Annotated in this window: 76 protein-coding genes and 1 pseudogene; 58 read left to right on the forward strand and 19 right to left on the reverse strand. The window is 62.4% G+C overall.

All coding sequences use genetic code 11. The features are described from left to right. The 9 genes from LPN03_RS08925 to LPN03_RS08965 all read left to right on the forward strand — a co-directional run. Positions 1–619, forward strand: a 619-nt coding sequence (locus LPN03_RS08925) for a hypothetical protein (protein ID WP_262453958.1), incomplete at its 5' end; no start/stop codon positions are given. Beyond that, positions 616–879, forward strand: coding sequence for a hypothetical protein (locus LPN03_RS08930; RefSeq protein WP_262453959.1), 264 nt, complete (start codon positions 616–618; stop codon positions 877–879). The genes LPN03_RS08925 and LPN03_RS08930, both read left to right, overlap by 4 nt. A gap of 19 nt (positions 880–898) precedes the next feature. Next, the gene (locus LPN03_RS08935; RefSeq protein WP_262453960.1) at positions 899–1,228 is read left to right on the forward strand and encodes a hypothetical protein; all 330 of its coding nucleotides are present in this window, start codon (positions 899–901) and stop codon (positions 1,226–1,228) included. Positions 1,229–1,797: 569 nt separating this feature from the next. Further along, positions 1,798–2,070, forward strand: coding sequence for a hypothetical protein (locus LPN03_RS08940; RefSeq protein WP_262453961.1), 273 nt, complete (start codon positions 1,798–1,800; stop codon positions 2,068–2,070). Positions 2,071–2,203: 133 nt separating this feature from the next. Further along, positions 2,204–2,941, forward strand: a complete 738-nt coding sequence (locus tag LPN03_RS08945; protein WP_262453962.1) for a hypothetical protein — start codon at positions 2,204–2,206, stop codon at positions 2,939–2,941. Then, on the forward strand, positions 2,938–3,291 hold the full coding sequence (locus LPN03_RS08950) for a hypothetical protein (RefSeq protein WP_262453963.1): 354 nt from the start codon (positions 2,938–2,940) through the stop codon (positions 3,289–3,291). Before LPN03_RS08945 ends, LPN03_RS08950 begins: the two co-directional genes overlap by 4 nt. Positions 3,292–3,301: 10 nt before the next feature. After that, positions 3,302–3,835 (forward strand): hypothetical protein, encoded by a 534-nt coding sequence (locus LPN03_RS08955; RefSeq protein ID WP_262453964.1) that lies wholly within the window; start codon positions 3,302–3,304, stop codon positions 3,833–3,835. After that, a complete protein-coding gene (locus tag LPN03_RS08960) occupies positions 3,835–4,125 on the forward strand; it encodes a hypothetical protein (RefSeq protein WP_262453965.1) in 291 nt (96 codons plus the stop codon). The genes LPN03_RS08955 and LPN03_RS08960 overlap by 1 nt, the downstream gene beginning before the upstream one ends. 25 nt (positions 4,126–4,150) lie before the next feature. Then, positions 4,151–4,381 carry a hypothetical protein gene (locus LPN03_RS08965; RefSeq protein WP_262453966.1) on the forward strand — a complete coding sequence of 77 codons (231 nt, stop codon included), beginning with the start codon at positions 4,151–4,153 and terminating at the stop codon, positions 4,379–4,381. A 52-nt stretch (positions 4,382–4,433) separates the two neighbouring features. On the opposite strand, the gene LPN03_RS08970 is transcribed toward LPN03_RS08965, so the two are convergent. Next, positions 4,434–5,132: a hypothetical protein gene (locus tag LPN03_RS08970; protein WP_262453967.1), complete on the reverse strand. Its 699-nt coding sequence runs from the start codon at positions 5,130–5,132 to the stop codon at positions 4,434–4,436. Then, on the reverse strand, positions 5,132–5,398 hold the full coding sequence (locus LPN03_RS08975) for a hypothetical protein (protein ID WP_262453968.1): 267 nt from the start codon (positions 5,396–5,398) through the stop codon (positions 5,132–5,134). The genes LPN03_RS08970 and LPN03_RS08975 overlap by 1 nt, the downstream gene beginning before the upstream one ends. A 432-nt stretch (positions 5,399–5,830) precedes the next feature. Here LPN03_RS08975 and LPN03_RS08980 point away from each other — a divergent pair, with 432 nt between their 5' ends. The 41 genes from LPN03_RS08980 to LPN03_RS09180 all read left to right on the forward strand — a co-directional run bounded on the left by LPN03_RS08980 (position 5,831) and on the right by LPN03_RS09180 (position 25,391). Then, positions 5,831–6,034 (forward strand): hypothetical protein, encoded by a 204-nt coding sequence (locus LPN03_RS08980; RefSeq protein WP_262453969.1) that lies wholly within the window; start codon positions 5,831–5,833, stop codon positions 6,032–6,034. Position 6,035: 1 nt separating this feature from the next. Next, the gene (locus tag LPN03_RS08985; protein ID WP_262453970.1) at positions 6,036–6,518 is read left to right on the forward strand and encodes a hypothetical protein; all 483 of its coding nucleotides are present in this window, start codon (positions 6,036–6,038) and stop codon (positions 6,516–6,518) included. 155 nt (positions 6,519–6,673) lie between these two features. Continuing rightward, on the forward strand, positions 6,674–6,865 hold the full coding sequence (locus LPN03_RS08990; protein ID WP_262453971.1) for a hypothetical protein: 192 nt from the start codon (positions 6,674–6,676) through the stop codon (positions 6,863–6,865). Positions 6,866–6,910: 45 nt separating this feature from the next. Next, positions 6,911–7,435: a hypothetical protein gene (locus LPN03_RS08995; protein ID WP_262453972.1), complete on the forward strand. Its 525-nt coding sequence runs from the start codon at positions 6,911–6,913 to the stop codon at positions 7,433–7,435. After that, on the forward strand, positions 7,432–7,647 hold the full coding sequence (locus tag LPN03_RS09000; RefSeq protein ID WP_262453973.1) for a hypothetical protein: 216 nt from the start codon (positions 7,432–7,434) through the stop codon (positions 7,645–7,647). Before LPN03_RS08995 ends, LPN03_RS09000 begins: the two co-directional genes overlap by 4 nt. Continuing rightward, positions 7,644–8,033 (forward strand): hypothetical protein, encoded by a 390-nt coding sequence (locus LPN03_RS09005; protein ID WP_262453974.1) that lies wholly within the window; start codon positions 7,644–7,646, stop codon positions 8,031–8,033. Before LPN03_RS09000 ends, LPN03_RS09005 begins: the two co-directional genes overlap by 4 nt. A gap of 47 nt (positions 8,034–8,080) precedes the next feature. After that, a complete protein-coding gene (locus LPN03_RS09010; protein WP_262453975.1) occupies positions 8,081–8,317 on the forward strand; it encodes a hypothetical protein in 237 nt (78 codons plus the stop codon). Continuing rightward, the gene (locus LPN03_RS09015) at positions 8,314–8,889 is read left to right on the forward strand and encodes a hypothetical protein (protein ID WP_262453976.1); all 576 of its coding nucleotides are present in this window, start codon (positions 8,314–8,316) and stop codon (positions 8,887–8,889) included. Before LPN03_RS09010 ends, LPN03_RS09015 begins: the two co-directional genes overlap by 4 nt. Further along, positions 8,886–9,788: a hypothetical protein gene (locus tag LPN03_RS09020; RefSeq protein ID WP_262453977.1), complete on the forward strand. Its 903-nt coding sequence runs from the start codon at positions 8,886–8,888 to the stop codon at positions 9,786–9,788. Before LPN03_RS09015 ends, LPN03_RS09020 begins: the two co-directional genes overlap by 4 nt. Before the next feature lie 38 nt (positions 9,789–9,826). Beyond that, entirely contained in the window at positions 9,827–9,991 is a 165-nt protein-coding gene (locus tag LPN03_RS09025; RefSeq protein ID WP_262453978.1) for a hypothetical protein, read from the forward strand. After that, complete coding sequence (locus LPN03_RS09030) at positions 9,988–10,221, forward strand: hypothetical protein (RefSeq protein WP_262453980.1); 234 nt, start codon at positions 9,988–9,990, stop codon at positions 10,219–10,221. Before LPN03_RS09025 ends, LPN03_RS09030 begins: the two co-directional genes overlap by 4 nt. After that, entirely contained in the window at positions 10,218–10,856 is a 639-nt protein-coding gene (locus LPN03_RS09035) for a hypothetical protein (protein WP_262453981.1), read from the forward strand. The genes LPN03_RS09030 and LPN03_RS09035 overlap by 4 nt, the downstream gene beginning before the upstream one ends. Before the next feature lie 72 nt (positions 10,857–10,928). Continuing rightward, complete coding sequence (locus LPN03_RS09040; RefSeq protein WP_262453982.1) at positions 10,929–12,257, forward strand: RNA 2'-phosphotransferase; 1,329 nt, start codon at positions 10,929–10,931, stop codon at positions 12,255–12,257. A gap of 54 nt (positions 12,258–12,311) precedes the next feature. Next, the gene (locus tag LPN03_RS09045; RefSeq protein ID WP_262453983.1) at positions 12,312–12,584 is read left to right on the forward strand and encodes a hypothetical protein; all 273 of its coding nucleotides are present in this window, start codon (positions 12,312–12,314) and stop codon (positions 12,582–12,584) included. 321 nt (positions 12,585–12,905) lie between these two features. Beyond that, entirely contained in the window at positions 12,906–13,271 is a 366-nt protein-coding gene (locus LPN03_RS09050) for a hypothetical protein (protein ID WP_262453984.1), read from the forward strand. 25 nt (positions 13,272–13,296) lie between these two features. Continuing rightward, complete coding sequence (locus LPN03_RS09055) at positions 13,297–13,614, forward strand: hypothetical protein (RefSeq protein ID WP_262453985.1); 318 nt, start codon at positions 13,297–13,299, stop codon at positions 13,612–13,614. Positions 13,615–13,641: 27 nt separating this feature from the next. After that, entirely contained in the window at positions 13,642–13,899 is a 258-nt protein-coding gene (locus LPN03_RS09060; RefSeq protein WP_262453986.1) for a hypothetical protein, read from the forward strand. A 620-nt stretch (positions 13,900–14,519) separates the two neighbouring features. Then, positions 14,520–14,852: a hypothetical protein gene (locus LPN03_RS09065; protein ID WP_262453987.1), complete on the forward strand. Its 333-nt coding sequence runs from the start codon at positions 14,520–14,522 to the stop codon at positions 14,850–14,852. Positions 14,853–14,880: 28 nt separating this feature from the next. Further along, on the forward strand, positions 14,881–15,330 hold the full coding sequence (locus LPN03_RS09070; RefSeq protein WP_262453988.1) for a hypothetical protein: 450 nt from the start codon (positions 14,881–14,883) through the stop codon (positions 15,328–15,330). Next, complete coding sequence (locus tag LPN03_RS09075; protein WP_262453989.1) at positions 15,327–15,734, forward strand: DUF6283 family protein; 408 nt, start codon at positions 15,327–15,329, stop codon at positions 15,732–15,734. The genes LPN03_RS09070 and LPN03_RS09075 overlap by 4 nt, the downstream gene beginning before the upstream one ends. 141 nt (positions 15,735–15,875) lie before the next feature. Beyond that, positions 15,876–16,124: a hypothetical protein gene (locus tag LPN03_RS09080; RefSeq protein ID WP_262453990.1), complete on the forward strand. Its 249-nt coding sequence runs from the start codon at positions 15,876–15,878 to the stop codon at positions 16,122–16,124. Then, positions 16,121–16,393 carry a hypothetical protein gene (locus LPN03_RS09085; protein WP_262453991.1) on the forward strand — a complete coding sequence of 91 codons (273 nt, stop codon included), beginning with the start codon at positions 16,121–16,123 and terminating at the stop codon, positions 16,391–16,393. Before LPN03_RS09080 ends, LPN03_RS09085 begins: the two co-directional genes overlap by 4 nt. Continuing rightward, a complete protein-coding gene (locus tag LPN03_RS09090; protein WP_262453992.1) occupies positions 16,390–16,608 on the forward strand; it encodes a hypothetical protein in 219 nt (72 codons plus the stop codon). The genes LPN03_RS09085 and LPN03_RS09090 overlap by 4 nt, the downstream gene beginning before the upstream one ends. A gap of 25 nt (positions 16,609–16,633) precedes the next feature. Continuing rightward, entirely contained in the window at positions 16,634–17,362 is a 729-nt protein-coding gene (locus LPN03_RS09095) for a hypothetical protein (protein ID WP_262453993.1), read from the forward strand. Continuing rightward, a complete protein-coding gene (locus LPN03_RS09100) occupies positions 17,359–17,700 on the forward strand; it encodes a hypothetical protein (protein ID WP_262453994.1) in 342 nt (113 codons plus the stop codon). The genes LPN03_RS09095 and LPN03_RS09100 overlap by 4 nt, the downstream gene beginning before the upstream one ends. Before the next feature lie 97 nt (positions 17,701–17,797). Then, positions 17,798–18,055, forward strand: a complete 258-nt coding sequence (locus LPN03_RS09105) for a hypothetical protein (RefSeq protein WP_262453995.1) — start codon at positions 17,798–17,800, stop codon at positions 18,053–18,055. Next, positions 18,043–18,495, forward strand: a complete 453-nt coding sequence (locus tag LPN03_RS09110; RefSeq protein ID WP_262453996.1) for a hypothetical protein — start codon at positions 18,043–18,045, stop codon at positions 18,493–18,495. Before LPN03_RS09105 ends, LPN03_RS09110 begins: the two co-directional genes overlap by 13 nt. 40 nt (positions 18,496–18,535) lie before the next feature. Next, positions 18,536–18,907: a hypothetical protein gene (locus tag LPN03_RS09115; protein ID WP_262453997.1), complete on the forward strand. Its 372-nt coding sequence runs from the start codon at positions 18,536–18,538 to the stop codon at positions 18,905–18,907. Between the two features lie 82 nt (positions 18,908–18,989). Continuing rightward, positions 18,990–19,436 (forward strand): hypothetical protein, encoded by a 447-nt coding sequence (locus LPN03_RS09120; RefSeq protein WP_262453998.1) that lies wholly within the window; start codon positions 18,990–18,992, stop codon positions 19,434–19,436. Further along, positions 19,433–19,675 carry a hypothetical protein gene (locus tag LPN03_RS09125; RefSeq protein ID WP_262453999.1) on the forward strand — a complete coding sequence of 81 codons (243 nt, stop codon included), beginning with the start codon at positions 19,433–19,435 and terminating at the stop codon, positions 19,673–19,675. Before LPN03_RS09120 ends, LPN03_RS09125 begins: the two co-directional genes overlap by 4 nt. Positions 19,676–19,940: 265 nt before the next feature. Beyond that, complete coding sequence (locus LPN03_RS09130; RefSeq protein ID WP_262454000.1) at positions 19,941–20,318, forward strand: hypothetical protein; 378 nt, start codon at positions 19,941–19,943, stop codon at positions 20,316–20,318. A 95-nt stretch (positions 20,319–20,413) separates the two neighbouring features. Continuing rightward, on the forward strand, positions 20,414–20,776 hold the full coding sequence (locus LPN03_RS09135) for a hypothetical protein (RefSeq protein WP_262454001.1): 363 nt from the start codon (positions 20,414–20,416) through the stop codon (positions 20,774–20,776). After that, a complete protein-coding gene (locus LPN03_RS09140; protein WP_262454002.1) occupies positions 20,773–21,267 on the forward strand; it encodes a Panacea domain-containing protein in 495 nt (164 codons plus the stop codon). The genes LPN03_RS09135 and LPN03_RS09140 overlap by 4 nt, the downstream gene beginning before the upstream one ends. A gap of 32 nt (positions 21,268–21,299) precedes the next feature. Beyond that, complete coding sequence (locus LPN03_RS09145; RefSeq protein ID WP_262454003.1) at positions 21,300–21,554, forward strand: hypothetical protein; 255 nt, start codon at positions 21,300–21,302, stop codon at positions 21,552–21,554. A gap of 220 nt (positions 21,555–21,774) precedes the next feature. Beyond that, positions 21,775–22,392, forward strand: a complete 618-nt coding sequence (locus tag LPN03_RS09150) for a Clp protease N-terminal domain-containing protein (protein ID WP_262454004.1) — start codon at positions 21,775–21,777, stop codon at positions 22,390–22,392. A 9-nt stretch (positions 22,393–22,401) separates the two neighbouring features. After that, positions 22,402–23,004 carry a Clp protease N-terminal domain-containing protein gene (locus LPN03_RS09155; RefSeq protein WP_262454005.1) on the forward strand — a complete coding sequence of 201 codons (603 nt, stop codon included), beginning with the start codon at positions 22,402–22,404 and terminating at the stop codon, positions 23,002–23,004. 50 nt (positions 23,005–23,054) lie between these two features. Beyond that, the gene (locus tag LPN03_RS09160; RefSeq protein WP_262454006.1) at positions 23,055–24,092 is read left to right on the forward strand and encodes a hypothetical protein; all 1,038 of its coding nucleotides are present in this window, start codon (positions 23,055–23,057) and stop codon (positions 24,090–24,092) included. A gap of 207 nt (positions 24,093–24,299) precedes the next feature. Further along, complete coding sequence (locus LPN03_RS09165; protein WP_262454008.1) at positions 24,300–24,482, forward strand: hypothetical protein; 183 nt, start codon at positions 24,300–24,302, stop codon at positions 24,480–24,482. Continuing rightward, positions 24,479–24,865 (forward strand): hypothetical protein, encoded by a 387-nt coding sequence (locus tag LPN03_RS09170; protein ID WP_262454009.1) that lies wholly within the window; start codon positions 24,479–24,481, stop codon positions 24,863–24,865. Before LPN03_RS09165 ends, LPN03_RS09170 begins: the two co-directional genes overlap by 4 nt. Continuing rightward, positions 24,865–25,134, forward strand: coding sequence for a hypothetical protein (locus LPN03_RS09175; RefSeq protein ID WP_262454010.1), 270 nt, complete (start codon positions 24,865–24,867; stop codon positions 25,132–25,134). Before LPN03_RS09170 ends, LPN03_RS09175 begins: the two co-directional genes overlap by 1 nt. Further along, positions 25,131–25,391, forward strand: a complete 261-nt coding sequence (locus tag LPN03_RS09180) for a hypothetical protein (protein ID WP_262454011.1) — start codon at positions 25,131–25,133, stop codon at positions 25,389–25,391. The genes LPN03_RS09175 and LPN03_RS09180 overlap by 4 nt, the downstream gene beginning before the upstream one ends. A gap of 233 nt (positions 25,392–25,624) precedes the next feature. Here LPN03_RS09180 and LPN03_RS09185 read toward each other — a convergent pair whose 3' ends face one another. The 4 genes and pseudogenes from LPN03_RS09185 to LPN03_RS09195 form a co-directional block, all read right to left on the reverse strand. Then, positions 25,625–26,206 carry a hypothetical protein gene (locus tag LPN03_RS09185; protein WP_262454012.1) on the reverse strand — a complete coding sequence of 194 codons (582 nt, stop codon included), beginning with the start codon at positions 26,204–26,206 and terminating at the stop codon, positions 25,625–25,627. After that, a pseudogene (locus tag LPN03_RS20935) lies at positions 26,203–26,367 on the reverse strand (hypothetical protein); the annotation flags it as partial. The gene LPN03_RS09185 and the pseudogene LPN03_RS20935, both read right to left, overlap by 4 nt. Positions 26,368–26,563: 196 nt before the next feature. Further along, positions 26,564–26,920 (reverse strand): hypothetical protein, encoded by a 357-nt coding sequence (locus LPN03_RS09190; RefSeq protein WP_262454013.1) that lies wholly within the window; start codon positions 26,918–26,920, stop codon positions 26,564–26,566. Continuing rightward, the gene (locus tag LPN03_RS09195; protein WP_262454014.1) at positions 26,917–30,684 is read right to left on the reverse strand and encodes an RHS repeat-associated core domain-containing protein; all 3,768 of its coding nucleotides are present in this window, start codon (positions 30,682–30,684) and stop codon (positions 26,917–26,919) included. The genes LPN03_RS09190 and LPN03_RS09195 overlap by 4 nt, the downstream gene beginning before the upstream one ends. Between LPN03_RS09195 and LPN03_RS09200 the strand changes: the two genes are divergently transcribed. The 3 genes from LPN03_RS09200 (at position 30,683) to LPN03_RS09210 (ending at position 32,637) form a co-directional block, all read left to right on the forward strand. Further along, on the forward strand, positions 30,683–30,841 hold the full coding sequence (locus LPN03_RS09200) for a hypothetical protein (RefSeq protein WP_262454015.1): 159 nt from the start codon (positions 30,683–30,685) through the stop codon (positions 30,839–30,841). The genes LPN03_RS09195 and LPN03_RS09200 overlap by 2 nt on opposite strands. Before the next feature lie 1,203 nt (positions 30,842–32,044). After that, entirely contained in the window at positions 32,045–32,302 is a 258-nt protein-coding gene (locus tag LPN03_RS09205; RefSeq protein ID WP_262454016.1) for a hypothetical protein, read from the forward strand. Positions 32,303–32,403: 101 nt separating this feature from the next. After that, a complete protein-coding gene (locus LPN03_RS09210; RefSeq protein WP_262454017.1) occupies positions 32,404–32,637 on the forward strand; it encodes a hypothetical protein in 234 nt (77 codons plus the stop codon). 27 nt (positions 32,638–32,664) lie between these two features. Here the strand turns inward: LPN03_RS09210 and LPN03_RS09215 are convergent, their stop codons facing one another. Continuing rightward, positions 32,665–33,402 (reverse strand): hypothetical protein, encoded by a 738-nt coding sequence (locus LPN03_RS09215; protein ID WP_262454018.1) that lies wholly within the window; start codon positions 33,400–33,402, stop codon positions 32,665–32,667. Positions 33,403–33,659: 257 nt separating this feature from the next. Here LPN03_RS09215 and LPN03_RS09220 point away from each other — a divergent pair, with 257 nt between their 5' ends. From LPN03_RS09220 to LPN03_RS09230, 3 genes are all read left to right on the forward strand, one after another. Continuing rightward, positions 33,660–34,280: a GNAT family N-acetyltransferase gene (locus LPN03_RS09220; RefSeq protein ID WP_262454019.1), complete on the forward strand. Its 621-nt coding sequence runs from the start codon at positions 33,660–33,662 to the stop codon at positions 34,278–34,280. Between the two features lie 191 nt (positions 34,281–34,471). Next, on the forward strand, positions 34,472–34,939 hold the full coding sequence (locus LPN03_RS09225; protein ID WP_262454020.1) for a hypothetical protein: 468 nt from the start codon (positions 34,472–34,474) through the stop codon (positions 34,937–34,939). Positions 34,940–35,057: 118 nt separating this feature from the next. Next, complete coding sequence (locus LPN03_RS09230; RefSeq protein WP_262454021.1) at positions 35,058–35,489, forward strand: hypothetical protein; 432 nt, start codon at positions 35,058–35,060, stop codon at positions 35,487–35,489. A gap of 78 nt (positions 35,490–35,567) precedes the next feature. Here the strand turns inward: LPN03_RS09230 and LPN03_RS09235 are convergent, their stop codons facing one another. From LPN03_RS09235 to LPN03_RS09260, 6 genes are all read right to left on the reverse strand, one after another. Beyond that, positions 35,568–38,162: a DEAD/DEAH box helicase gene (locus LPN03_RS09235; RefSeq protein WP_262454022.1), complete on the reverse strand. Its 2,595-nt coding sequence runs from the start codon at positions 38,160–38,162 to the stop codon at positions 35,568–35,570. Between the two features lie 2 nt (positions 38,163–38,164). After that, positions 38,165–40,126 carry a site-specific DNA-methyltransferase gene (locus tag LPN03_RS09240; protein ID WP_262454024.1) on the reverse strand — a complete coding sequence of 654 codons (1,962 nt, stop codon included), beginning with the start codon at positions 40,124–40,126 and terminating at the stop codon, positions 38,165–38,167. A gap of 121 nt (positions 40,127–40,247) precedes the next feature. Beyond that, entirely contained in the window at positions 40,248–40,772 is a 525-nt protein-coding gene (locus tag LPN03_RS09245) for a hypothetical protein (protein WP_262454025.1), read from the reverse strand. A gap of 40 nt (positions 40,773–40,812) precedes the next feature. Then, a complete protein-coding gene (locus LPN03_RS09250) occupies positions 40,813–41,589 on the reverse strand; it encodes a hypothetical protein (protein WP_262454026.1) in 777 nt (258 codons plus the stop codon). Positions 41,590–41,624: 35 nt separating this feature from the next. After that, positions 41,625–42,182 carry a PH domain-containing protein gene (locus LPN03_RS09255; RefSeq protein WP_262454027.1) on the reverse strand — a complete coding sequence of 186 codons (558 nt, stop codon included), beginning with the start codon at positions 42,180–42,182 and terminating at the stop codon, positions 41,625–41,627. Positions 42,183–42,267: 85 nt separating this feature from the next. Beyond that, positions 42,268–44,037 carry a KTSC domain-containing protein gene (locus tag LPN03_RS09260; protein WP_262454028.1) on the reverse strand — a complete coding sequence of 590 codons (1,770 nt, stop codon included), beginning with the start codon at positions 44,035–44,037 and terminating at the stop codon, positions 42,268–42,270. A 271-nt stretch (positions 44,038–44,308) separates the two neighbouring features. On the opposite strand from LPN03_RS09260, the gene LPN03_RS09265 reads away from it, so the two are divergent. After that, positions 44,309–44,539: a hypothetical protein gene (locus LPN03_RS09265; RefSeq protein WP_262454029.1), complete on the forward strand. Its 231-nt coding sequence runs from the start codon at positions 44,309–44,311 to the stop codon at positions 44,537–44,539. Positions 44,540–44,760: 221 nt separating this feature from the next. Next, on the forward strand, positions 44,761–46,599 hold the full coding sequence (locus tag LPN03_RS09270; protein WP_262454030.1) for a MarR family transcriptional regulator: 1,839 nt from the start codon (positions 44,761–44,763) through the stop codon (positions 46,597–46,599). A 64-nt stretch (positions 46,600–46,663) separates the two neighbouring features. On the opposite strand, the gene LPN03_RS09275 is transcribed toward LPN03_RS09270, so the two are convergent. The 6 genes from LPN03_RS09275 to LPN03_RS09300 form a co-directional block, all read right to left on the reverse strand. Next, positions 46,664–47,221 (reverse strand): hypothetical protein, encoded by a 558-nt coding sequence (locus LPN03_RS09275; protein WP_262454031.1) that lies wholly within the window; start codon positions 47,219–47,221, stop codon positions 46,664–46,666. Positions 47,222–47,251: 30 nt separating this feature from the next. After that, positions 47,252–47,911, reverse strand: coding sequence for a ParA family protein (locus LPN03_RS09280; RefSeq protein ID WP_262454032.1), 660 nt, complete (start codon positions 47,909–47,911; stop codon positions 47,252–47,254). Between the two features lie 1,239 nt (positions 47,912–49,150). After that, positions 49,151–50,266: a hypothetical protein gene (locus LPN03_RS09285; RefSeq protein WP_262454033.1), complete on the reverse strand. Its 1,116-nt coding sequence runs from the start codon at positions 50,264–50,266 to the stop codon at positions 49,151–49,153. A 79-nt stretch (positions 50,267–50,345) separates the two neighbouring features. Then, positions 50,346–50,930 carry a hypothetical protein gene (locus LPN03_RS09290; RefSeq protein ID WP_262454034.1) on the reverse strand — a complete coding sequence of 195 codons (585 nt, stop codon included), beginning with the start codon at positions 50,928–50,930 and terminating at the stop codon, positions 50,346–50,348. A 31-nt stretch (positions 50,931–50,961) separates the two neighbouring features. Beyond that, complete coding sequence (locus LPN03_RS09295) at positions 50,962–51,732, reverse strand: hypothetical protein (protein ID WP_262454035.1); 771 nt, start codon at positions 51,730–51,732, stop codon at positions 50,962–50,964. Positions 51,733–51,777: 45 nt separating this feature from the next. Then, positions 51,778–52,527 (reverse strand): hypothetical protein, encoded by a 750-nt coding sequence (locus LPN03_RS09300; RefSeq protein WP_262454036.1) that lies wholly within the window; start codon positions 52,525–52,527, stop codon positions 51,778–51,780. Positions 52,528–52,588 lie beyond the last annotated feature (61 nt).

Below are 52,588 nucleotides of genomic sequence, written 5' to 3' on the forward strand. Positions count from 1 at the left end.
CCGCTACGCCACCACGCTCGACTCCGGGCACATTGTCACCGTCGACTGGGTGATGCCATATGCGCACCGCGTCAGCGACGGCGGCGAAGTCCGGCCCATCCGTGTCACCGTTGAACGGTCTGGCAAGGACACGAAGCGCATGAGCCCGAAGATCCAGGCAGAAATCGACACCCTCGTTGAGAGAATCGTGAAGCGGGAAAACCAGGCCATGGCCCGCAGTGGAATTTCCCCGATTCACGTCGCGGACCTCGCCCGTTACCGGGACGAATTCGGGTACGGGCAAGTCCCCCTCCCCCGGCTGGTGGAGTCCCTGCACCTGGAGAGGGAGTATGGCCTGGCCATGACGGCCGCATGGGCCATCGCCGAGGACTACATCCCGCGTGACCAGCATGAGGAAGCCCTGGACTTTGTTCGCCGGGAGGTCACCGACCTGGAATCCAAGCTGGAGGACGCTGAAGGCGCGGTGGCCGAAATCGACGAGGAAGCCATGAAAAGGGCTGAACTCATTACCGAGGCCGTCGAGGGCCTTCGCATCCATGGCAGGACGCTGCTGGAGTTCAGGCCCGGCAATTCTACCGTCGAGCAAGTCATCGACTACCTGGAAGAGGTGGCGGCATGAACGAAGCCATCAGGGCGGCCAAGGCCATTTTGGCGAAGGTCCGCTTCGACGACGCAACGACGACGGCCAGGGGCCGGCGGGCCCACGCACGGGTGGTGGCCACCATTGAAGCGGCCGAACAGCTGGCGGGCATTGAAACGCAGCTGCGCATTGCCAACCTGGTCGCCTTATCCGGGCTTGGAGGTGACGCAGCTTTGAAAGCCCGGGCGGAGGCTGAGGAGCTGATATGGCCAGCACAGGTCGATCACAAGGCAGCCTAGCGCCGCACACATGGGGTGTATGAACGCTTCGACCGCCCCATCACCATCCACCCAGCCACCTGTGTACCTGCAGGCCATCCCCCATCAGAACGGCTCGCTGGTTCATGCGTTGGCGGACCAGCCCTCCACGCGCGCCCGGATGCAGCTGGGCAATCTTGTGCTGTACGGACGGGCTCTCTGCGGCGCCCAGGGTCATAGCGGCTGGCGCCTCCAGGGTGGCACTCTCGATGGAGCCAACGATTTTGTCGGCTACATCGAACCGGCAGAGTTCGGCACTGGAAAAGCCTCGGAGGAATGGCACACCAAATGCGCCCGGTGCGACCGCGAACACCGGAAGCTGGCAGTCTGATGGCTTACGGAGTCTGGCATATCGGGCGCACCTGGAACGGAAACAGCATAGAACGCGACTGCCCTTGCGGGAAGGCAGCCTGTGGGTTGGTCGACACCCAGTCCATCGATCCGAACTGCCCTGAACACTCCCGGGGCGCCGCGCAGACCATTCGCCAATCCCACCCGGAGGCCAGCTGCATCGCTGGCCCGCAACCGGGGCGCCCGGTCCGAATCTTCCCCAGCGAAAGGCAGCCCTTTGGCAGCTACGAGTTCCCGCAAGTCGATGAGTCACCCGCCCAGCCACGCTGAGTTGGCTCAGTTTCCGCACAAGCATCCCGGCTTCGTGGACACCGAATGCCCGCCCTGTGAGGACGTCGACCTGGATTGGACGCCCGGCTGGGGCTACCGGTGCCGGATGTGCCACCTTTTCGTGTGCATCCCCCGCACGCCCAGCGCCCGTCTGGCCACGCCGGAAGCCATCGCCTTCTTCTATGCCCATGGTGGCGACCGTCAAAAGTGACCACGTGGGCGCCATGCTGACGCGCGAGTGGCGTGCAATAAGGTTCGACCGCCGTACACATGGATTCCATGGAAACAATCCCTGACGCCCAGACCCCCATCTCCCCGGAAGTGGCGGCCGCTGCCCGTGACCTGCTCGGCTACTACAACATCCCCGGCGGCACCATGATCGGCGGATTCCGCAAGAAGCTGTTCTCCCTGTGGGAATCTGCCGACCCGTACAACTGGGCGCGGCTGGCCGAAGCGTTTCCCATCGAAGGCGCTGTCGTTGCAGCCATGAGTTCGCCCGCCGGCGGGGTTTCGGCAGTCCGCCGTCTCGCCGGCCTCAAGCCCGAGGCATGAGCGGGTTCCCCGCCCACTGGTCCGACTACCATCCCGGTACCGGATTCGCGTTCCGGTACCGGCACTGCAAACGCTGCAACAAGGTCTGGCGGAATCTCGGCGAAAAATCGCTCATTCATAACGGAAGGAAACCGTGAATAACTTCTGGCTGGGCCTGGCTGCCATCCCTTTGTCCGTGCTCTCCTGCATGCTGGTTTACCTGGCCTTCTCGGCCGTCATCTGGATCCGTCTGAGGCTGCTGGGCACCACGCCCAGGGCCGGTCAACGCGTGCACGCCTACAAGGTGACGTCCATCGTCCAAGACCCCCTCTACCGGGCGGACAAGCTTCTTGGTTCGATCTTCGTTGAGCGCCGCGACTTGGGCGCACAGCACGTCTATAGGGTCGAGCACGAGGACTCCAGCTGCTCCGTCCTAACAGTGAAACGCCTTCCCGGTGCCGGCATCTGGATGGGGGCCGGAAGTGCAGTGCACTGGGACGGGAACACAGTCGAAGCCAGCTGGGCAACGGACAACCCGGGAACACGTAGTCACCGTTTGGCTAGGTTGTATCCCCCGGTGCACACAGTAGTTGGTCGAGTCAGTGCCGCACACATGGGGACCATGAAGAACAACGAGCCCTCCGATTTCCCTGACGACGCCGTCGGCCAGACCCTCCGATTTGGCGACTCCGTCGCGATCATCCTCTCTGGGTCGGTCATGAAGGCTGCGGTCGTCGGCTGGTCCAACGAATCGCTCGTAACGATCGCCATTGGAGACCGGATCCGTTCGGTGAGGAATCACCGCCTGGTGCGTCTCCTTGACACGGACCGTACCAGCCCTGTCGCCGGTGGTCGGAGTGACGCGAGCCCGAGGTTGGTGCTGGCATCATGACCACCCTTCAAGACTTGCTCACGAGCGAAAAGGACGCCAACCTGTATCCTCGCAAGCAGTTTCACCAGCTGTCGTTTTACATTGACCGCAGCACTGGCATCACCTTCGAACTGGCTTGCCTTGGGCACGAGCCACACCAGCGCGGACACATCTGCGACGGCAGCTCGGCCCGCGAGGATTGCGATTTTTTCCTCGAATGCTTTGACGGCCCGCTTACCACCATCCACGACGGCATCATCACCACCTGGTGGAAAGGTGTCGGGGACAGCGCCGATCTGTGGTGGCGGTACGCCACCGAAGCCGAAGCTGCTGGTGCAGCAAATCCTAATGTCCACAACTTGTCCGAATAAGGAGCCTTCCATGTCTTCCCCCGCAATTGCTTTCAGGGCCCGTCAGCGCGAAATAATCGCCGCCCACATCGAGGGCCGCAAGGACGCCGTGGCCGCCTACAACGATCGGCTTCGATTGTTCCTGTTCGGCGTCGGCTCAGATAAGGCCCATGGCATCCAAGGCTTCAACGGATCCTTCTGGGTGGGCGGCTACCAGATCCCAGTCGGCACCGAGCCGCAGGAAGGCTGGCGCCGCGACTCCAAGAAGCCGCATATGGCGGTTCCGGCCAAGAAGACTCCGGAGGGAAAGCGTCTCGCCGATGAAGTGCTCCCCCGCATCGGCCTCGCAGCCGAATGCATCCCCGGCGCACCGGACTCAATCGTCGGTGGCGGATACCGCGCGTGGCCGCGGGTCCAGACGGTCGGTGCAGAACACTTCCTGACCTTCAGCCAGGCACCGGACAGGACTCCCATCCCGGGCCTGGACCTGAACATCTGGGAACCGGTCGGGCTGTCCGTCTACTACGCCGCACGTGAAGCGGCCGAAGAAGCTGTGGTGGCGTAGTGGCTGGAGTCATCATCACCCGTGTTCAGGCAGCAGCGGAGCGGCAGTGCGAGAAGGGGCACGCCATCGGCGCCGGCGACTACTACTGCCACGTTGACCTGGCACCGGGCCAGGAGCGCCGCGGCGGCGATTGGGGGTATCTGGAGCGGTATTGCACTCCTTGCGCCAAAACGAAGTACGCGCGCTTCCGCCGCATCCTGGCCAAACTGTGCCTGTACCCGTCGCAGGAAGACCCAGGTGCCTGGCTCCGCCCGGGAGGTCCGCCGACTGCTGGAAGCCCACCGTTCTGAACCATACCCAGCCAAAGGAGAACCCATGGAGCCCACGACGGATGCCCGCCCGGAAGCCGACATCACGCTGCTCGTCACTGCGCGATTCAAGGAAGCCCCGGATACCCACACAAAGCGATGGGTCATGGTCAAGGTGGACGACATCATCCACAAGACCCTCAGCGAGACGTTCGCGAACACCTTCGACCTCCTGGAAGTGTCGATCTCACTCGACGGCGGCAATTACGAGCTGCGGCGTCGCGAACCAGTGACTTGAGGCAGCAGAGAACCCCGGCTGCCTAGTCGGTGCCGGGGTTCTCTGCTGCCTGCTATGCCCAGTAGGTGTAGACCACCGGGCGCAATTCCTTCCAGACGTCCGGACCGGTGAACAGTCCGGCGAACTCGGCGAGATGACGAACGCTGGTCGGCACCCGAGGGACAATGCGTGCCCAGGCTTCGTTGGCGTTTTCGTATCCGAGGTCATGGGCAATTTCCTCGCTGTGGGGGTCACTGCAGCCCTCGCTCAGCAGCAGCTTCAAGTCGAAAGTGTCCGGCACCTCGGCGCCGGTGAGTGCGTCCATGAACCGTTCGGCGACTTCCGGGCTACGTTCCAGGTGGAGGATTTCGACGTCCAGTTCGGTTCCCTTGGCCGAAGCGATTGCCGTGTCCATGAGGTTGGCGCGGCGTATCCACCGTCCCAGTTCCTCCGGCGGGACAATGACCAGCGTGTCCGCCCAGCCGGCTTCGGGTTCGTGCACAACCGTGTGGATCAGTTCGTAGGTGTGTGGATGCCAGCGTTGGGCGTCCTCGATCCTCCGGGCCTCTGCGAGCCCCTCAATGCCCCTGGAGGGGAGCCACTGCATGTAGTCCAGCAACGAAGGAGCGCTAAACGTCTCGTCGGCCTCTTCGAGTTCGGGCCAGGCCAGCAGGGGGCTGCGGGAATTAAGGCGCGGATCGTTGAAGGCGCCACTGCGGCCGGTCTTCACGCCGGAGAGGGCGTAGCCCATGACCATGCGGATCTTTGCCATCAGGAAGCCACCTCGACGATCTCCAGGGTCTCGTTCTGCCGTTCGAGCTCCTTGTGATAGAACTCGAGATTGCTTACCCAGCTTTGGTGGTCTGCAGCCTGCTCACCGAGCAGTTCTTCCTGCAGTTCGTGGTCACCGCTGACAAGCCTGGCCACGTAGAGGACGTGCAACTCGATGCCGACTGCCCTCTCCAGAGGAATCATCACCGAGCGCAGGCGGTCCTTGGAATAGCGGAAGTTGAACGAGTACCTGAGAGCGAAAGCCATGAAGTTCTCCTTGAATGATTCTGATGGCGTGTACAGGGTCCATGTGTGCGGCATCGGCCCTCCCCCATCCGCTGTCCGGCAGCGAGTCCCTGGGCCGGCGCCGCACACATGATGATCAGCACCAGCACCGCCCAGGCAGCTGCCGCCATGATCGAAGGAGACACCCGTTGAGCAAGCCAATACCGCGAACCTGCTGCCCCACCCATGCCGACAGATGCCGATTCGGGCGTGACCATGTCTGGGCCGGGCCTTTCCTCCTTGACGAAGGACGTCCTGTTGTAGGCGCCATCTGGTCACATCCAGGCGACCTCAAATGCGTCTACTGTGGCGGAACCTGCACCGCCGAGCGGGAGTCGGCCTGACAGGCTGGGCACCCTCGACCGGCGCATGCCGTACACATGATGGTTCCCAGCCCCCCATCGAAAGGCCGTCATGGCATTCCCAAAGTTCGCGGAACAGCTCGAATACATCGCCGCCGTCACGAAGGCCCTCAACGCCATGCCGACACCCAGCAGTGATGTTGGCTTCCACCTTCACGTTGAACTTCGCGAAAACGACACGTACAGAAAGGCTGGTGAATGGTCGGATGAAATCGCCCCAGACTCATGGTCCTACTCGGACGACCAGGGATTCTAGGATGCCGACGAAACCCCACAGGCCTGAATCGCATCGTCAAAGCCAGACGGAACTGCTCACACCTGGCCACCTTGCCGGCGAACTTCTCTCGCATATCTACAACAACGTCACTGGGTGCTGCTCATGCCAGCTATCTGCTGCCAAGTCGCCGACCATCACGAAGGTGGAGTGGGCCGACCATGTCGCCGAAGTGCTGCTCGCAGTGGGCGTCCGCCTGCCGCGGGTGATCGAGACCGCCGAGGAATTGATCCAAGAGGGGGTGGGGACCGTCATCGAAACCCACGATGGCACAGTCCTTGAACTTCTATACGCCCAAGACGACCCAGAGGCTGCTTTCTTCACCCCGACCTGGTATGGCCACTTTGATGGTGCTATGTGCTTTGCTCCGCGCGACTTCGAGGAGCGTTCGTGGCTGCCGACGGCCGTCTTGCGGGACGGAACTGGCCCGGTCAATGCTTCAACAGCAAAAGATGGCACGCGATGAGGCCCCGGTCCCCCTTCGCTGGCGCCAGCAAGCAGGACCTGAAAACATACCGAGCCTGTGCCCGGATGGTTTCCGACTGGGTGTCATGCGCCCGACACGGGAAGTTTTATCCCCTGGACTGGGACGCCCAACTCCCCGTGGAGGATCCGCGGTTCATGCAGGCCCAGTGCATCCTTATGGCCTTCCTGGCGCGCGGCTGGTCTCACCTCGATAAGCTGCCGGGAAGCGACGAATTCCGCAGTATCGCCCGCCTCGACCGGCAGCAGAAAGTCGATCCCCGCTCCTATGAGGTCGTCATGCTTCGCAAAGAGCTTGCCGAGCACCTAGAGGAATGCCGAAAGCGCTGATGCGCAGCCGAGCCGGGGACTGAGCGTGCCGCACACATGGGAGCCATGAATACCTCTCCTGTACCCCTGCGCACCCTGATCACCGCCGTACTGGCCAGCCCCGACCATGAACGTAGTGCCCGCGTCGACGAGTGGCCGGCCGACGAGGCCGCGGCGTACCGCGGGGCTGGCGGGTTCCAGGAGGGGCACGCTGCAGTCCGGGCAATTCGCGACACGAAGATCGCCACAGACGTCCTGACGGTCGCAACCCCGCCGATTCGTGCCAACGCATGGGACGACGCCGCCGACTGGCTGGAAAGCGTCGCGCCCACCCAGCAAGCGCCGGAGCGTCTGCGGGTCTGGGCTGAGAAAGAGCGTGCCGCCCAGACGTTGGCCGATCCATCATCTCTCGAGCTGCTGGTTATGTCAGCCGATGAACTCGCCCACATTGTCGCCGCCGGCAGACGCATGGCGATCAGCGAGGTGGCGGTGAAAATCGACGCTGTTGCCGGCCTCACCACCAGTGAAGCCGGCCGAAACGCCTGGACGGCAGCCGCCGAGTTTGTCCGCAAAGAGGCCGAAACGGCATGACGGAGCTCGAACAGCTCGATGCCGACCTGGACTTCCTTTACGAACGTCGGCGCCAGCTCATAGCCGCACCCCGGCTCCTGGACAGCGACCCACGCAACAGCCGTGCCGCCGACCTCCATGAGGTAACAGAGTTGATCGACAAGACCGAAAAGAAACGAAGGAAGGCCATCCGTTGGGACAACAAACACCCTCGACGCCCGACCCTGCCATGAGCAACAACCCCGGTGTCATCGCCCTACGCACGCTTGTCGAGCAGTTCGGAGAGCTGGACAAGTGGGAGTTCGACAAGAAGACCTTGGCGAAGATCGCCGACATGGCCAGCGAGCTGGCTGGGAAGATCCTCGCCGACGTTGAAAGCCCCAAGATCATCGACGTCCCTAAGACACTGACCCGCCCGTGCTGCCGCGGCAAGAGCTGCGGTAATACCCGCCTGCACCTGGATGTGGAAACCAACCCTGACGGGGTCACCTTCTACAGCTACCTTCGCGACAGCAACGACGACCTCTACAGCGGGCCCTGGCACGAAAAGGAAATGCTCGAATGGGTGGAGGAAAGCAGCCGCTGGGAGGCAGAGGACGAGGCCGCACGCAACCAATAGAGGCGGCGCGGGCGTGGCATTCTGGGTCCGCCGCACACATGATGGCCATGAACAAGACCGCACTGATCTGGCTCCTCCAGTCGCACATCCCCGTCGATGACCGCTACGACGAAGTGCCCGAAGGCTACATCCGCTGCAACCATCTGTCGTGCAACTTCCAGCCGATTCCTGAGGACGACGACTGCCTGTGGCCCGAGCGTTTCGCCGAGCACGTCGCGGATAAGCTGATCGAAGCGGGCTTCATCCAGGCCGCCCCCGCACCGACATCACCGGCCAAGGCATGAACACCCCGTCGCAGCGACACCAGCTTCACTGGCGGCTGGAGAACGGCCGGTACGCCCCGAAGCTGACGTGCCTTCACGAGGACGTTCCGGGCGGACAGCGGTGCGACGGTGACGCGTTTGTGGACGAGCCTGAATCGTTGGTCTGCGACGACGGAGCCGGCCATCAGATCCGGGACGGAATCATTGTCTCCCAGTGGGAAGGGGCCTCTCCCTGGCCGGATGAAGGCGACGACGGTGCGGCGCTGCACTGGCGATACGAGGACGAGCACCTGCCGGTCTCACTCCAGCGGCATACCGTGCGGTTCCTCCTCGCGGCGGCCGGCGGCTTCGATCTCATCGAGCCGGCCTTTGACTGCCTCCACGGGCCCGTCGAGCAGTGCCACGCCCAGGCGTGGCGCGAAGACCTCACCTTGTTCCCGGAATGGCATGCCGGATCGGACGTCCCGCTGCGGGCAGGGGCCATCGTGTCATGGTGGCCGAACGGTCCCAGCGACCACAGCCTGCCCGGATGGGACTACGAGGAACACGGCCCAGGGGCACTCCTCGCGACCCTTTCCGGCGTGCACCGGTGAGCCCTCGCTACGCTTCCCCGCTGCGCTACCCGGGCGGCAAGGCCCGCATGGCTCCCTGGCTCATGGACGTCTTCGACTCGCTGACCGGGCCGATGGACGTCGAGGTGTGGCTGGAACCGTTCGGAGGCGGTGCGGGTGCCGCACTCACGGCGGTGACCAGCGGTCGGGTGCCCGAGGCATGGATCGTCGAAGCGAACCCAGCACTGGCCGCCTTCTGGACCACGGTGATGGATGACGGAGTGGCGCTGGCAAAGAGCATTGAAACCACCGCCCCCACCCTTGCGCTGTTCGAGGCCGCGAAGGAAACGGTTGCCGCCGGCCTGGCCGGTGAAAGCGTGGATACTTTCGACCTGGGCTTGGCCGCATTCATGGTCAACCGGTGCTCCCGATCCGGAATGATCATTCCCAACGTTGGGCCCATCGGCGGCAAGGGCCAAAAGGGCATCCACACTATCGGCGCCCGATTCAACGCTGCCCCGTTGGCAGAGAGGATCCGGGGAGTGCATGCCCTCGGCTCCCGGTTCAAGGTTTTTGCCGGGGACGGCATCACCTTCCTGGAGGAGCTGCCAGACTCCGGGGTCGAGGATGAGGTGTTCTGCTTCGCTGACCCGCCCTACATCGGCGTCGGCAACGACCTCTACGCCGTCGGCATGGACGACGGACTGCACCGTCGGCTTGCCCATGCGTTGAACGGGCTCTATGCGCCGTGGCTGCTCACCTACGACGCCAACCCGCAGGTTCCGCTGCTGTACAGAGGCCGTCACGTGGTCGAATTCGACATCCCGCACACTGCCGGCATCTCCCGCATCGGCAAGGAGTACCTGGTCCTGGGCCCGGGCATGGAATTGCCGACGGTGAATCCCCTGGGCAAGGGGCAGGTCGAGCTGCTGGCAGCCTAGTGGGAAGGGGACTGGACGACGCCGTACACATGAGGGGTATGAGAAAGCTCATCAGACTCCTGGCCACCAAACGTCATCTCCGCCAACTCCGTGAAAACTACCGGACGAATAACTTCTCGGGTCACCCCGAAGACATTCTGTGGGACATCGAGAACGCCGAAATCACGGTCAAAAGGCTCAAAGCCAAAGGCGAGCAGGCATGAATCCGCTGACCCGCGAAGAAGAGCTGGACGTGCTCGCCCGCCGTTTTGTCGTGGACGGTATGTCGCCCCAGGAAGCCCGGGCGGCCGCCAACCACCAACTGGAACTCGACGACTTTTATGCCCTGGTGCATCTTGTCGCCGTCACCAACGACGCCAACTGGATCGAGAAAATCTCCGAGGGTTACCGCACGCTCAGCAAAAACACCCAACCGCAGGAGGCAATGGCATGAGCGTAAACATCACCGTCACCCTAACCGACCGCGAGGCCGACGCTGTGCTCGGTTCCAATGGCCTCACCAACGGCTACGGCTCTCGCAAGAGCTCAGCCCTAGCCAGCGCTGAGCTAAAACTTACCGACGCCGTCCAGGCCGGCTGGAACGACAGAATCGATGTCAAGGAAGCCCATGCGCGTTGCCTTGCATCTCAGGTGTCGCATCAAGGAGCTCAAGCCTCCAACGCAGAAATCTTCACTGAAATCCGCGAACTGACCACTGCCTACCCTTGGTTTATGATCGATGAGTTCGTCACGTCCACGATCGCGAATCTCCTGCAGCAGGTCGCTGCTCCGACTGAGAATCCCATTAACGACGGAACCCACCTGACACCCGGTCAGTGGCGGGCCTTCACCCGAGATGAGAAAGAAGCCCATCTCAACGAGGCACGAGAAGTCTCCCGGTTCCTCGATACAGCAGATTTCGCCTACCACGATGGACGCATCCACCCCGCAGTTATCCGGCTGGCCGAGAACCGTGAAAACGAGCACAACTGGATCCATGTCACAAACGACGGCCGACTCATGCGCATGCACATGTGGGACTTGTTCGTTATGGACTACGTGCCCATGTGGGTATCGACGCCGTCCTGAAATCCAAAGTCACTGCCCGGCTGTGACTTCCCCTCCCCGTGGCTCGCAGCCACAGACCTCCAAGGAAACTCCATGACCACCACCCAACGTCCCGACGAACTGCACGACGGTGACGGCTACCCGACCGACGAGGCGCTCGACTACCTGGATGCCTTCCCCGGCACCGCCTACGAGATGCTCGACTACCTCATCGAGCTGATGCGCATCGGTGGCGGCTGCACCGTGGAAGAAATCAAGGACCACTGGGGCCACCCGATACGTGAGGCCAGGTTCTTCACCGGCGGCTGGTCGGGCTGCGAAGAAACCATGGGCCGCGCGGCGAAGACCATGTTCCACTTCTCGTTCTGGGAGTCCTCGGCCCGCGGCGGCTCCACCGTCTACCAAGTCGGGGAGAACCTGGCCGGCACTGCCGGCCTGTGGGGCGTCCCCACCTATCAGGCCACCGACGGCGCCAAGAAGGTCTCCGGAGGCTCCCGCGAGGAGATCGTCCTGCTCGTGGAGGGGCGGTGGAACCGCTGGTTCTGGGAGCTCATCCGGGCCGACGGCGAACCGGTCAACCTGTTCGTCACCGCAGAGAACGGGTCCTCCGACACCGAGCAGAGCGCCAGGGACGCTGGCGAGGCAGCACGCGATATGACCCGGGCTGCAGTCGCCGGCGGACAGACGGTGCTGGACACCGATCCCTGGAACCACCAGCTCGCCGTCACCGCCGGCGCCCGCGCCCTGCGCGAGATGGAACGCGGCATCTCCGGCTGGGGACCCTTTGATGAGATGGCCGAGAAGGACATCGCCCGGTGGGAGATGCAGTCCCGTATCGCCGCCACCGCCGCGATGCGCGCCTTGGCCGGCGGCGACGCCCGGACCCGGGTCAGCAAGACACTGGCCCGCGCCCTCCGCCACGAGCCGGAACTGTTGGGCGTGGCCCTGGACGAGCACGGTTGGGCGCCGATGGATGAGCTAGTGGATGGCCTGCGGCTGTTTGACCCGGCCTGGGCTGCCGTGGACGCCAGCCACCTGCCGGCGCTGGTCGACACCGCCGCCAAGCAACGATTCGAGATCGCCGACGGCCGCATTCGTGCCCTGTACGGTCATTCTGTCCCCGGTGTCCTCCCGCCGGCGGCCAGCGCCCCTCCCGCCGTGCTGTTTCACGGCACCTCCCCGGAGGCCGCCGAGGTGATCTTGCGGGACGGGCTGAAGCCGATGCGTCGCCAACACGTTCACCTCTCCGTCGATCGGGATACGGCAGTGCTGGTTGGTCGTCGCAAAACGGGCGATCCAGCGGTGCTGGAAATCGATGCCGCCGACGCCGCCGACGCGGGCGTCCTCTTTCGTCAGGCGAACGACGCCACCTGGCTGACCGACTGGATTCCGGCCAAATACATCTGGGTCGCCGCCGACTAGGACCGTGTGGGCGGTGCGAGCACAGATCTTGCTCCGTCCGCACACATGAGCCTCATGGAAACAACGACTCTCCCCCTGCATCGGATCGCCAACGCCCTTGACGGCTGCTTCAACCTCACCGAGGAACGCATCCTGTCGTCGGAAACCCGGGCGATGGTCTTCAAGGCGATCGACCAGCCCTCCGTGGAGAACTGGCTGAACGCCAGGTCAATCATCGTCTCCCGTTCGATGACTCTATGGCAGGCTGTCATCGCCGCCGGTGCCCATCCCAAAGACATTCCCACCGGACTCCAGATCATCGAAGCTATTGAATGGACCCAGCCATGAGCTGTGACATTTCCACGCGTGCAGAACCGGGTCCCGGCGCTACGCGCAAAGTTCCCGAGGCGACCTTCGAGGTTGACCGATGAGGGGCACGGCGCGACTTGCGGTCGCCGGCGCCATCACCCTCCTAATGCTGACGGCAACCGCCGGATGTGCCGTGCAGGAATCCGGTACCATCCCTGAACCGAAGTCCACCGCTCCGGCGCCCGAAAACCGCCTTATTGAGAGGCACAAGGTCCTTGAAGATGGCCGAATAGTTGTCTGTGTGACCTACGACCTTAAGACGTTCGGCGGCGGGCTCTCCTGCGACTGGGCCGGCGCTAAATGAATCCAAGGGCGCCCAAGCGCACCGCGTTCACCAGTTACCCGAAGCGACTGGTCCCCACCGGCTACGGTGGCACGGACAAGGACGGCAACACGTTCACTGTCCACGCCATGGAGCGGTTCATCGACGGCCAGTGGGTGCCTGACCCCATCGTGGTCAAGCGCCGGTTCACCGATGCAGAACTGGCCGCAATCTACTGGGCGCCAAACCGGATTACCAACACTGACCTGGACTTCGAGAACGACTTTGACAACGCGATCCAGATCGTCAAGGAGCGCCAGGACACGCTGTACCGTTTTGCAACCCTGCCGGACTATGACGCAGAGGATGGATGGGACCTGGAGCCGTCTGGGGACGCGGGTTAGATGTCCTGCCGCACACATAGGCAGCATGACAACCACGACCTCCCCGTCTGCTTCCGCATCCGGCATGCTCGATGCCGAATTCAAGCCCGCCAACACCGGCCATGTCGGCTTCCGAGACTACATTCGCCGGGACCTGGCCCATCTTCACGGCATCGACCGGGAGCATCTGGCCTCCATGGACAGTCGGCCCGCAGCCGAGCACACCAGGGACCAGAAAAAGTGGACCCAATACGCAAGTACGGCCGAAGTCGCCGCACTTGACTGGATTGCCGTCAACGCACCAGGCGCCATCCCGCACCTACGAGCCGCCGGGCTCACTGTCTTCGATCCGGAGGAGCACTGACAGGACAGTGCCGCACACATGGGGTCCATGAGCACAACGAAAATCACCCCGGTCCGCGCCGTGGCCATCGCCGTCGGGTCCGTCGAAACCCACGAAGCCCGCCTCCTGGCCGAACTGAAGGCGCTCGAATCAGATATTGCAGACATCCGCCGCGACCTTAAAAACGGCAGAAGTTTCGAAGCCCTGAATCTGGTCAAGGGCGCAGATGCCGTGGCCCGCCGCACCGTGAAGCTTCAGATTGTCCGCGACACCCTGGCCGTTCTCGACGAGCTGGACAGTGAGTAGACCATGGGGATAACCGACAAGACAGCCGCCTCCACGGGAGCCCGAACACCAGGTCACGAACTAGTCGCCGAAGGCGCGGCCCATGATGCACGAGGCCAGCGCATTTCGTGGCAGGGCACAGGTGGCCAAGGCCGTGGACGGTGCAGGTGCGGGGCCCAGTCCCCCACCCTCTTCTCAGGTCTGCAACGCAAGGCCTGGCACCGCCGTCACAAGAAAGAAGTCACCACGTGAGAGTCCGATACGGCAAGTTCATCTTCACCCGGGCCGCCGCGGTTAGCGCTGAGCTGGCCCGCAAAGATCGGTTGATCGCAGAAGCCGAAGCCCACCGCATCAAATTAGCCGCCTTTGCGGACAGCATCCTCGCACAGCACCAGCCTTACTGGACGGGCAGCCACAACGGGGGCCTGGACCTGTCCACGGCCGACACCAGCGAATTGGCCGCCGGGGTCAGAGAGGCGATGGGAAAGAACCTGCGGTGTGTTCACTGTCGCAGTTCCCTGGCCATGCCGCATGGTGGAGCCCCTGCGCGTCCTGGCCAGGGAACTGCGCTGGCCCAGCGACGAGCAACTCCCCGAGCCCCTGCCGGCGCCCAATCATGTACACCTCATCAAGGTGGCCCTGTGAGCGCGCAGGGCCTGACCGGGGAGCAGCTGGACGCCTTGTCCGAGACCATCTATCGAAACGAGTACACGGGGCCCGCCAGCGACTGCATCCAGCCACTGGCTGAGCGGCACGCCTGGGAACAGGAGGTGGTCGCCCGGCAAGTGGCGGCCGTGGAGGCCTGGTATCGAGCCAACGTCCTGCACCCGCTGTGGGCGAAGGCCTATCGACTGGGTATCGAAGATGAACGTATTTCGGAGGCGAACATTGGGATCGCCGGATGCCTGTGCAACTCCAGCCCATGCCGTTGCAAGATCGAGCCAACCCGAGCCAACCCGTACGGCCGCAACTGACCTTCGCCCGGCCGTACACATGGTGCTCATGAGAGAACGAAGCAACATCAGCGCCGGCCAGTTGAACCGCACCCACATCGGGAGCACTGTCACGATCATCGATCCCGTCGAAGGTACGGTCACCGGCGAGCTGCGCCAGATTACCCACCGGCCGAAAGAAACCATCCTGCATCTGTGCCGCGCCTACAGCGACGTCCCCAAGGGCAAATACATTGAGCTGGTCTATTCGGCCGAACGATCCGGCATCGGCGAACCCCTAGGCCTGGTCGAACACACGCCGGCCATCGAGGGCCCGGTGGCCATTGCCCCGGGGAAGGGCAAATCGATCTCGGACCTCTTCCCGGGCGTCCACGACACGGCCGACCGAAACACCCTGGGCGAGCAGGTCGTCGAGGTCCACCATGACGGCAACGGGAGCGAACTGAAGGAACCAAAGCGCGACGAATCTCCTTCCCTGCCCGAGGACGTGGAACCGTGAACCAGGCGGATCAGCAGCCCGCACAGCCCCGGAAAAACCCGTGCGCTTCGTGTCCGTACAGGGAGGGTGTCCCCTCTGGTGTGTGGGAGGCCAGCGAGTATGAGAAGCTGTGGCGCTATGACGGCGAAACGTTCGAGCAGGACTCCGTTGCGGTCTTTATGTGCCACCAGCACGACGGATGCGTATGTTCCGGCTGGCTGGGCCACCGTGACCCGTTGGACCTATTGGCCGTGCGGCTGGGTTTGATGGACGGCCGGCTGGATGGCAGCTGCGCGGAGTATTCGACCGATGTGCCCCTGTTCGGCACCGGCCAGGAAGCCGCGGCCCACGGCGTGAAGGACCTACAGGACCCGAGTCTCGAAGCGCAGAAGGTCATCGGCAAGATCATTCGAAAAAGCGCATGAGGGTGGGCTGAAGAGGCTGGTGGAGGCTGCCGTACACATAGTGCCCATGAACACTTTCATCGCACTCGCACCTCAATCCGCCGAAGAGATCGTTGTTCGCGCGTCCGCATCAATGGGTTCAAGCCGGGCGTCGGTGGCGGCATGAGCACCTGGGGCATATACCTGCTGGGCCTCGCTACGCTCCCAGCCCTGGCTGGCGTCTGGGTCGCCGTTGCGGCAGCGACCAGCCGTCGCTACGCAGTCGAATGCTACAACTGCGGAAAGATCCTGGGCCGCGAGGGCAAGACCTGGGCTATCCTGGCCGGCGCCCGGTGGAAAATCCACTACCTGCGGTACTGGTACCGGACCCGCCCAACTTGGACCTGCACACCGAGCGAGGACGAATCATGACCCCCACGCGAGGCACCCTGGACAGCTGCGACAACGGCACAGCCACAGGCCTTGCCGGGGCCCTGGAGGGACTGGCAAGAATCGAGACCCTCACAGCCACCTACGAAGCTGGCGCCGTCAAGCTCACGCGGCGGGCCGAATTTGCGGAAAAGCTTGGACTGGGGCCCTGCCTCCGGCGCTCCATCGAGGCGGACCGGCGGGATGCCCGATACCTCTCCTTCTTTGCAGAACAAATCCGTACCGCCCTACAGAAAGGACCCAGCCAGTGAGTTCCGTCAACGAGCGAACCGTCACCACCGTCCGCCACGAATATGTTGTCCGCCGGCCCGCCACCCAGAAAGATGTACGCGACGCCTTGCACTTTGCCGCGCGCGACAAGGCCGCGGCCGGCTTCCAGGTATCTTATGACGACGCCATCATGGTCGACACGGACGATAATTCGATCATCGTGTATTGGGAAGAACAAGCCCGTGACGCGGCATAGCGCGGTGTCCGCACACATGGTGTCCATGACGACGACTGCAACCCTGCCCTTGGCCCAGATCATTACCCGATCTCTGGCCCCGCTGAACCTCCCCGCCGACGTCCTGGCCGAGCGGGTAGCCCAACTGGTCGGTGAGCTTTCCCATGCCGGATATGAGAAGTCGGCCGCGGAACCCCTCTCGGCCGTCATTGCGAGGACGCTCGACCCTCGGAACACCCGAGAGGGTGCGTTGAGCCTCGTTAGCCGCCGAGCCGGCAAGCACGCAGGGACGGTCACCGCCCTGCCAGAGTTCGTAGTGAACCACCAATTAGGCCGCATCAACCCCTCCGGCGACCTGCCGGACGCGGACGGTTACGTCAACCCCCACGAGCCTGCAGACTCCTTCGACGATGCCGAAATTGTCACCAGCGACAGTGGGGTGCAAGACTCTGCCAGGGCGTGGCTTTGGGAGGGGAACATACATCGGCACCCCGATCGTCGCTTGCACCGCCCAATGCTCGACATCGACTTCCCGGCCGCCCTGATCCCGTCCAGTACGCCAGGCCACTTTCACCTCTATCTTGACAAGCCGATGCCGTGGGAGAAGTACCGGGACCTGCTCACCGCCCTCGGCAAGGCGGGCATTTTGGAGCCCGGCTACGTGAACGTGTCCCGGGAGCGCAAGTACACCGCCTTGCGGCTGCCGTGGGTGAAGAAACCCGCGCAGGGCGCGGAGCTTGTAGCCGCTGGTGCCAGCGAGGCGTTCTCCGCATGAGGACACCTGACATCACCGACGCCCACCTCGCCAAACTGCGCGACACCCTGACGTCATCCTCGCCGATCGACCTTGCAGAGATCGGCCGCGAGCACCTGCTGGCGATCGTCGACGACTTGATCGAGCGTCGCAGTTTGACCGTGCAATACCCGTACGAGTCTCCCCAAGGGCATGCCGATGCTCTTGCCGACAGCGGCGAAGCCTACTCCCAACACAACGGCTGGACTCTCAACTGCCTGTGGTGCGACTATCCCGCCCAAGGCAAGACCAAGGCCGAAGCTCTTGCCGTAATGCAACGCCACTACGACGGCCTTGGTGTCAACGCGGAGCTGCGATAGGGAGGCCGCAATCATGGACGAAACGATCCACCGTTACTTCCCCACGTTCCCCTGCGACGTCCAGTCTCTCTAAACCCAATCCCGACAAAGGAACCACATGGCAATTCAGGAAGAAACCGGCCCCGTCCTCGTCACCGTCTTTTGCGACGACTGTGAAACCACCGTCACCCGCGACTACATCGTGCCTGCCGGCACCGATTCGCTGACCGTGGCGCGTCGCGTCATGGCGACCCAGGACGGGTGGATGATCTCAGCGCGGGATGACATCTGTGCGGAGTGCTTCACTCTGTTGGAGAAAAATGATCCCGAAGCGGCCGCGGCCATCCGGGCTACGGAACGGACGTGGGACTCATGAGCGGCTACCCGCACATCGCGTATATCGCGGCGACGGATGACCTGGTTGGCGAGCTGATGCGCGCCCAGGGTGTGCCCGTGAACATCCAGGGCCGGGTGAATCTCTACCCGACCCGTGAGCAGGCCGAGGTGAACACCCGCAACTACGACGCCAAAGTAGTCCCAGTAGTCATCGACGTCCCCCATGGCGGCTGCTTCCGTGCCTCCGTGCAGGCCTCGGCTGACTCAGCGGCTGCCTGGGAATCCGAGCACCATTGGTTCACGCACTTCGGAAAGGCCCACGACTTCTGCCGGCAGCGCGAGCCAGGCTTCCTCCCCAGGATCACTGTCTTCGCCCCCAAGGAAACGCAGTATTGGGGACGGAACGGCGACGGTGAGGAAGTGGTGGTGGCCACCGAGGTGGAGTTCCTGCCGCAGCGGCTCCGCATCTTGCTCGCGTGAGCCGGAGACGGGCCCCGGCCTGTCCGCACACATGATGTCCATGAACATCCCCACTGCCGTGCCTGAGAGCGTATCCGACCCTCGAGTTGAAGCCGCCGCCCTTGCCATCGACCCTGCCCCATGGCGTTCTGGACACCCAGCATCCCTGGCCCGTCAGGATGCAATCCGCGAAACTGCAACCGCCGCACTGGCCGCCTCGGATGAGGTGATGTTCGCCGCGCAGCGTATCGACAGGGCTGTCAGTACCTTGGCTCAACAGCAGAACATCGTGGACATCTTCACCAATTTCGAACTGGCGCTGGCCCTGCGGGTTGAGGTGGTCACCGTGCTTTCCAGTCTCACCGGTCGAGACCTGATCTCGATGGAGGCCAAGCGAAACCCGGAGTTCGCCAGCTGGGTCGCCAACGAGTAGCCGCGCGAAGACGATTCCTCGCCCGTCCGCACACATGATGTCCACCCGAGGCAGCTGGCCTCACCGAAATGGAAGGCCCGCCATGTCAGTCACCTTTTTTACTCCCGCCCCGGTCTCCGCCTGGGCGTTTAGCTGCGGCCACGAGAACGGCGTCACGGCCCACCGTTTCGCCACCTGGCAGGAAGCCTCCGACTTCCTCAACGATCAGGCACGGGACGATCTCGGGACTGGTGCGCTGGCCGTCTGCGGGGATGACTACTGCTTCGCCTTCGGCCGGATGATGACCCATGCCATCCTTGAAAATGGGGGGCCGTCAATGCAGGTCAGCAACCACAATGCCGTCCGAATCTTGGCTGCGATTGGTCTTACTGCCCGAGAGCCCATCTGCGGCGAACGGGAGGCCGAGAACTTCATGGCCCGTGTCATCACCTCCACACCCACGGATGTACACACCGCCGACTGTCTCCACAAGCTGCGCGAAATCGCTGAGTTCGCCCTGGAGACGGGCCGGCCGGTGGTATGGGCATGACAGTGTCCGAGGGGCTGTTCCCGTTCACGCCCTGCTGGTTCAACATTCTGTTGCTGGTCATAGGGTGCGCCCTGATTGCGTTGGAGCGCATCCTCTGGGCTGCAGGTGGCTCCCGGGAGCGCGCCATTGTTCGCCCCGGAGGTTCCCTGTTCATGGCCGGCTTCATGGTGGCTGGGAGTGCCGTGATGACTTTCGGGTTGGCCGGCATCCTCGCAATTCGCCACGTAATTGGCCCATGAACAACGGTCAACGGGCCATTTGCTCACCTCGCATAAACAACGATCAACGAGGGAGGCAGTGATGACGTCCCACGGCCAGCCCACCCCTGCCGCCCTTGACTCCGCCGCGTTCATCTTCACCCGAACGAGAGAAACTCATGATCGCGGCAGGGGACAAGGTTCGCTGGGAAGCGGCGCGTGCAAAGGTTGCGGCGGCCATCGAAGCGCAAAGCAAGGACTGACGGTGTCGGACATTTAATCTGCGCATGCCGCACACATGAGGTCCATGACAAAGAAAACTTCCGCCAAGCCGTTTCCACAGTCCAACTCGGTAACGAAGGCGATCCGTCGCCGATTCGACCGACGTAACATCGGAGCCGCGACCCTCATCTTCACAGTGCTGCCCATCGTCGCCCTCCTCGCCGGCGGACTGTCAATCCTCAGTGACAACCACAATGGTCCGCTCCTGGAGGCGGCAAACGCTGCCTCATCAACCATCATGAGCTCATCGGTGGACGAGCTGGAAAAACTTCCACTGGCAGCAGTCGAGAATCTAAGAAACAACGCCCTCTGGGGCAAGAGCCACCTCTCTGCCGACCGCGCAAAAGCCATCCCGGCTTTCGAGAAGATCGATGCGATCTTCATTGCGAAAAACAAGGAGTAGGCGGCCAGCCACGCCGACAAGCTGTCCCGCGGTAGGACCAACCGCCTGCTGGCCTCCATTGGCGCCGTTCTGAACCACAAAACCAAGGAGCCGAAATGCCCGAAATCATCACCGTCCGCGAGACCATCGAATACACGATCACCGTACCGACCGGCAGCTATCCGATGGCGCTCGAAGAGGTCAGCTACCTGGACGCCACATCCAGCAGGACACTCCTCAAGGATGTCGTCTCGAAAGTCCACGAGCCGGCCTACGTCTTCGACCTCGATATGGAGCGCGAAGTCTTCACCCTCCTGGCCGACGGTGTCGAAGTGTTCGCCAGTCGCAGCCATGACGCCCGACTCGACCACTACCTGAGCCTCGGCGGTGAGCACGTCCCCGGCTGGACTGAACGGTACGACGACCTTGAGAATACCGACCGTGTGTGGGGCAAAATCAAGGGGCGTGAGGCGAAATGAGCGCAGCTCTCGAAACCGAGCCGACCCCGCAGGTTCTTGATGCGGCAGCATGCATCATCCGGCGCCTGCTCAAGCTGGGACCGGTAGACACCGTCAAGGTCCAGAGGTTGCTGTACTACGCGAATGCTTGGAGCCTGGTATCTGCAGGCAACCCGCTGTTCGAGGATGAGATTCGCGCCTGGCCGCAGGGTCCAGTCGTCGCTACCCTTCACCCCCTGATGCCTGGTCCGCTGCTGTTCGAAGAGTTGTTCGTCAACAACGCATGCGCTCTCTCTCCGGACGAGCGTGGCTGCATCACCTGGACAGTCAATACCTACGGAGGACTCTCCGGCTACCGGCTCAGCAACCTTGCCCGCAGGGAAAGCCCGTGGCTGGACGCCTGGTCCTCCGCGGCCCCCAATGACGGGCGCGGCGCGGTCATCACCCATCGTGCAATGCTCGGCTTCTACGGCATCCCGCAAGACCAGGCGTCGAAAAATCCGCACATATGAAATGCATGATCGCTCCCGACAGGAATCCCACCATGTCTCGACACCTCGTCGCAGTCCACTTCTCCGACGGCCCCACCATCGCCGCTCTGTCCGAAGATGCCACGCCGGCAACTGCGATCAAGGAAGCACCGGCCTCCGCCAGGGGTAGGAAAGTGAGGGGCTTCAACTCCACCCCTATCAACGAGACGCTCGTGGCTGTACTGGAGGAACATCCTGGCATCGTGTTCGGGCACGAGCAGAGCGCGACAGACGTGCTGGTCGTTTGCGAAGGCCCCGAGTGCTCCTGAGAGACGACCATCACGGGCAGGCAGAACCAGCGCGGACTCGGGCAGTGGCTGTCCATTGCCCACCAGGCCGCCATGGTCCAGGAGGCTTTCACGCTAAGCGAGCGGAACGGGGACGACCAGGGCAGCTAGGCGAGCCGCAGGCAGCCCCGTCAGAGAGTTGTTCGCCCGCCGCACACATGGTAACCATCAACCACCAGCAGGTCGCCCAAGGAGTTTACCGATGGCCATCGATTACAGCACCTTCACCCTGCCAGCCCTGCAGGTTGTCACCCACGCAGCCGCGGCCGCCAAGGAGCTCGGGCACGCCTCCATCCTGGTGGACCACCTCACCCTCGGACTCATCCGACAAGGGTCATCGGCAGCGACCATCGCGCTGGCATGGGTGAACATCACCGAACCTCTCGTGCTCAAATACATGCAGGAAACGTCTGGCGACTCCAAGGTGGACGCCAACGACACCCGGCTAGACCCATTGCCATCCCCAACCGCCGCTCTTGTGCTGCTTGACGCCCAGCAGATCGCCGCCGAAGAGGGCGCCACCACTGTGGCACCCGAACATATCCTCGCCAGCCTTGCGATTGATACCCCTCGCAGGACGTCCATCATCATGGCACTGAGTGTCCACGCCAAGGTCATGGCCAAGCTCCAGGAACTCGCTGTTCCCACACCGGCCCCCGAAATGAATCCTGCTGGCGACCCCCTCGCTAAACTGCGGGCTCTCGCCACTGAGCTCATGGCCAACACCGACCCCAGGTACAAAGACGACTGGGAGCGTGGCCACGACGCCGGAGTCCAGTCCGTCGGCCGGCAGCTCATCCGATTGCTTGACAACTTCTAGGAGATTACGATGTTTGAACGCTACGACGACACCGCCCGCCACATTATCGTGCTCGCCCAGGACGAGGCCCGCCGCCTGAACCACAACTACATTGGCACCGAACATGTACTGCTCGCCCTCGCAAGACGACCCGGCGGGCCCCAGGACGTCTTGCACCATTTCGGACTCACCCATGAGGGAATCGTCGACGCCGTCGTCGAGGAGATCGGCCGCGGACACACCGAGAACTCCGACCACATCCCGTTCACACCACGGGCCAGGGAACTGCTCATGACAGCCCTCCAGGAAGCCAATGAGCTCCAGGACAGGCCCATCCAGGACCTTCACCTACTCCTGGGCCTGCTTGGCCTGGAGGCCGGCGTCGGGCTGAAAATCATCCTGGCCGAGACCGGGAACATTTCGTTGGTCCGCGAAGTCGTGCTGAAAGACATGGCGATCAGCCGGGCCGAGAACGCCCGTGACGTGCTGACAGCCGGCACACGGCTCCACGAACTGCTGGAGGGATTCGTCGCCGCCGGCGGGAAGGCTGACTCGCTGGACTTCGCAAAAGGCCAAGCGGACGCCGCGCGGCAGATTGCCGCGGTGCTGAGTGGCACAGCCCGAGCGGCCTGATACGTTTACCGGTGCAATGAGCCGTTACGGTGGTTCAAAAGGAAGGTGGCGTGATGGGCAGAATGACTGTTCCGGACTCTCCTAAATACCCGCTCGGAACGATGGTGCCCTCACGGAGCACCGATATTTCCGCCCTGGAGGTTCAGGTGCGCGTTGCCCTGGAGTCGACGGGAGCGAAGTTCCTCCCTGAACGGATGTCAATCCAGTGCGGCCTCGAGCCGGCCAGGGGAAACTTCCCGCTTCTCACCCCTGACCTCATCGTTTCCGGGGCGCTCGTCTGCGTCGAAATCGACTCCGAGTACACTCACGGAGACCGTAACGAGGTCGATCAGAGCCGCAACCTGCTCCTTGCCGGGTTGGGATGGACGGTCGTGCGGCTACGACTCGGAGGACTCCCGCCCGTGGGCGAACACGATGTCATATGCGAAGCCAGCACACCGAGTAAGGCGGCGATTGAAGCTCTCGCCGCTGCCGTCGCGGACGCCGTGGCTGGCACTCCGGGTGCCGTCCGGAAGATTCACAAAAAAGCAGCCGTTGTTTCCAAATCTCAAAAGTCCCGACTAGGAGCTATGGCCGAGCACAAGTACCACGAAAACGCCTTCTACGCTGGTTGGACAACCGAGAGTGGCGAGAAGCTGGCGTTGGTCGTGACTGCCGGGGGAAGGTACCTTTCTGTTGACATGGGAGGGCGAGGGCTGCACTTTATCCGTCACCTGGACCTCCACACGAGGGATAGGAAAACCTGGCGGTCGGAGCTAATCCGGGTACTTAAGGAGCAGGAACTGACATCCTTCGAGCCCTCGTCCATTTACCCCTGGGGCGATACCCTGTTCATCGGCGCCCAAGCCGACGCCCTTCAAACCACCTTGAAGAAATTCAACCCGGGTGGCTCTGACTTCGCCTTCACCGCGAACCTGGAGGGGCCGGACGAGTTCAACGACGAATCCGTTCTCAAAGACGGTTCGGTCCTGGCGTCACTGCATCCGGAAGCCTGCGAAATTGGATGGTCCATCTCCGATGTTCGACTTCACGCTGGTAGAAACGGACCATACCAATCCATTCTGCTGGTCCGGGACTCACACGTGTAGCAAACGTGCGTGGGGAACGATGCTGCCCTGTCCGCACACATGGTGCCCATGGAAATCATTTCTGACCCGGTCACATACGAATACCGCGGCCAGCCTGTCGAAGACATGGGGTGGGTGCCGTTGAGCCCCGCGAACGCAAAATTGTTCGTGAAAAGAAGGCACAAGGTCCAGCGACGCCCCCTTGTGGGGTGGCAGCCTTGCAACAGCATGCCCGACGTGGAACCCGGTGCCCCGGAACCGGCCGCAATCGATCGCATGATCAATCTCATTGATGAACTGCATGAGGGCAGGCACCGGCTCACGCCGACACAGATGCGTGCCGGCATCATCTTGCTGCATGACGAGGCCACCCGCATCGCCGACCAGGAACAGAATGGAGCACGACCGTGAAACCGCACCTGAACGTCGGCCAGGAAGTCATCGTCGATGAAATCGGACAGCCGGAGCGGCGCACCTGTGAGTTCGGCTGCCCGCACGACGTTTACCAGATCACCCGCCGGGCCCTGACCATCCAGACCGCTGTCATCAAGCCGTGGCCGAAGATGCCGCCGGAAATGGCTCACGCCTATCCGCCCGATTACGCGTATTTCACTGCCGTCGACAGTGACGGGACGATCTGGACCAAGGAATCCCGCGGTGCCGGTTACCAGTGGGAAGCCGGTGAGCGGCGGGCCGAAAACATCATGATCGGCGGACGAACCGTTACCGGGTTTCCGGCCACCCCGACCAAGGCGACAACCTTCACCAACCTGACCGATGCGGAGGTGCCGTAGTGATTCCCGGACCCCGCGGCCGCAAGGAGTACTACACGGCCCGGACCCGAGATGGCATCACCCGCTACTACCTGCCCCCGATGTGCTACACACTGCACGCCGAGGGTGACGTGACGTTCCAGACCACGCCGCGCCCCCTGCACAACCGGCTGCCGCGAAAGATCAAGAAGTGGGTCCGCAAGGAAACGGGCTGGGGTGCGTGGAAGCCGTGGTGGACGAACCATGCCACGCGCGCCGGCGCGGCACTTCAGCCCGGGGCGCTGCGATGATTCCGGGCACCCCTGCCAGGGCCGTCCTGGACGCCCAACACGGCTTCCGGACCAATAAGGCCGCCACCCGTATTAAATGCCTGGGCCCGGAGTGCGGGACGATCATGGACATCGACGACCAGTGCGGGGCACCGCCTGCACCCGGGGCCGCTCGGACCGTGGCTGAATCCTCCCACGAGACGTTCGTCGGCCACCTCATGGAAGCCATGCACCCGATCAGCGAACTGGACGATCCGCTGGCGGAGCCGCCGTATTAAATAGGTGGCAACCTCAACTAGCAGTGGGGAGGGTGTGGGGGCAGGCGTTGCAACCTCGCGCCCCTTTCATTCGCCTCGAACGGTTGGAGCTTCGTTTCTGCAACCTTAGAGCTCTTCACAGGACAGTCCCAGATGTAGTTCACGTTGCGATTCGAAGGAGTGCGGGGGTGCAAATGAACCATCCCGGACCCGGCACCTGCGTTTCACACCGCTGAAAGCACAGTTCTCCCTGATCAGGCGGTCCACCACGGGACGCCGGGGTTGAGCTCTGCCGCAAGGGTTGCGAAGCGGAGGTCGTCCATCTCGAGGTACCCGTCGGGGTCGACGAAGAATACTCCCTTCATGAACGCTTCTGCCAGGGTCCGCATCATGTCCGGTAAGGATCGGAACTCGACTGGGTGCTCGGACTCCTCGATCCGGAAGTGTCGAACCGGCCCCGACATTTGCCCTCCTAGTTCGATTAGATAGAAGTCTCCGCCTCCGTTCGCAAACAGCGGGAACCAACTTTGACTCCATCTCGGGTCGGCCTCAAAGGCACGATAGTTGGCCATCGCGTCCTCGAGCGAGAGAAAATAGAAGCCGGGGAATAGCTGTATTTCATCGAGTGTGGCTCCCTCTGTCTGTGTGCCGTCCCTCCATGAGTACAGGGCTTCAGTGGACGCTTCGCCGGGCAGACCGGCTGCCGTCAACTCCCGTCCAAACTCATTGGAGTCCAGTCCTGGCTGCAAAAAACGGAGCAGGATCCCACGACCGAGTCGACCCAAAGCGATTTCGATGTGAGACAACGCCTCATAGAAGTCAGTCATGATGGTCAAAAGGTAACGTTAAACGGAACCGCGGCGCGGATCCCGTTGTTCTGGAAGAACCGGCTGATGACACCGCCTTGATAGCTCTGCTCGCCAACGGGGACTGGTCCAACGAATGAGCCACGCCCGCCCTGGGCAGAGCACACGAAGGGGTCCTCATCCAAAGACTGTCCAACACGCCCGGCGCAAACCGGCTGTTCGGCTGCCTGGCCGCGGAGGTCGACCCGGCCGTCATGCTCGGTGAGGCAGCCCGCCGGGCGGCCTCACCGAGCACTTCTTTGGAGAGCATGCCGACTTCCAGCGTCGTCCAGCGGCTGCGCAACGACCGCATGTCGATTTCAGAGGCAAGATCGTCGCCATCGTGGTTCACCGGTTGAAGACCTCATCGAACTGGCCCAAGGCCACAACCTTGGGGCCTTCCAGCACAATGACTTGCGCCCCCGGCTGGACGAACTGGGCGACGAGATCGGGAGTTAGGAAGTCAACGTTGTATCGGCGTGTGCTCGGACTTCCAACGGTCTCGATTTCCTCAAGCAGGATGCTGAACATCTCGTCAGCTTCTGCGGGCCATCCCGGTTGAACTTGCTGTTCGCCGCCGAGGGGGAAGACGCAAGTGGAGACATAGACCGGAGCCGTGGGAGGGCCGCTCTTGCGCCCGCCTTCCTCAGGGCTGAGCCACGTGAAGGTGGCGGTGGCGAGTGGGTTCGAGATGGTCTCCATCATGGCCAGATCCTTATCCCGTCCATCAACTTGTTGATCTCGTCGAGCTGTCCGTGTTCGGCGTAGTATCCGGGCCCAATACCGTCGAGCTTGCCAGATCTGTAGTAGAGCTGGTCTGCCAATGACTTCGGGATATTGGTTGTAACAGTCTGGCCGGCGCCAGGGTTTAGCACGCTTCCCCACTTATTCGCGTCCTGTCCGGTGGTAGCGAACCATTTTCCTTCCATTTGGCCATTGGAGGCACTGAATCTCGACGTAGACGTGATGGATCCCAGTTCTGCTTCGCCTACGTTTCGGAATAGGGGAACGGCTTCACCTGCGGCGGTGACCGCACCAGCATCCTCGGCTATCGATCCGATCGCTCCGAGGCCGAATGCCCCACCGGCGACAAGGAGGCCGCCGGAGACGATTGTTCCTGCGCATCCTCCTTTGCCGGAGAAGCAGCGCCTGGTGCTGTCTGAGGTTGCCCAGGAGACAGCCCCGGCGACGAGCGCGAGCGGGGCTGTGACGACGTCGACTTCGGCGCAGATCACGACTGCGGTGCAGACGAGGCTGATTCCGCCGGCGACCACGGCGACGCCGGTTGCGATATTGTGCACGATAGCGATCCAGTCCTCGCCCGTGTTGCCGGTGGGGTCAAGGACGGACATGGGGTTGGCGTTGGCGTAGCCGTAGCCGCCCGCCCGGGCGGGGTCGGGTGAGAGGAAGATGCCGAGGTCTGGGCGGTATTCGCGGCTGCCCATGCGGTAGCTTCCGCCATCGTTGTAGTTGTGCTGGTAGATCAGCGGGTTGGTGACCGGGTTCTTGCCTGTAGTGGTCTTGGTGACCTTGCCGTAAGGGTCGTAGGTGTAGGCGTATTGCAGTGCCCCGCTGGAGTCGGTAAGTGCCCGGATGGCTCCTTTGCCGTCCTGGATGTAGTTGTAGGCTTTGCCAGCGGCTATGAATCCCAGGGCCGCGGCGCCGTAGGTGTACTGGCGGATGATGTTGCCGTTGGCGGCCTGTTCCTGGGTGAGCTGTCCGGTGATCGGGTCGGTGAGGAGTGTGGTGGTGGTGTTTGATTTGGTGATGCCGGTGCGGTGGTTGAGCGCGTCGTACGCGTAGCTGGTGGCTGCGCCGGAAGTGTTGGTTGAGGCCAGGTTGCCCGCAAGGTTCCAGGTGTAGCCTGTTGTGCCGTCGCTGGTGAGGTTGCCGTCGGCGTCGTAACTATAGGTGGCCGGGCCGTCGGCCCCGGTGCGGGAGGTGAGCTGTCCAGCGGGGTTATATGTGTAGCCTGTGGTCCCGGCGGGGGTTTGCTGGCTCAGGCGCTGTCCGTCGGGGCCGTAGCCCCAGGCGGTGTAAGTGGCCGAGCCGGTGCAGGTGGTTGTGCCGTAGCAGGCCTTGGTGAGCCTGTTGAGGGCGTCGTACGTGTAGGAATCGGTGGTGCTGTCCGCGTTGGCGATCTGGGTGGGGTTCCCGTCGGCGTCGAGTGTGTAGGTGCTCGATGCTACGGTGGTGGCTCCCGCTTTCGAGGTGATGGCCTTGGGCCGGTTGGCCGGGTCAAATGTCGTGGTGGTGGCCACTCCCGGCTGGGTCAGCGTCATCGTCCCGGTGGGCGTGTCGTAGGCGTAGGAGGCCAGTGTGGTGGTGCCTGATACCACGGATGTCAACCGCCCGTCGGCGTCATACGCCATTATCTGGGCGGCCGCACCGGGCTGAGCGGCACTGGTTTGGTGCCCACTGTTATCGTACGCGTACGACCATGTGAGCTGGCCCCTGCCGGAGCCCTGACTTGCGCCCACGACCTGGTTGAGGGCGTTGTACTGGTAAATGGTCGCCGCCCCGCCGTCAAGCTGGCTCCGGGTGCGGTTTCCATTGGCATCGAAGGAGTAGCTGGCCTGGCTGGTTTTGGTGCCGTCGGAATAGGTGATCAGCCAGATCGCCCCTGTGGGACTGCGCCCGTAGGTGGTGGTATGGCCTGAGGGGAATCTCTCCGAGGCGAGGCGCCCGTTGGTGTCGTAGATGAAGGTCCAGGTCCCGGCAGGGGTGGTGACGCTGGCGGGATGATTGGTCTTGTCGTAGGTGTAGCTGGTGGTCACGCCTCCCGGCGTTGTCGCTGACGCGACGTTGCCATCGGGGTCATAGGCGGTCGTCGACGGTCCGATCGTCGGGTCGGGCCCCTGGACTGAGACGGGGCGGTTCTCCGGGTCGAATGCCGTGGTGCTCGTGTGGCCGAGGGGGTCGGTTTCTGTCACAGCATTGCCGACTTGGTCGTAGACGGTGCTGGTGGCATGCCCCAACGGGTCGGTCACTTTTGTGAGCCGGTCGTCCCCGTCAAAGGCATAGGTGGTCTGGTAGGTCGCGGGGTTGGCACCGGAGACGTTGCCGCGGGGGTCGACCACGGACGTCTGCCGGCCTGCACCGTCGCGGCCGTAGGTGGTGGTCCGCCCTGTCGGGGTCGTCTGGGAGGTCAGGTCCCCGCTGGCGTTGTAGCCGAAGGCGGTGGTATTGCCGGACGCGTCGGTTGAGCTCTTCAGGGTTCCGTCAGGGTTGTACGTGTTGGTCACTGCGGTGATGGTGCCGCTTCCGGTGACCACATTCGGCCGGGTGATGGTGGCCAGGTTTCCTTTGGCGTCGTAGCCGTAGGTGATGGTGGTGCCGTTGAAGTCCCGGGTAGAGACGAGATCGTTGCTCGCGTTATACACGTACGCCTCTGCGGGGACGCCGCTGCCGTAGCCCAGGCTCTTGGTAGCGAGGTTCCCGCTGCTGTCGTACGTGAAGTAGGTGGCCGTCACGTCGGGCGCCACAACCCGCAGAATGTTCCCGCTGGCGTCCCACGCGTAGGTGGTAGTGTTGCCGGCCGGGTCGGTCTGGCCCACGATGTATCCGTTGAGGTACCTGTCCGTCGAGGTGTTGCTGAGGGGGTCCGTGATGGTGGCCGTCCCGGTCCCGGTGTTGTTCGGATCTGTCTGGGTCCATCCAAAGGTGGTCTTGTTGCCGAGAGGATCCAGTTGGCTGACAGCGCGCCCCGTGGCCGGGTCATACGTGAGACGGACAGGGAAGTTTCCATTGGCGTCCGTGACCTGATTCAGCCGTCCCCCGGAGTCGTACGAGTAGCCGGTGGTGGCGCCTGCAGCGTCGGTGAAGCTGGCCAGCCGTCCCGAGGCGTCATAGGTGTACGAGACCGAGCGGCCGTCGCTGGCCGTGACCGCGGTGATGTTGCCCGATGCGGGATCTCGCGTGATCGACAAGGATCGTCCCGAGCCCGAGACTGCTGACACCCGACCGCCGGCGTACTGATAGCTGAGGCCCTGCCCATTTCGGTCGGTCACCGAGAGCAGGCGGCCAGTGGTGTCGAAAGCCTTATTGATCAGGGTCTTGAACAGGAGCGTGTACTGGGCACCGTCGAACGAGAGTTTCGAGAGGACGCCGGGCGGGCTGGTGAAGGTACCGGATCCGCCTGAGGTGAAGGTCTCCACAGACCCTGATCCCGCGAAGTAGGTCGCGTCGCCGTTAGGTGCGATCGTGAGGTGCTCACCGAGGTTGTCGCTCCACCCGGTACCGAAGTCACTTGAGGCGGGTGAGCCTGAGGAATAGCCGCGTGTCACGGCCACTGGAATACCCACGGCCGCAAGGGACAGGTCATTTCCGGCAGGGGGCCGGTAGTTGAACCACCCGGTCAGCGAGTCGACCGGGTCAGCCTGGGAGGCGTGGATCGTCGTCCCGCCGGCCGTTGTCCCGCCATACCATTGCTGGGCAGGCTGGGCTACTGCGGGGGCTCCTCCGTTCATGGGAAACGTCGTTACCACCGTCGCCGTGAGGGTCTGGCCGTCGGTGAAGGTCTGTGTGAATGAATACGACACACTCCAGGTACCCATGCACATCGAGTCCGTCACGGCCAGCGGCGATGCAGTCGTCGTTCCCATCGTCGGACTGACACGCGGGTAGTAGGGGGAATAGAGACTGTGCCAGCCATATGTATAGTCGTTCATGACCTGCGTCCCGCAGGCATCCCAGACCTTCACCGCCTGGCTGTTCGATGAAGGGGCAGTGTTCGCCACGCCTCCCGACCCACCCGTATAGGTAGCGTCGTAGGTATTGATCGTCCCGCACGGCGCAACCAGCCCCGGGAAGGGTGCCGCGGGATCTGAGCAGTCGCTGGCCCGCCCGAATCCGTCCGTAGCATGGCCGGGCGAGATCATTACCGCCGTAATATCCAGTGTGTCACCGCTGGGGCTCGCGACCGTAGCCGAGACCTTCGATGCCTTCGGGGCGGGATCCTTGGCCAGGGGCTGGCTTTCGTGACCCTTGGGCTGGCTTCCTGGTTTCGCCTGCGCCGCAGGCGACTTCTTCGTCGAGATGGCCTGTACAACTGAGACAGGTCCTGCATGGCTGGCTGGAGACGCCAGGGCCGGCGGGGCCAAGACAGGGATTGCCGTACCTGCGCCCAAAATCAACGCCAGCACGGCAATTCCAGCAACAGCTTTGTTTGCGCCGCGCGAAAACATGGAACCGATCAGACGAGCACCGAAAATGCCCACGCTGCATCCCCCTTAAGCCGTGGGTCCTGGGCGCCTGAACGGTGCTCAGGAAAGCAATATACCGCTGGGGGACAGGAGATGAAAGGCTCTGAACGAAAAATGAACCCTGCTGGTCTGAGACCGGTACTGCCATGAACGGTGAATCGAGCACGGACCCGCCGTTCCAATCTGCCTTTGATTGTTATCAATCGGCCGGAATCCAGTTCTTTTAACTCACCATAGGTCAGGACTTTTTACCTTGGTGGTCAGACAGATTGCCCGGGTAGACCATCCGGTAAACCTGCAAACGTAGGTCCGACTTAGGACTTCAGCAAGATGCGATTTGTGGGCTTTGATCAGAGCCGGTGTGTTGTCTCAGCTGGACGGCTGGGGACCAAAGGCTGTTGGTCCTTGTTCCGTTGTCGTTGATTGATGGTCGTAGATTTCGAGGGAGCTGCGTTTCGGGTGACCTTGGTTCTTGATCAAGTGGACGCGGATGGCGGTTGCGTAATCCGCAGAAGTGACGGCGAGGAGTAGAGCGGGTCGGATAAGTTTCAGGAGCAGGTTCATTACCGCACACCTGCTCGACGCCGACCGGCTGGCTGCCATTCGAGAGCACTTACCCGAGGACATGAATCTGAACCCGCAGTTGGTGACTGCTCGCTCCTGCTCCCGGACGTACGGCGGCAGCGCAGGCCCGTGGGGAGGCGTCGGGGGCGCCGCCCTGACACGCTTTCAGATCACCACCCTTCGCCAAGGCAATCTCATCGTCGCCTTCGTTGACGAGCGGCCCTTCGGGTACCGCGTCGCTGCTGGAGAGCCGGATGTCTCGGACCCCGCAGAGTTCACCGACCAGGGGTGGACTCGGTTCCCAGGCGCCATGAAATGACCGGTTGCCGTCCATTGGTCCGCCGCACACATAAATCCCATCAGGGCCGGATGGCTGAACGGGGCCAGCGGCGTCTGCACTGCTACCGCCAGGAGTGACCCATGTCAGACCAGCAAGCGCCGAGTGTCCACACCGCTGAAGAACTTGCCGCATCACGCGCCTGGTGGGCCCGTGAGCGTCGCGCCAAGCAGATCGCAGGTCGTGATCCTGCCCAGTGCTGGCCTACCACCATGCTGGCCGAGGGGCCGGACGGGCGCAGCGCTGTCATCTGGCTCAGGGAACTGGCTGAGGCCGAGTTGGCCGCCGAGGCCCAGCCTGACCGTCAGGCGGCGTAGTGTGCGCTCCTGAGCTGTCTCCCGGCCTCAGCCGGCGAGGCGGCGCAGAACCACCTGTTCAGCTTCGTAGGCCGCGACCGCCGCATTGCCAGGCTTTACACCCATAGCCTGAAAGTAGACGGCAACCGTAGGGGCATTGAGCATTGTCTTGCCGGCGACGATCCGACGGGCTACTTGCTCACTGTGTCCGGTTCGAGCCGCCAGTTGCGCGAAATCGAGCCCGCTGGTCTGGAATCCCGCGGCCAGCTGGGCCCTCGCGGATCCATCGATGAGTGCCTGGCTGGCCGCATGGTACTCGGGGGTCCTGTCAGACCATGGGCCGGGCGCAGGAGGAGACGGCTGGTCGCGGCCGTCAAGATCGGGGAGCCCGGTCAGCGCCGGACCGTCATAGCCGTATTCGGCCAGGTCGTTCCCGTCGGTGTACACGCTGGCCGCAGGAACATCGGCGAAGACCACCGGCCAGTCATTGTCCTCGCCCGTCTCCCCGTAGGAGTGCTGGCGGGCGTACTTCTCGCTCAGGGTGACCCAGTCCTCCTGGTTGATGGCACCGATGCCTGGTGGCAGGGCGCGGTAGATGCGCACGGTCGCCTCGGGGTTGTCGCGCACAGCGCGCAGCTGGCGCATCGTTTCCGGGTCGGATTCCCCCGAGCCGTGGTTTTCAGGGTGCTCAAAGACGTCGGGCCCGAAAGACTCCGTGATTCGCGTGAGTGGATTTGAGTAGCCGTCATCAGTGGGCGCCCGGTGGCCGACGCGGTAATCCTTCATGGGGTCAATTGTAGGCATCAGGGCGACAGGAGACTCAAGGAGGGCCTTGGTGGTGAATTGGCCATCGCGGGCGCGCGGATGGAGATCGTTGAAGTTCATATCCATCAGTGTGCGGCCGCGACCGGAAGCCTGATGGGAAGGCTGTTTCCCAGTGTTCCACCGGGCATCAGATTTTGTTAGACCATGGTCATTTCTCTCAAGAAGAATGATTTGTGGACCCGAGCTTTTCACCCACCCGATTACCCCGAAGGGATCTCATGACCCTAGACCTCCCCGCCGTATTGCCCGTCCTCTCGACAGCAACAGGACGGTTCATCCTGGTGCCGTACGAACCCTCACACGCGGAACTTCTGGCTGATGTGCTGGGGCATGCCGAGGTCTGGGCACAGGGCTACGGAGATGGAGAGCCGCTGCCCGCCGGCAGGGACGAGCTGCTGTCCTTCATTGAGCGCCGGTACGTCGGCCTCCCGGTTTTCTCCATTTTCACATCGGGCCTGGACCCGCGATTTGTCGGAACTACCGGACTCACAGACTCACAGGCCGACACGGAGCGGGTGAAGATTGGCCGCACCGTTGTTGCTCCGGAGTTCTGGGGATCCATGGTCAACCATGAGGTGAAGCTGGCGTTGCTGGGGTGGCTCTTTGATTGCGGGGCCGGACGAATCGAGGCAGACGTCGACCCCCGGAACTCCCGCTCCATCACCTCCCTGTGCCGGTTTGGCTTCACGGTGGAGGGGACGCGCCGCCGCTCGTCCCAGCGGTTCGACGGAACCTGGAGGGACATCGTCATCCTGTCCCTGCTGAGGGAGGAATGGGTGGATGTGGCTGAACGGGCCCAGACAACCCTGGCGGGCTGGACTTCACCGGTGGCTGCCTAGCCAACCCCCTCCGCAGCCATCGTCATTGTTACGTCGATCCACTGATTTGTGACAACCCCAAAATGTGACCGTAAACGAGTGAGTTCGACATATTGCCTCCACAAACGGCCGGGAGGCCCCGGGGCAGCGGGCTAATTTTGGAGTAGAACCGCCCACTCCCCCGGCGCCAGCACCGTAAGAAAGGAACCACCTTGGACCACAGCGAGAAAATATACCGAGCGACGCTCGAATACATCCAGGCAGTCCTGGGCGTGGCCAAGTTCTACGACAAGCGGGAATTGACCTGGCATGTGGAGGCCGGCCTCCAGGGGGCCAGCTACACGTACTGGGTGCTAGATCCGGACGGCAAGGCACTGGAACCCTTCGTCCTTAAGGGGGCTGTTGCCGGCTTAGGGGCAAGGGCGATCTCCAGCGCTGGCACCGTTGCGCTCCTCTACAAGAGACTTCTCGAACTGCACGCGCGCAAGTCAGATGAGGACCCTCAGCACGAGTTCACCTACGTCGGAAGTCTGCGCCCAGTGAAGCCACGCCCGGCCGCGCCGGCAATCGCCAATCCCACCAGGCCCAACCCCGCCCCAGTGACACATCGGCGCCCCGTATGCCCAAAACTCGAAGAAGAGGAGAAGGAAAAGCCCGAGGATGACTACGGGCTGTGGTGAACCTCCACTGGGTGGCCGAAGGCTTGGGCCCTCGCGCATAATCGGGACCGGGCCGCACACCTAAAGGTAAGCGGCCTTGCCGGCCGCCCCGATCTGGTTTCCGTTCTAAGGAGTCCCCATGGGAAGCAACACCGCCACGGCCATCGCAGAGGCACCCGTATCGTCCGCTGAAGAAGAAGCAGCTGCGCTTCAGGCTGCCGCATTATTTAGTCGCGGATTCGACCTGGAACTCGCCCGCATCGCCGCGGCCCTTCCCAGCACTGATTCGTTCAGGCCGCTGATCGGCAGGGTGATTTTCGCTCAGGCAGGACCGTTCCGCTACCGGGTGGATGGCGCCGTCCTGCCCACCCTGGAATGGGACCGGGAAACCTGCCATGCGGCCGCTGAGAGGGCTGTCAGCGAGCTGCACGCGCGCCTGGTGGACGGTCTGGACGACCGGGCGGCCACGGCAACGGTGGGGCTGATACACCAGCTCATTTCGGACTTCCAGGTCGACGTCGATTGGTTCGATGACCTGGCCGAATGGATCCCGGTGGCTTCGGCCGCGTAGTCGCCAAGACGAAAGCTGGACCAAGCCCTCGCTCGGGTGTGGTCCAGCTTTCGTCTTGCTGGCGGCAGATCAGGCCGTCTAGTAGTTGCTGCCGTGGGTCTCGAACAACGCCTCGAAATCCTCCAAGTTAGACGCTGCGAGGATCTCGTCGTGGAGCTTGTCGGTGGCCTGGCCAGCCAGGTTGATGGCTTTCAGCTGGCCCGCCTTGTTTTTGATGACGATGCTGACTCGACGGAAGACGCCGTCTTGTTCCTGTGCGAATCGGGCCAGGGCAGCCCATTTGGCTGAAGTGTCGCCGAGCGCATGGTTGTGAGGATCCACAATGTCCACGGCGATGCCGTCCTCCGTGGTGTGGAAGAAGACCAGGTCCGGGTACAGGGACTTGTCAACGTCCTGTTGGGTGTAGGAGACGGAAAGACCATTGGCGGGGCTGGGCGGGTTGCGGTACCAGCCGAGGAGGGACTCCCGTTGAAGTTCTGATTTCAGGACGCCTTCCTCCCAGCTCGTGGGATCCTCCGGAAATGTGCCCTTGGCCGTGGCGTACAGGTGCTTTGGCCATAGGGGAAGGTCCTTGACCGATGCCTTGTCGGCGGCGACTTTCTTCGTCCGGACCTTGATGGTGTCGGGCAGGGCCAGGACGTCGAGCTGCGGTTTACCGGCCGGGTGCCAGATGGTGTTCAACTCTTGCTGCTGCTTGGCCGACAGCAGGCTTACCTCCGACCCAATCTGCGTCTGCCAGGAGGCGATCAGGCGCTCGGACTCTTTCTCCAGGGCATGATGGACCGATTCGGTTCGCGCCATGGCGGCAATGCGCACAATGATCTCCCGCTCTTCCATGCCGGCTCCCAGGAGGTCCCGCTCCGTCCAGGCTGCGACCGCGTCGGGAAGCTTGCGGGCGGACTCACGCTGCAGTTCAGCGAGGTTGTTCACGCTCGTGGCCACGGACTGGGCGGTGACCGCCATTTCAGTGCCGGCCAGGGTCTCGTACGTTTTCGTGGCGAAGGAGGCCACCAGCAAGGACTTGGCTATTTCATCGAGCGAAACCTTCAGGCGCCGGTACTCGGCGTCCATGACCCCTACCAGCAGGGCCTCCGCCTCGTCGGAGAAATCCTCCCCTGACGGCGAAGTGACACCGTAATTGTCGAGCTTGACGGCGAGGGCCACAAGGCGGCTGACGTTGTTGTGATAGCGGCGGAGTGGCTTGAGCTCCTTCGGGAGTCGGTTGGCCAGGTCGAACACCTCGTCCGGAACCGTCGGGTTTCGTCCGATGGTGATCGGGTTGATGACAACGCCAGTCTTGATGGTTTCATCGTCAACGAAAGATGAGACGACCTTGGCGACCTCGTCCGCCTTGTAGCGGGGCAGGTACAAGGTGACAGAGTTCAGGTCTTCGAAACCCGGCTCGTCGACGCTGCGAGCCAGAGGCGTCCTGACCATGCGCCCGATCAGTTGGGCGATGGCCGTAAATTCCACGGCCGAGCGAAGAGACACCATAACCTCGGCCCGGGGGCAGTCCCAGCCGGTGGTCAGTGCTGTTTTGAAGATGACGGCCCTGACGCGGTGATCCTTGGTGACATCCTGGGGCGCCATGTGGGAGATGCTGCGGGTGAACTTCAGGCCGTTCTTGGTTGTGGTTACCTCGATGCTGGGGGTCTCGCTGAAGGCGTGGGCGATCGAGTCGGGGTGGTCGAATCCATCCCAGGTCTCAGTCATCGACTGGACGATCTCACCGATCTTTGCGGCGGAGACCTTGTCGGGGACCTGGACAACCAGCAGTGGCTTGACATCGTCACGGCCCTCGGAGGCGATCCGCTGGGCTTCCCACAGCTGGTCGAACCGAGAGAGCACCCTGACTGCTTCCCGGACCAGGGTGTCATCCGTGGACTGGTCGTCAACCGTGTAGTTGACGTCGATCCTGGCCTTGATAAGTCCGGATGCCCTGACCTTCTCCTCGTCGGCGACAACGGTGGCCAGGGTGCGCTGGACCTTGTTGTCTTTCATGGCTTCGTTGAATTTCTGCGGGGTGGCGGAGATGCCGACGATCACGGGCGTCGGCTGGTTGAAGACTACCCGGATCACCCCGTTTTCGTCCTTCACCTCGATCCTGGCGCCGTCAATGATCCGTCGCAGGATAGTCGGCTTCTTGGATTCCGCTTCTCCTGACCTACGGTGGGCTTCGTCGATCACAATCAGGAAATCGGCGCCACGTTCTTCGATTGTTCTGCCGATGGTTTCCCAGAGGGAGTACCGCCGGCTGTCGCCAATTTTCACGTGCTTGGTGGCACCGGAACCAAGCTTTTGGACGTTCAGGAAGTAGACCATTCCGGTGTCAAACGTTCGTTGGTCGAATTGGGAGTCGACCGTTTGGAGCATCTGGCCGGTGATCTGGTCGCTGGCGGCTTCGATCTTTTCCTTGGACTGCTCATTGAGGTCCGCGTTGTCTGTTACCCAGAGGACCGTCAGCGGCCGGTTGGAGGGCTCGGTGGCGCTGCCGAAGTAGAGGTTCTCCAGCATGGAGGCGGCGATGACCGTCTTGCCGGCACCTGTGGGGGCTGTGACACCGACAGCGCTCAGCCGGGTGCTGTCGCCACGGTAGCGGTCCATGGCCTCGCGGACTTCCCGGAGCGCCCGGGTGCTGACTTCTGCCTGGTAATCGGCAAGAGTGAACTTCATCGTCAGCCCTTCTTGTTGACTTGAAATGAGGACAGGTAGGAGCCGTAAATGCGCTCGACCTCGAGATGGGAGGCGAAGTAGGCCCTGGCCTCGTCGCCTTGCTGGTTAGACTCCGTCACAATGAACAGGTGAGTCAGGTTGGGGTGGTCCTTCTCTGCCAGCAGTTCCGCCAGTGCGGCGGCCTTGCCCGGTTTGAAGAGGACGGCCAGCTTGGCGTCCTCCGAGACCGCATAGCCCTGCCTGAGGGTCTCCCGTTCAATGAGCGGGCCCACGGCGCCGGCGCGCAACCAGAACACGCCTGCCAGGGCATCAAATTCCAGGCCGGTGCGCACGCGTGCAGCATCCAGGTACGTCAGGTTGAAGAACGCGACGTTGGCGGCCAAGCCTTCGCTGTACGTCGAGCCGTCCTCGCGAATGCCGGTGACGACCGTTTCGATCCGCGGCTTGGTCACGTGGCGGAACACGCCCAGGGCCTCGTATTTGTCATCCCCGGGACCATGCCCGGCCTTTCGGAGTTTGGTGTCGTCCTTTGCAGCCAACTCGTTGTTGGTCACCAGGATTGATTGCCGGGTGCCGCCGTCCTCTGCGTTGAGGCGCATCACGGCCTCTGCCGTCGTCCCGGAACCACCAAAGAAGTCGAGGATAACGGCGTCCGCAGGGGCAGCCATCCTGAACCAGCGCATCAGGACCTCATGGTCCTTTGGATTAGGAAACCGGGTATCGCCCATTATTGATGTGAGGTGAGTGCTGGCGATGCTACGCACCTTGTTGAAAGTCGGGATTGGCATTTCCGACATGTACTCCGTGAGGTACTTTTTGCGCCTAGGCAGTGACCCGGAGAATGAAATTCGCGCTTCGGAAATCAGTGACTGCATAAGGCCTTGCTCGATGGCCCACCCATTGTCAGGAGGATCTATCACACGGCCCGTGTCTGGATCGGTCACAGGATATTTCAGGTTCGGACGGAAAAGACGGTTGGTGAGGTCTGCCGTGTCATAGATTCGACCGAGCGCGTCTATTGAATTGAAACCACGTAGGCCTGTTGCGATGTTCTTCGAGTGTGCTTTGATAAATGAACGCAGGGCATCCTCAGCCTCTGTCACACTGCAGCCCGACGACAGGGCAGTTTCGACAACATTGAGCATCTGCGGGGCGAACGGTTTGGGGTCTCGGAATCTTGCGACCATGTCTTTGTTTCGTCCGTAGATCAGCATGTAGTCGACACCCCCAGCATGGTGCCTTGCCAACGCAGACCCCCCGCCCTGCCAAGTGATGTTGGCAATAAAATTACTTTCCCCGAACTCTTGGTCGAGGAGCATCCGAAGTCGATGGTGCTCACCATCCCCGATGGCCACAATCACAACACCGGTTTCGGTCAGAAGCTCTTTTGCCAGCTGCAGGCGCTTTTCCATGAAGGACAGCCATTTTGAGTGTTTGTAGGAATCCTGCTCGCCGACGTAGCGGTCGTTATATTTCCAGGTCTTGTTGCCTGTGTTGTAAGGCGGATCGATATAGATCAGGTCGATCTTTCCGGCGTGCGTGTACTGGAGCATCTCCAGGGCGTGGTAGTTCTCGCCGTTGATTACGGTGTGCACCGGGTCGGTGTCGGCGCCGCGCTTGATAGTGGAGATGGGTTCGAGACCGGGGTACATGACGTCGCCGAATTCACGGGCGACGGAGAGGCCTGCCACCGGGTAGTCGATGGAGGTGTCGTCCCCTTCAGCCAGAGTGGCGGTGTCGCCGTTGATGGACGTAACGCGGTGGAAGGTTCCGTCGGATTCACGGATCACCTTGGAGCCGGCCTTGACCGGGACCTTGGGCATGCGGATACCCTCGGGCTGGTGGCGTTCGAAGACCAGGCCGAATTTTTTCGTCGACTTCTCGATCTCGGCCTGCAGCTTGCCGCGCAGCTCCGGGTCTGTGACCTGGGACAGGTACAGCTCTAACATGGTTTGGTCACTCAATGGTTCTCCTCGAGGTGGTCTCCACCATTACCTTATGTGTTGTGGCGGGCCGGGAATGGCCGGCGGGCACCGGTGGCGCAAGAAAGCCCCTGGACACCGCGTCCAGGGGCTTTCGGCAGCTCTAGGAATCAGTGGGATTCAGGAGCGTGATGGCGCCCAGGGCTCCGAGGGTGTCCAGGAACGTGGTCTCGGTCCGAGGATCCACCCAACGGACATTGCCGCTCGGCGGGGCCTGGGTCGTGTATGGGATGTAGCTGGTGGTCACCAGCACCAGCGGCTGGTCGTGATCCCAGGAGGCGATGTCATCCAGTCGCTCGTTGCGCGGGGTGAAGAAGGCCGTCAGCGTGTCCTCTGATTCCAGGGACGGGTCGAACATGCCGGAGTTGGTGGCCTGGGCCAGCAGAAGCTCCTGCTCAGCGTTGGCCACCTGCACGGCCGCCACGTAACGCAATTCGAACGCCTTGGCGTCCCCCTCATCGGTGTCGGGGAGCTCGGCGTAGCCGTCAATGAGCTGCTCCACCAGTTCGGTGCGCGTGTCTGCGAGGGTGACGGCGCGGTCGATCATCATGCCGAACTCGAAGGTTCCACCGTCCGGGTGGGTCGCAGTCAGCTGGTCGGTGTCGGCGTCAAGGGTGAGGGTTGCCATGGGTCAAACTCCTAAAGTGTGGTGGTGATCTTGACTGATACTATGCAGCCAAAAGTTCGACGCTGGACAAGTTTAGGGTTTCGTCCAGGAGCCGCCCCAGGTTCTGCGGTGTTTTGTCGTTGATCAGGGTTGTGGTGATGTTCTCGGGCCTGAGCCCCTTTTCAGAGACATGGCCGTTGACGGGACCCGTGCCGGGACGGTGGATCCGGACCACCGGGCCGCCCTGTGCCAGCACCCATTCAGCCTCGGAATCGAAGCGGACATCGGTGAGGACCGCGGCCTGAGGCTGTTCCTGACTGATTTGTCGGGCCACGTAGTCTGTCCAGACGTTGGCGCCGTAGTTGGAGCGTCCTATCTCGGTTCCGTAGACCTGCAGGAGACGTCGAATCTCAGGTCCGTGGAAGCGGTGGTTCTTGGCCGCCTCCCAGTCCCCGCCCGTCTCCTCGAGGAGCTGGGCGACCGTTATGCCGCCGTCAAGGAACGGGTCCAAGGTGACCAGGTCATCAATCAGGCTGGCTTCTGTGCGGCCAGTGTCCTGGAAATCGCCACGGACGATGGCGTCGCCGTACACCTTGAAAGTCCGGACGATCTCCGGGCCGTAGACGCGGTGCGCCGAGGCCGCTGCCCAGCTGCCGTCGATCCGGCCGAGCAGCATGCCCAGGGTCAGGGTCCCGTTGAGCCTAACGTCGAGGAGGGCAACATGGGCCTTGACGGCATCACCGAAGGCGTACCTGGTGTAGCCGTGATGCTTGACCAAATGGGAGCCGGCGGTGTCCTTGCCGACCTGTGCAAATCCGTTGAGCCCGACGATGTCCATGGCTGACCTTTCTGTGAGGGTGGTTTCGATTGCTCCTATGCAGTTGCCGGCCCGGCGGCGGCCATGTTGCGGCTCTGGACGGCGAAGACGAGCTCTTTCAGGCTTTGCTCCACCTTCAGGGCGTGAGGTACGTCGGCGAATACGACGCGGTCGTCCATGCTGGTCACGCCGTTGGCGGCGTTGACGATGATGAGGGTTCCGCAGCGGAAGATGCGGTCCAGGATGCCCCGTTCGGTGCGGATGTCCTGGACGCGGGCGAGCTGGGAACTGATGGCCCGCTTGTAGAGGACTCCTTCTTGGACCATGATCTGCCGGTCGGTCACAACGAAGATCCGGCACCACCACTTGAGGATTGGAGCCACCGCGTAATGCAGGGTCAGGTAAAAGGTGACAGCCTGCGCCACCCAGTACACCCAACCGTCGACCAGGTCCCGGGGAACGAAGATGTAGCAGGCAGCTGCCATCGCGATGAAGACCAGCCAGCGGATGACTGGCCAAAACAGCACCTTTGGATGCGTGCGCAGCAAGGCGACGGGGACCTCTCCCAGGCCGACGCGCACGCTCTTGGGCAGCTTGACGGTGGAAGTGTGCAACTCGGGATGAAGGGGAATGTCGATGGCGCTTCTCCTTTAGGGGTGAGACGACCGGGCCGGCTGCCGCCGGCCCGGTCTCAGGGTTTTAGACGCTTGCTGGGACCAACCGGGTGCGTCGGCGGCGCTCAGCGTCAGTGATGCGGGCCATCGCAAGCGCCTGGCCTGCCGTCCAGTGCTCCATGCGGAGGGCGCTGACATTCGCCCCCGGAAATTCCTGGACCGGCTCGCCGTTGATGAACCGCTGGTAGCTGCCATCGGGTTCCACAGCAATGCGGGCTGTGTATGTGCGGGTGCTGCAGCTGACCTCGCAAACTCGCTCCACGCCGTTGGCAATGAGGTCGAAGCCCTTGTCCTGTGAGGCCACCTTCAGCGCACTGAGCTCGCTCTGGTACGCCTCGGCGGACATGATGGGCTGGGCGAGATGGGCTGGCCGGGCTGCCTGCTGGCGTGGTGCGGGTGTGGCTTGGTGCTCGGGGATCTTCAGGTCAATCTCCTTGGCCATCAGCGCTGCGGCGGTCAGCTGCCGGTTGAACTTGCCCTCGCCGAATCCGACGGTCACCTTGGAGGTGTCGCCGTCCTGGCCGAAGGTGCGGGGCACCCGGCCCTGGACGAACATTTCCTCGCCGTCGATCATCACCCGGTCACCCGCGTTCAGGGTTGCCAGCTGCACGACGCGCTTGCGGACGCCCCGGAGCTTGGAATAGTCGGGCAGCGGCTCTTCCCGCGGTTCAACCCGACGTGCCGGCGGCTTCTTCAGTCCACGGGTCTCCGGAGCCTGTGTCGATGCCCGTGCCGGGACATCGGACGTTGCTGCATGCTGCGCCAGGGCTGTCAGGTTTCCGGAGCGGGCGGCCGCCACATACTCAGCACGCTGCTTGGCCCGTTCCGTGTAGTCATGGTCGATTCCTGTTCCCGGCTTGTGCCCGGTTGGGCACTTGTGTGCGAGGGCCGCGGCCGTGAAGCGACCACATTGCTCGCAGCGCTCAACACCGGCGCCAGGAGATTGCTTCACGGATCGGTTGTAGACGGCCCCGGGTCGCGGAGATGCCTTCAGCCGCTCAAATACTTCCGGGGCGACGCGGTGGCCGTAGAGCTTACTGCCGATCTGGGTGGCCATGGTCCCTGTGGCCGGGTCGTAGCCGACCTTGTCCAGGAACGATGAGGCGACCGGTGTCAGTTCCACGCCCTCGGCCGCCCGGCGGGCCTTGCGGGCTTCCAGAAGGTCGCCCACCTTGGCCAGGGCCGTCATCGGCCGGCGTGATTCCAAGACGGCCGCGACGGCCTCCGACACCTGTGCCGAGGCGTCGTCGTCCGGCCCGCCCAGTGCCGTGGTTTCCCACGAGTTAGGGCCGGTCATCGTCACACGGACCCAGCCCTGCCGTGCTGCGCCTCCCTTGAGGGCAACGGACACGGGCACGTCAAAAGTGGGGTTGCCGTGTTCCTTGCTGTACCGCTTGATGGCTGTGGCCGAGGGCATGCGCAGCTGGATGTCCCCGTTGCCGTAGCGCATGCGGTGCGTGCGGCGGTGGCCGGACATGGCCTGGCCGAGGGTGCGCTGAGGAGTGTAGTCATCGGGCATCTGGGAGATGGACTTGGCCGATTCGGCGTATTCGGCGGCCACGAAGTTGCGGTTCCACCACTCTTCACGGTGTTCCGTGGTCATCGGTGACGCAACGGCATCCATGGTGGTGGCGGGCACGAAGCCGATGGACTTCAGTTGCTCGAGGCGGCGGGCCATGAGTGCGCGGTTACGGTCCGCGTTGAGGGTCACCCCCGCTTCCGGGTGGGTGATCTCCCTGAACTGTCCGCCGACTGGGATGCCTTTGGGCTGGCGGGGCTTGGTATCTGTGCTCATACCCTCTGGTGTGCGGCCGACGGCACGAATGCACAGTCCGAGGCTGGGTCAGAGGTTTTCGTGTGGCACAGCTGTGTCATGATTCGACACGACACAGTTGCAGAAATTGCTTAATGCCGGAGAACCGTCGATGCCCCTGATACTTTCGTGGTATCGGAAAACAGTTTCAGCAATGGGATTGGGCCACCCGGCCGTTCCGAGACACAGCACCACTACTGGTCACGAACAGCCAGCCCCCTTGGGGTTTGAGATTCAAAGGACAGTGAAAGCTATGGCTACTACTCCGAATCGGCGCGTTGGGCGCCGCAGCAAGGGTGAGCGCAAGGTTGTTGCGTTCCGTCTGCCGACCGATAAAGCCGACATGGTCAATGAGCTCGCCGCCAAGGAAGGCTATAAGTACGTCAGTGACTGGTTGGCGCAAGTTGTCGAGGATCGGATCGACAAGACCGACTTGTCAGCGATCAGGAACCAGGGGGAGCTGCCCATTGGCCGCATTGCCTAACTAAAAAAATGAAGGCCCGCACGAGGCGGGCCTTCGAAGCATATGACTTCTACCTGAGTAGCTTGCCGGCGATGACAGGTTAGAAGCCGACCGAGGTTCTTGCGAGCCCTGGCATTTGCATACACAGCCCGAGGGCTGCCTTACTTCCCTGAAAGGTCAAACGACCTTTGCAGGCCCTTCGTCCTGAAAGGATTAGTCCTATCGTACCCCAGCATGGGCTCATGCTTCCAGACTCACAGAGTCACGGCGCGCCGCGTGTCGCGGACGACCCTGCAACCGTGTGGTCTGCCCTGGCCCCTCTTCTTGCCGGACAGCCCAGAATGCGGCTGTCCCGCGACGCCGGACAGTCCTATCCCCAGCGATTTGAACGTGACCTCACGCCGGGCTTACCTAGCGTGCCTGCTGCCGTGCGCATCTTCGGCAAAGATGGCGCCTGCGCCGCCATCTTCCTGGACTTCGACTCCTCGGTGGCCGGCCTCGACTGGGTTGAAGCCGACGTCAAGTCTGTGCAAACGTGGCTGTACGAACACGGGGCCCGATGGATTGAGGACTACTCCCCCAATGGCGGCCGCCACATCTACGTTCCCCTCGCACAACGCGTAGCCTTCAGCGACGCCCGGGCCTTGGTTGAGGCATTGGGATCCAAACACCGAACGTTGGATAAGACCCCGCACCAAAACCTCCTGCACGGGTGCATGCGCACACCAGGAAGCCGTCACAAGCGCGGCGGACATCAATCCCTGGCAATGAGTCTTTCCATGGCCTACGACGTCGCCCGACGCCCCAACAGCGCCCAGGTGTGGGACGCACTCTACGGCAGCCTTGCTCCGGAAATTGAACGAGCCAAGACCCAGCAGCTCGCCCTGGTGGAACTGCCGACGGCGCCTTCGTCAGGGCCTCGCGATCTTGATGGCCAGCGCATGTCCCGGGCAATGACCCAAATCGCTTGCCACGGCCTGTATGACGTCAACCGGTACGCCAGCGACTCGGAGGCCAGGCAGGCAGTCATCACTGCTGCGGCGGCAGCTGGGCTGGAGGTTCTTGATGTGGCCCGGCGAATGAAGCAGGGCCTTTGGCCTGGGCTGGCCTCTTTCTATGCCCGCTACTCCCCCGTCAGCCGAAGCAAGGCGCTGAGGCGAGATTGGCAGAAAGCCCAGGCGTTCTTGGCCAAAAAACAGGCACATGAAGCGACAAATGACCATGCACGTAAAAACCCCACTAGCGAGCTTAAATCACAGGGGGGTAGTTCTCTTCCTAATAAATACGCCGTTGCGAACTCGCCGGCCGAGCACCAGTGGATCCGTACCTGGCGGAATTCACTGTCGTTGGTCGAATCCCGCTATACCTCCTCCCGCATGGGGCTCGGCCGGCGCATGGTGCTGCGTGCACTGGGTCAGGCAGCACATATGTCAGGAAGCCGATTTATCGAGTTTGGTGACAGATCCTTGGCGGTGGCAACTGGTATGGACCACACCACGGTAGGAACACACCTGAGGGCCCTGCGCGTCGAGTTAGACCCCCTCGTCACCCTTGTTGAAGCCGGCCGAGGCACAAAAGGCGACCTCTACCAGCTGAACATGCCGACCGAGGCCATGAATCGAGCCGAAAACACCCCCTGGCGCCGCGGCAAGCTTCACGCATTGCGGCCCGTTTTCCGTGAGCTGGGCATGGTGGCAGCATTCGTATACGAAGCTCTTGAGAATAGCCCCACTCCCCTGCTGACGGCGGACATCGTTCGAGTTACCGGCCTGTCGCGAACGGCCGTCTCTGAGGCGCTGGAGATCCTGGCAGCCTGGAACATGGTCGCGCGGGACCATGCCTGGTCGATCGTCGCAGGAACCAGCCTCATCACCCTGGCAGAATACTTTGGCGTCATGGAAGCCGTCGCGGCCCAGATTCACAAATACCGCTGCGACCGGGCCATTTGGCATGCCTGGCTGGCGGCCAATGTTGTTGTCGACCCCCTCCTCCCCTCCCCCACTGAGGATTACCCGTGGGAAACGTATGAAGGTCCCCCCGAGGAACAGACCCTCGCCGATTGGGCTTACAGGGCGGCCTGATAAGTACGAAGTCCGCGACTCTGTGAGTCACGGACTTCGTGTGGCATGTTGGTCGACTTCTTCGTCAGTACCGGGGAGGCAAGCCCAGGGAATCCCGAAGTTCCTGCTCCGTGCTTCCGTGGAGCTCGTCCTTTCGCTGCAGCAGCAAATCAATCGCCACGCGCACCAGGGTGTTGTCAGTGATTCGCTCGCCCTGTCCGAACTTGGCGTTGTGGATTTGCATGGTGAGAATCTTCAGGTCCACCGACTGATCGGGGAAAAGCCGCATCTCCTTGCGCACAAGCTTCAAGTAATGAGGCCGGGCAGACTCATGCTCCGCTGCCACTTCAGGCTCCTGGGCGACCTGCGCGATGGGTGCGGCAACAACTTCCGGTGCAGGCGGCGCAGCGGCAAGCTGGACGGGCTCCGCGGGCACATCTTGTACTGGGATTGGCGCGGGAACGGATTCAGCGGCCGGCTCCACGGCTCCCACTCCCCCGGCCGGTGCTGGCTCGACCTTCAGTGGTGCTGCCTGGGCTTGGGGCTCCTCCGGGTGTTCAGCAACAGCTTCGTCAACAACTGCCGGATTGGCAGCAGAGCTATCCCGAACCAGTGCCATTTCCGGCGAATCGGTGTTTAGCATGCTTCGCATGCTGCGAATGACAGCCATGTTTTACCCCTGATCCTTGTTGGCCCAGATGCTCAGCAATTCCCTGGCAACGTCCTTGTAGTCTGCTGCCGCTTTTTCCGAGTTTTGGTTTGATTCGTAGTTGGAAGCAACTTGGCCAACCATGGGAGCCCGTTCGTGGACCTTGTACGTGCGCACATATGACTTGCAAACCAGAAGGCCCGATTCCCGCAGCATCTCTTGGGCTTCGGTGGCGTCACTCAGGGACCGCGAATCAACCTTTGTGACTACAACCCGGTAGTCAGCATCACTCGGCTTGATTAGCGTTTCATAGGTACTGATCAGCGGTAGCAATGCCAGAACTGCCGGTTCTGTCGGCAAGATAACGAAATCTGAGTTTTCGACAACGGTTTTCAGCACATCCGTGTTTTGAAGATTGCCTGGAGTGTCAACAATGATTGTGTCGTAATCCAGGCTGCGGAGCTGTGTCAGAACCTGCGGGTCCGTCTCGCTGACGACATCAAAGGCAAGTTGCCGGTCTTCAGGCTGCTGGTCGGCTGTCGTCGCCCACATGGTCACGGAACGCTGCGGATCCACATCGACAACGAGCACGCGAGAATGCTCGGCGATTATCGAGGCGAGGTTCATGACAGTGGTTGACTTGCCGACGCCACCCTTTTGGTTGACAACAGAGACAACCCTCATCAGTTTGGTCCTTCGGTCGTGGTTGGGCCTACGACAAAGAAGTTCCTGGCCAGGAGATGGCACAGCAAGGTGGAGGATTACGTGTTCTTCTTCATCGCCGGCAATGCGATGTCTTCAATTTACCAGCAAGGGCGGCAGCATCCAGTAGAAACGCCGGAACACGCCTAGACGGTGAGTCTGTCAGTCCGAGTGTTCGCCCCTGCGTTTCTCACGCTGTCCGCGACACCCCGACTCTGTAAGTCCGTGAGTCGCCGAGCTTCGACCAAACTTGACCCCCAAACTCCCCCAGTCCCAGACACCGTGAGTACGTGACTCTGAGAAACCGCAAATCCCAGGGCCCGTGAGTCGTTGACTTAGTAATCCAGTGACTCCCAGAGTCACCGACTGCTATAAGGCTCCTCCGTACCCTGGCAATCTGTGACTTCCAGAGTCTGTTAGTTCGACGTCTCCCTTGTCCGCAAGGGTGAAGATGCCGCGACTTCAAAGACATGCTGGCTCTGCGAGTCACAGACTGCCAGAGCCAGCCCTGACCGTCGCCGTCGGCACTCACGGACTCTGTAAGTTACGTTCGGCCTCATCCTCGCGAAGCGGATGCGTGCCCCAGGATGGCCCGCAGGGCGCCAGCAGCACCGGATTCCCCATTGGGTTGGTTTTAGGCCCGCAGCGGGCCGCCTGTGGCCCCGGATGCACCTAGCACGCTGGCTTGAGCATATTCCCGGGCCAGGTGTTGCTGGTTTCAGCCCACGAGACGCTGACGGCTTGGTCGCGCGCCAAGCCGTTGGCCTGGGCGACAAGCTCTCCGACACCGGGACTCACAGAGTCGGGGTGTCCCAATTGTCGGACTATCTGGTTTGGCGATGTCACCAACTCTGCGACTCTGTGAGTCCCCGAATTCCGGCCGACGGGTGACGCCCTTAGGATGATCCACTCACAGAGTCCGTGAGTATGGGAATGTGCGGGTTAGCATGTCACGTACTCTGTCGGCCGATGGTTCCATGTAGCAAGTCCACTGACTCGCTGAGTCTGTGACTGACAGATATCCGATGTTGGGAAATCAGTGAATCACAGACTGCCTGAGTTTCGAACGCAGTGACACAGTGATTCTGTGACTCCGTTGCTCCGTGGTTACCGTTCTCCATGACATCGGGAGTCTGTTTGTCTGTGAGTCAGGGAGTTTCTAAGTGTGGCGGGGCTGTGGGTCGCAGAGGCACAGAGTCACTGAGTCCGCCCGGCGGTGGGTCACTCGCGATTCGACCCCCGAGTAGTTGCAATCCAGTGGCTGGCTGTTTCGGTACGGTGCGCGCTGTGCACCACGCCCGCAACGGCGTCCCACCCGTAACCGCGGTCAGTGCTGGAGTCGAGCCGTACGGGTCTGTCTTCGGTGGCCTGGGCCCGGACGGTTCCTGGGAATTGGACGGAGTGTCCTGAGCCGTTCCACCGGTCAATGAGCAGGATGTGGGGCCGGGTGAAGGTGAGCTCCCGGGTCTTCCGGGTGCCATCTGATTCGTCGAGGATCGTGGACTCTCGCGGGTCCCCGAAGTAGATGACATCAAGGTCGACGCCTGAATGCCAATCCCATGGCCCCTCGGTGACCAATTCGTTGATGGCTTGACGGGCCTCCGGCGCAGAAGTGTCCAGACCCTGTCCGGCCAAGATTGTCGTGAGCTTCCGCTCCCGCTCGTCATGGACGCCGTCATTGTTTCCGTAGCTCACGTCCGGCTCGGGGATGGCCAGGTTGATCCGCATGAGCTTGTGTCCGCCATTGGAAAGCAGCTGGGGGAGTGGGTCCGAGTCATCCTTTTCCTGGATTGCGTCCCGAAGTTCGTCGAGCACGTCCTGGTCGACATCGGCATCCGGTTCAAGGCCGGCGTCTTCAAGCAGCTCCCTTGCCAGCTCCTCGGCCCGATTCCATTTCTGGTCGTAGTAATCCTCATCCAGGGAGTCGTTGAGCGTGCCCTGGTTCCCGGCCAGATAGTCATTCAGCTGTTCATCGGATAGGTGGTGCGAGTAATCGACGAAGGCAAGCTCGAAAGTTTCATCCCCGAGTCGGACGGCATCGAGGATTCTTCGCGCTTCGCGGTCCGGATCAACCTGCAGGTCATCTTCCGAAAGCGTCAGGGCAATGCTGTCGTCAAGACGCACGTGGACGGCGCCGCCGCTGAACGGGCGGAGTACTGTGCCCGGGACTTCCTCGCCGTCGACTTGGCAGAGTACCCGCCGGCCTGGGGTCATCAGCCCGCGATAGGTTCCCTCGGAGGCCTGCAGGGAGACTTCGGCTTCGCTCTGCTGCTTGGTGGCGAACTTGCCGGTGCTGGCTCGTGGGTGATCGGCTTCGTTGAATCCGTGAATGGTCATGCCCGTCAGTGTGCGGCGGTGAGAGCAAAACGTAAGGGCCTCCTCTCGGACACCCCGTCTTCCTCTCGCCGCCGGTCGATCAACGGTGAGCCGCGGGCATTGTTGAGATCGTGGTGCCCAGGGCTGCGGCCAGGTCAATGCGGAACATCTTGCCATTGCGGGGGTCGGAGATGTCCTCGGCTATTCCCAGTGCCCAGCCGTCATCCTTCAGGTTCAGCGACCAGAGGCTTTCGTCCAGGTCAGGCCCTCCAGGGTTGAGTTCGCCTTCGATGAGTGGCGAGTCGACACTGTGGTCGATAGACCCGCTGCGGCCTTCCAGGCGGAGGATGTCGTATTGGTTTTCGCCGTCCTCATTTTCGCGGACCACCAGCGTTTCGGCATCGGGGTGGCGGGTCAGGACCGCGGCCGCCGCCAGTTGGACACTTGCTCGCTGGTGCAGTGCGTCAATGGTTTCGAATAGAGGGCTGTCCGGCGCCGTGTCGCGGAGATCGTTCCACTGATGGAAAATCGATTCGCGGGCGGTCGCCAGTTCTTGCAAACGATGGTCTGACGGGGCATTCGGGACGAGGGTGACACCCGCGGCTTCCTGGTGCGGCTGGGTGCCGAATTGGCCAGATGCCTGCCGGGCTGATTCTCGGGATTGGGCTGCGGGGGCTGAAATCATGATGTTCCTTTTGCGTAGTTGGGGGAGGGGATTAGCTGGCCTGCGTGAAGTACCAGCGCTCGTGCTCGGGCGTGGTGACGACGAATTGGCCTGTGTAGCGGTTCCACTCCCGCTTCCAGCCCGGCCGGGGCTCCCTGGACAGCTCAGCGACCGTGTTGTGCATCGTGGTGCCGTCGGGCATGGAGTTGATGAACCGGGTGTTGGGTGCCGGCATCGGGTGGACTGGGGGTTCGACGCACGCCTCGCGCAGGAGGCGGTCCATGTTCTCCGAGCCGAAGGTGCCGCTGTCGTACTCGTTGTGAATTCGGGTGATGCCAGAATTCCAGGCGGAGTCGGCGATCAGGGTGGGGGTCAGTCCGTCAAAGGGAACCTCCGTGCTGGTTGTCGCATAGACCTCCTCGAAGCCGTCCTCACCATCGGCCAATGTGGCGCTGTAGCGTTCACGGAAAAACGCGGACGTGCGTTGGCCGTTGAAGCTGAGCCACTCGAGCTTCTCCGAGTAGGTCAGGTTGTCCGGGGCAAGCTCCACCAGGTTGATCCGCTTGGTGGCATCGATAAGGACCATCTGGCCGTCTTCGTCTCGATTGACCACAATGCCGTCGATGACCTCCCCATCGGCCAGCTCGCTAAAATCTTCCTGCTCGCCGGGGCCAAGCTCAATCTGCCGATGGCGGTAGTCGGCGGACGGTCCCCCTTCAAGGCGGACGGCCGGGTCGGGGTTGTGGATTTGGGCGCCAAACTTGCCATCCGTCTGGCGGGCGCTTTCGCGGTTGTTCTTGGCGTTGGGCGAGATCGTTGTCATGCCCAACAGTGTGCGGCTGGGCAATGGAATGCCCAGCCGCACCGGTCACCCCTGGAGGTTGGCTCCCAGGACGCTCTCCAGAGCCAGCCTCTGAGCTTCCAGGCGGTTGCGCACTTCGAGCTCGTCGGCGTCCTCAACCCGGGTGTCGAGGGCGTCAATGGCCATGAAGCCAGCCTCGACCAGGGCATCTTGCTGTTCGTAGCTCAGGGGCATCCGGCGGGGGTCCCGGCTGTCCGGGTGCTGAAGCGGTGACGCCTGGATGGCGGCGTGCAGGTCGACGAGTCGGATTTCTCCCTCATGGGGGTCGTCGTGGACTTCGGCGATGCCGTCGGCCCAGCCATCGTTGTCGACACTGATGTCCGACAGGGCGTCTTCGATGTCCGCGATGGGGCTGAAGTCCTTCTCCAGCCAGGTGCGGTCCAGCTGCGAATCCGCCAGCATGTTCCCTGCAGCGTCCAAGATTTGGCGGGCATCGTACCGTGTGAGGTCTTCATCGTTCTGGACAAGCCGGAGATGGGTGGCCGTGGGGTGGTCAGCGACCAGGCGTTCGGATACCAGCTGGACGGTGATGCGGTCCATGGCTGCTTCGAAGAAACGCTTGTCGGCGGCGGCCCTGCGCTGGTGCTCGAGGAGGGCTGAGTGTTGGTCCCGCAGTCGGCGCGCCCGCGCACGGGGATCCTCGGTGGAGACCAGGGCAACGCCGGCGGCTTCCCTGTGGTGCTGGATGCCGAACTTGCCGTCGTTGCCCCGGGCGGTATCCTGGGCTGCTTTTGCTGATGCTGAAATTGATGTCATACCCGTAGGTGTGCGGCAGACGGCATGAATGTTCGGCGACCGGGCCTCTGGACGAGCCCAT

Source organism: Arthrobacter sp. A2-55, from assembly GCF_025548615.1.
Classification (GTDB): Bacteria; Actinomycetota; Actinomycetes; order Actinomycetales; family Micrococcaceae; genus Specibacter; species Specibacter silviterrae.

Bases quoted from the DNA above. Each gene is read 5' to 3' on its own strand.
- LPN03_RS09245 (WP_262454025.1), bottom strand. From the start codon at position 40,772: ATGGCAACCCTCACCCTTGACGCCGACACCGACCAGCTGACTGCGACC.
- LPN03_RS09115 (WP_262453997.1), top strand. From the start codon at position 18,536: ATGAACATCCCCACTGCCGTGCCTGAGAGCGTATCCGACCCTCGAGTT.
- LPN03_RS09215 (WP_262454018.1), bottom strand. From the start codon at position 33,402: ATGAAGGATTACCGCGTCGGCCACCGGGCGCCCACTGATGACGGCTAC.
- LPN03_RS09200 (WP_262454015.1), top strand. From the start codon at position 30,683: ATGGGAAACGTCGTTACCACCGTCGCCGTGAGGGTCTGGCCGTCGGTG.
- LPN03_RS09010 (WP_262453975.1), top strand. From the start codon at position 8,081: ATGAACAAGACCGCACTGATCTGGCTCCTCCAGTCGCACATCCCCGTC.
- LPN03_RS09125 (WP_262453999.1), top strand. From the start codon at position 19,433: ATGACAGTGTCCGAGGGGCTGTTCCCGTTCACGCCCTGCTGGTTCAAC.
- LPN03_RS09030 (WP_262453980.1), top strand. From the start codon at position 9,988: ATGAATCCGCTGACCCGCGAAGAAGAGCTGGACGTGCTCGCCCGCCGT.
- LPN03_RS09145 (WP_262454003.1), top strand. From the start codon at position 21,300: ATGTCTCGACACCTCGTCGCAGTCCACTTCTCCGACGGCCCCACCATC.
- LPN03_RS09210 (WP_262454017.1), top strand. From the start codon at position 32,404: ATGTCAGACCAGCAAGCGCCGAGTGTCCACACCGCTGAAGAACTTGCC.
- LPN03_RS09100 (WP_262453994.1), top strand. From the start codon at position 17,359: ATGAGGACACCTGACATCACCGACGCCCACCTCGCCAAACTGCGCGAC.
- LPN03_RS09120 (WP_262453998.1), top strand. From the start codon at position 18,990: ATGTCAGTCACCTTTTTTACTCCCGCCCCGGTCTCCGCCTGGGCGTTT.
- LPN03_RS09250 (WP_262454026.1), bottom strand. From the start codon at position 41,589: ATGGACATCGTCGGGCTCAACGGATTTGCACAGGTCGGCAAGGACACC.
- LPN03_RS08990 (WP_262453971.1), top strand. From the start codon at position 6,674: ATGCAGGCCCAGTGCATCCTTATGGCCTTCCTGGCGCGCGGCTGGTCT.
- LPN03_RS09180 (WP_262454011.1), top strand. From the start codon at position 25,131: ATGATTCCGGGCACCCCTGCCAGGGCCGTCCTGGACGCCCAACACGGC.
- LPN03_RS08955 (WP_262453964.1), top strand. From the start codon at position 3,302: ATGTCTTCCCCCGCAATTGCTTTCAGGGCCCGTCAGCGCGAAATAATC.
- LPN03_RS08935 (WP_262453960.1), top strand. From the start codon at position 899: ATGAACGCTTCGACCGCCCCATCACCATCCACCCAGCCACCTGTGTAC.
- LPN03_RS09060 (WP_262453986.1), top strand. From the start codon at position 13,642: ATGAGCACAACGAAAATCACCCCGGTCCGCGCCGTGGCCATCGCCGTC.
- LPN03_RS09190 (WP_262454013.1), bottom strand. From the start codon at position 26,920: ATGATGGAGACCATCTCGAACCCACTCGCCACCGCCACCTTCACGTGG.
- LPN03_RS09105 (WP_262453995.1), top strand. From the start codon at position 17,798: ATGGCAATTCAGGAAGAAACCGGCCCCGTCCTCGTCACCGTCTTTTGC.
- LPN03_RS09275 (WP_262454031.1), bottom strand. From the start codon at position 47,221: ATGCTAAACACCGATTCGCCGGAAATGGCACTGGTTCGGGATAGCTCT.
- LPN03_RS09155 (WP_262454005.1), top strand. From the start codon at position 22,402: ATGTTTGAACGCTACGACGACACCGCCCGCCACATTATCGTGCTCGCC.
- LPN03_RS08995 (WP_262453972.1), top strand. From the start codon at position 6,911: ATGAATACCTCTCCTGTACCCCTGCGCACCCTGATCACCGCCGTACTG.
- LPN03_RS09050 (WP_262453984.1), top strand. From the start codon at position 12,906: ATGAATCCAAGGGCGCCCAAGCGCACCGCGTTCACCAGTTACCCGAAG.
- LPN03_RS09045 (WP_262453983.1), top strand. From the start codon at position 12,312: ATGGAAACAACGACTCTCCCCCTGCATCGGATCGCCAACGCCCTTGAC.
- LPN03_RS09035 (WP_262453981.1), top strand. From the start codon at position 10,218: ATGAGCGTAAACATCACCGTCACCCTAACCGACCGCGAGGCCGACGCT.
- LPN03_RS09015 (WP_262453976.1), top strand. From the start codon at position 8,314: ATGAACACCCCGTCGCAGCGACACCAGCTTCACTGGCGGCTGGAGAAC.
- LPN03_RS08970 (WP_262453967.1), bottom strand. From the start codon at position 5,132: ATGGCAAAGATCCGCATGGTCATGGGCTACGCCCTCTCCGGCGTGAAG.
- LPN03_RS09260 (WP_262454028.1), bottom strand. From the start codon at position 44,037: ATGAGCACAGATACCAAGCCCCGCCAGCCCAAAGGCATCCCAGTCGGC.
- LPN03_RS08975 (WP_262453968.1), bottom strand. From the start codon at position 5,398: ATGGCTTTCGCTCTCAGGTACTCGTTCAACTTCCGCTATTCCAAGGAC.
- LPN03_RS09230 (WP_262454021.1), top strand. From the start codon at position 35,058: ATGGGAAGCAACACCGCCACGGCCATCGCAGAGGCACCCGTATCGTCC.
- LPN03_RS09300 (WP_262454036.1), bottom strand. From the start codon at position 52,527: ATGACATCAATTTCAGCATCAGCAAAAGCAGCCCAGGATACCGCCCGG.
- LPN03_RS09140 (WP_262454002.1), top strand. From the start codon at position 20,773: ATGAGCGCAGCTCTCGAAACCGAGCCGACCCCGCAGGTTCTTGATGCG.
- LPN03_RS09290 (WP_262454034.1), bottom strand. From the start codon at position 50,930: ATGATTTCAGCCCCCGCAGCCCAATCCCGAGAATCAGCCCGGCAGGCA.
- LPN03_RS09070 (WP_262453988.1), top strand. From the start codon at position 14,881: ATGAGAGAACGAAGCAACATCAGCGCCGGCCAGTTGAACCGCACCCAC.
- LPN03_RS09000 (WP_262453973.1), top strand. From the start codon at position 7,432: ATGACGGAGCTCGAACAGCTCGATGCCGACCTGGACTTCCTTTACGAA.
- LPN03_RS08980 (WP_262453969.1), top strand. From the start codon at position 5,831: ATGGCATTCCCAAAGTTCGCGGAACAGCTCGAATACATCGCCGCCGTC.
- LPN03_RS08985 (WP_262453970.1), top strand. From the start codon at position 6,036: ATGCCGACGAAACCCCACAGGCCTGAATCGCATCGTCAAAGCCAGACG.
- LPN03_RS08930 (WP_262453959.1), top strand. From the start codon at position 616: ATGAACGAAGCCATCAGGGCGGCCAAGGCCATTTTGGCGAAGGTCCGC.
- LPN03_RS09270 (WP_262454030.1), top strand. From the start codon at position 44,761: ATGCTTCCAGACTCACAGAGTCACGGCGCGCCGCGTGTCGCGGACGAC.
- LPN03_RS09080 (WP_262453990.1), top strand. From the start codon at position 15,876: ATGAGCACCTGGGGCATATACCTGCTGGGCCTCGCTACGCTCCCAGCC.
- LPN03_RS09295 (WP_262454035.1), bottom strand. From the start codon at position 51,732: ATGACAACGATCTCGCCCAACGCCAAGAACAACCGCGAAAGCGCCCGC.
- LPN03_RS09025 (WP_262453978.1), top strand. From the start codon at position 9,827: ATGAGAAAGCTCATCAGACTCCTGGCCACCAAACGTCATCTCCGCCAA.
- LPN03_RS09085 (WP_262453991.1), top strand. From the start codon at position 16,121: ATGACCCCCACGCGAGGCACCCTGGACAGCTGCGACAACGGCACAGCC.
- LPN03_RS09130 (WP_262454000.1), top strand. From the start codon at position 19,941: ATGACAAAGAAAACTTCCGCCAAGCCGTTTCCACAGTCCAACTCGGTA.
- LPN03_RS08940 (WP_262453961.1), top strand. From the start codon at position 1,798: ATGGAAACAATCCCTGACGCCCAGACCCCCATCTCCCCGGAAGTGGCG.
- LPN03_RS09135 (WP_262454001.1), top strand. From the start codon at position 20,414: ATGCCCGAAATCATCACCGTCCGCGAGACCATCGAATACACGATCACC.
- LPN03_RS09220 (WP_262454019.1), top strand. From the start codon at position 33,660: ATGACCCTAGACCTCCCCGCCGTATTGCCCGTCCTCTCGACAGCAACA.
- LPN03_RS08965 (WP_262453966.1), top strand. From the start codon at position 4,151: ATGGAGCCCACGACGGATGCCCGCCCGGAAGCCGACATCACGCTGCTC.
- LPN03_RS09265 (WP_262454029.1), top strand. From the start codon at position 44,309: ATGGCTACTACTCCGAATCGGCGCGTTGGGCGCCGCAGCAAGGGTGAG.
- LPN03_RS08950 (WP_262453963.1), top strand. From the start codon at position 2,938: ATGACCACCCTTCAAGACTTGCTCACGAGCGAAAAGGACGCCAACCTG.
- LPN03_RS09195 (WP_262454014.1), bottom strand. From the start codon at position 30,684: ATGAACGGAGGAGCCCCCGCAGTAGCCCAGCCTGCCCAGCAATGGTAT.
- LPN03_RS09095 (WP_262453993.1), top strand. From the start codon at position 16,634: ATGACGACGACTGCAACCCTGCCCTTGGCCCAGATCATTACCCGATCT.
- LPN03_RS09165 (WP_262454008.1), top strand. From the start codon at position 24,300: ATGCCCGACGTGGAACCCGGTGCCCCGGAACCGGCCGCAATCGATCGC.
- LPN03_RS09235 (WP_262454022.1), bottom strand. From the start codon at position 38,162: ATGAAGTTCACTCTTGCCGATTACCAGGCAGAAGTCAGCACCCGGGCG.
- LPN03_RS09205 (WP_262454016.1), top strand. From the start codon at position 32,045: ATGAATCTGAACCCGCAGTTGGTGACTGCTCGCTCCTGCTCCCGGACG.
- LPN03_RS09005 (WP_262453974.1), top strand. From the start codon at position 7,644: ATGAGCAACAACCCCGGTGTCATCGCCCTACGCACGCTTGTCGAGCAG.
- LPN03_RS09055 (WP_262453985.1), top strand. From the start codon at position 13,297: ATGACAACCACGACCTCCCCGTCTGCTTCCGCATCCGGCATGCTCGAT.
- LPN03_RS09285 (WP_262454033.1), bottom strand. From the start codon at position 50,266: ATGACCATTCACGGATTCAACGAAGCCGATCACCCACGAGCCAGCACC.
- LPN03_RS09040 (WP_262453982.1), top strand. From the start codon at position 10,929: ATGACCACCACCCAACGTCCCGACGAACTGCACGACGGTGACGGCTAC.
- LPN03_RS09280 (WP_262454032.1), bottom strand. From the start codon at position 47,911: ATGAGGGTTGTCTCTGTTGTCAACCAAAAGGGTGGCGTCGGCAAGTCA.
- LPN03_RS09150 (WP_262454004.1), top strand. From the start codon at position 21,775: ATGGCCATCGATTACAGCACCTTCACCCTGCCAGCCCTGCAGGTTGTC.